Annotated in this window: 54 protein-coding genes; 36 read left to right on the forward strand and 18 right to left on the reverse strand. The window is 72.3% G+C overall.

The window, feature by feature from the left end; all coding sequences use genetic code 11:
- The 3 genes from AB1673_09025 to AB1673_09035 form a co-directional block, all read left to right on the forward strand.
- The coding region (locus AB1673_09025) for a VWA domain-containing protein (protein ID MEW6154111.1) at positions 1 to 1466 on the forward strand (1466 nt) is incomplete at its 5' end.
- Positions 1463 to 2350 (forward strand): sirohydrochlorin chelatase, encoded by an 888-nt coding sequence (locus AB1673_09030; GenBank protein ID MEW6154112.1) that lies wholly within the window; start codon positions 1463 to 1465, stop codon positions 2348 to 2350. The genes AB1673_09025 and AB1673_09030, both read left to right, overlap by 4 nt.
- A 1510-nt stretch (positions 2351 to 3860) precedes the next feature.
- Positions 3861 to 4034, forward strand: a complete 174-nt coding sequence (locus AB1673_09035; protein MEW6154113.1) for a hypothetical protein — start codon at positions 3861 to 3863, stop codon at positions 4032 to 4034.
- 44 nt (positions 4035 to 4078) lie between these two features.
- On the opposite strand, the gene AB1673_09040 is transcribed toward AB1673_09035, so the two are convergent.
- The 3 genes from AB1673_09040 to AB1673_09050 are packed head-to-tail and all read right to left on the reverse strand — an operon-like array spanning position 4079 to position 8628.
- A complete protein-coding gene (locus tag AB1673_09040; protein ID MEW6154114.1) occupies positions 4079 to 4939 on the reverse strand; it encodes a 2Fe-2S iron-sulfur cluster-binding protein in 861 nt (286 codons plus the stop codon).
- Positions 4929 to 6701 carry an NADH-ubiquinone oxidoreductase-F iron-sulfur binding region domain-containing protein gene (locus AB1673_09045; GenBank protein MEW6154115.1) on the reverse strand — a complete coding sequence of 591 codons (1773 nt, stop codon included), beginning with the start codon at positions 6699 to 6701 and terminating at the stop codon, positions 4929 to 4931. The genes AB1673_09040 and AB1673_09045 overlap by 11 nt, the downstream gene beginning before the upstream one ends.
- Before the next feature lies 1 nt (position 6702).
- On the reverse strand, positions 6703 to 8628 hold the full coding sequence (locus AB1673_09050) for a molybdopterin-dependent oxidoreductase (protein ID MEW6154116.1): 1926 nt from the start codon (positions 8626 to 8628) through the stop codon (positions 6703 to 6705).
- 84 nt (positions 8629 to 8712) lie between these two features.
- Here AB1673_09050 and AB1673_09055 point away from each other — a divergent pair, with 84 nt between their 5' ends.
- From AB1673_09055 to AB1673_09100, 10 genes are all read left to right on the forward strand, one after another.
- Positions 8713 to 10347, forward strand: a complete 1635-nt coding sequence (locus AB1673_09055; GenBank protein ID MEW6154117.1) for a circularly permuted type 2 ATP-grasp protein — start codon at positions 8713 to 8715, stop codon at positions 10345 to 10347.
- Entirely contained in the window at positions 10341 to 11288 is a 948-nt protein-coding gene (locus tag AB1673_09060) for an alpha-E domain-containing protein (protein MEW6154118.1), read from the forward strand. The genes AB1673_09055 and AB1673_09060 overlap by 7 nt, the downstream gene beginning before the upstream one ends.
- Positions 11285 to 12130 (forward strand): transglutaminase family protein, encoded by an 846-nt coding sequence (locus tag AB1673_09065; GenBank protein ID MEW6154119.1) that lies wholly within the window; start codon positions 11285 to 11287, stop codon positions 12128 to 12130. The genes AB1673_09060 and AB1673_09065 overlap by 4 nt, the downstream gene beginning before the upstream one ends.
- Before the next feature lie 24 nt (positions 12131 to 12154).
- A complete protein-coding gene (gene uppS / locus AB1673_09070) occupies positions 12155 to 12925 on the forward strand; it encodes a polyprenyl diphosphate synthase (protein ID MEW6154120.1) in 771 nt (256 codons plus the stop codon).
- Positions 12926 to 12959: 34 nt separating this feature from the next.
- Positions 12960 to 14354, forward strand: coding sequence for an asparagine--tRNA ligase (gene asnS / locus AB1673_09075; GenBank protein MEW6154121.1), 1395 nt, complete (start codon positions 12960 to 12962; stop codon positions 14352 to 14354).
- A 57-nt stretch (positions 14355 to 14411) separates the two neighbouring features.
- Entirely contained in the window at positions 14412 to 15404 is a 993-nt protein-coding gene (gene moaA / locus AB1673_09080) for a GTP 3',8-cyclase MoaA (GenBank protein ID MEW6154122.1), read from the forward strand.
- Between the two features lie 624 nt (positions 15405 to 16028).
- Complete coding sequence (locus tag AB1673_09085) at positions 16029 to 16721, forward strand: DM13 domain-containing protein (GenBank protein ID MEW6154123.1); 693 nt, start codon at positions 16029 to 16031, stop codon at positions 16719 to 16721.
- On the forward strand, positions 16718 to 17893 hold the full coding sequence (locus tag AB1673_09090) for an RnfABCDGE type electron transport complex subunit D (GenBank protein ID MEW6154124.1): 1176 nt from the start codon (positions 16718 to 16720) through the stop codon (positions 17891 to 17893). Before AB1673_09085 ends, AB1673_09090 begins: the two co-directional genes overlap by 4 nt.
- A 2-nt stretch (positions 17894 to 17895) precedes the next feature.
- Positions 17896 to 19677: a cation:proton antiporter gene (locus AB1673_09095; protein MEW6154125.1), complete on the forward strand. Its 1782-nt coding sequence runs from the start codon at positions 17896 to 17898 to the stop codon at positions 19675 to 19677.
- Positions 19678 to 19684: 7 nt separating this feature from the next.
- Complete coding sequence (locus tag AB1673_09100; GenBank protein MEW6154126.1) at positions 19685 to 21103, forward strand: cation:proton antiporter; 1419 nt, start codon at positions 19685 to 19687, stop codon at positions 21101 to 21103.
- Positions 21104 to 21169: 66 nt separating this feature from the next.
- Here AB1673_09100 and AB1673_09105 read toward each other — a convergent pair whose 3' ends face one another.
- The 5 genes from AB1673_09105 to AB1673_09125 all read right to left on the reverse strand — a co-directional run bounded on the left by AB1673_09105 (position 21170) and on the right by AB1673_09125 (position 26528).
- Complete coding sequence (locus AB1673_09105) at positions 21170 to 21967, reverse strand: glycosyltransferase family 2 protein (GenBank protein MEW6154127.1); 798 nt, start codon at positions 21965 to 21967, stop codon at positions 21170 to 21172.
- A 49-nt stretch (positions 21968 to 22016) separates the two neighbouring features.
- A complete protein-coding gene (locus AB1673_09110) occupies positions 22017 to 22301 on the reverse strand; it encodes a hypothetical protein (GenBank protein MEW6154128.1) in 285 nt (94 codons plus the stop codon).
- The gene (locus tag AB1673_09115; protein ID MEW6154129.1) at positions 22298 to 24655 is read right to left on the reverse strand and encodes a transglycosylase domain-containing protein; all 2358 of its coding nucleotides are present in this window, start codon (positions 24653 to 24655) and stop codon (positions 22298 to 22300) included. The genes AB1673_09110 and AB1673_09115 overlap by 4 nt, the downstream gene beginning before the upstream one ends.
- A gap of 156 nt (positions 24656 to 24811) precedes the next feature.
- A complete protein-coding gene (locus AB1673_09120) occupies positions 24812 to 26146 on the reverse strand; it encodes a hypothetical protein (protein MEW6154130.1) in 1335 nt (444 codons plus the stop codon).
- Between the two features lie 46 nt (positions 26147 to 26192).
- Entirely contained in the window at positions 26193 to 26528 is a 336-nt protein-coding gene (locus AB1673_09125) for a hypothetical protein (GenBank protein ID MEW6154131.1), read from the reverse strand.
- A gap of 411 nt (positions 26529 to 26939) precedes the next feature.
- On the opposite strand from AB1673_09125, the gene AB1673_09130 reads away from it, so the two are divergent.
- Both AB1673_09130 and AB1673_09135 read left to right on the forward strand, forming a co-directional pair.
- Complete coding sequence (locus AB1673_09130; protein ID MEW6154132.1) at positions 26940 to 27236, forward strand: WhiB family transcriptional regulator; 297 nt, start codon at positions 26940 to 26942, stop codon at positions 27234 to 27236.
- 236 nt (positions 27237 to 27472) lie between these two features.
- The gene (locus AB1673_09135) at positions 27473 to 27667 is read left to right on the forward strand and encodes a hypothetical protein (protein ID MEW6154133.1); all 195 of its coding nucleotides are present in this window, start codon (positions 27473 to 27475) and stop codon (positions 27665 to 27667) included.
- Positions 27668 to 27675: 8 nt separating this feature from the next.
- Here the strand turns inward: AB1673_09135 and AB1673_09140 are convergent, their stop codons facing one another.
- Entirely contained in the window at positions 27676 to 28485 is an 810-nt protein-coding gene (locus AB1673_09140) for a hypothetical protein (GenBank protein MEW6154134.1), read from the reverse strand.
- An 84-nt stretch (positions 28486 to 28569) separates the two neighbouring features.
- On the opposite strand from AB1673_09140, the gene AB1673_09145 reads away from it, so the two are divergent.
- Both AB1673_09145 and AB1673_09150 read left to right on the forward strand, forming a co-directional pair.
- The gene (locus AB1673_09145; GenBank protein ID MEW6154135.1) at positions 28570 to 30141 is read left to right on the forward strand and encodes a radical SAM protein; all 1572 of its coding nucleotides are present in this window, start codon (positions 28570 to 28572) and stop codon (positions 30139 to 30141) included.
- Between the two features lie 42 nt (positions 30142 to 30183).
- Complete coding sequence (locus AB1673_09150; GenBank protein MEW6154136.1) at positions 30184 to 31158, forward strand: dienelactone hydrolase family protein; 975 nt, start codon at positions 30184 to 30186, stop codon at positions 31156 to 31158.
- Positions 31159 to 31186: 28 nt separating this feature from the next.
- Here AB1673_09150 and AB1673_09155 read toward each other — a convergent pair whose 3' ends face one another.
- Positions 31187 to 31780, reverse strand: coding sequence for a TetR/AcrR family transcriptional regulator (locus AB1673_09155; GenBank protein ID MEW6154137.1), 594 nt, complete (start codon positions 31778 to 31780; stop codon positions 31187 to 31189).
- 75 nt (positions 31781 to 31855) lie between these two features.
- On the opposite strand from AB1673_09155, the gene AB1673_09160 reads away from it, so the two are divergent.
- Genes AB1673_09160 through AB1673_09180 form a run of 5 tightly spaced genes read left to right on the forward strand, consistent with a single transcriptional unit; the run spans position 31856 to position 39488 of the window.
- Positions 31856 to 33457, forward strand: coding sequence for an MFS transporter (locus AB1673_09160; protein ID MEW6154138.1), 1602 nt, complete (start codon positions 31856 to 31858; stop codon positions 33455 to 33457).
- Positions 33458 to 33505: 48 nt separating this feature from the next.
- Positions 33506 to 34483 (forward strand): DNA double-strand break repair nuclease NurA, encoded by a 978-nt coding sequence (locus AB1673_09165; GenBank protein ID MEW6154139.1) that lies wholly within the window; start codon positions 33506 to 33508, stop codon positions 34481 to 34483.
- Complete coding sequence (locus AB1673_09170) at positions 34480 to 36075, forward strand: ATP-binding protein (protein ID MEW6154140.1); 1596 nt, start codon at positions 34480 to 34482, stop codon at positions 36073 to 36075. The genes AB1673_09165 and AB1673_09170 overlap by 4 nt, the downstream gene beginning before the upstream one ends.
- A 10-nt stretch (positions 36076 to 36085) precedes the next feature.
- Positions 36086 to 37204, forward strand: coding sequence for a DNA repair exonuclease (locus tag AB1673_09175; protein MEW6154141.1), 1119 nt, complete (start codon positions 36086 to 36088; stop codon positions 37202 to 37204).
- Position 37205: 1 nt separating this feature from the next.
- Positions 37206 to 39488: an SMC family ATPase gene (locus tag AB1673_09180; protein ID MEW6154142.1), complete on the forward strand. Its 2283-nt coding sequence runs from the start codon at positions 37206 to 37208 to the stop codon at positions 39486 to 39488.
- A gap of 19 nt (positions 39489 to 39507) precedes the next feature.
- Here AB1673_09180 and def read toward each other — a convergent pair whose 3' ends face one another.
- Positions 39508 to 40095, reverse strand: a complete 588-nt coding sequence (def, locus tag AB1673_09185; GenBank protein MEW6154143.1) for a peptide deformylase — start codon at positions 40093 to 40095, stop codon at positions 39508 to 39510.
- 35 nt (positions 40096 to 40130) lie between these two features.
- Here def and AB1673_09190 point away from each other — a divergent pair, with 35 nt between their 5' ends.
- Entirely contained in the window at positions 40131 to 40898 is a 768-nt protein-coding gene (locus AB1673_09190) for an HAD-IIA family hydrolase (protein MEW6154144.1), read from the forward strand.
- Here the strand turns inward: AB1673_09190 and AB1673_09195 are convergent.
- The 5 genes from AB1673_09195 to AB1673_09215 are packed head-to-tail and all read right to left on the reverse strand — an operon-like array spanning position 40883 to position 43812.
- Entirely contained in the window at positions 40883 to 41332 is a 450-nt protein-coding gene (locus AB1673_09195) for a hypothetical protein (protein MEW6154145.1), read from the reverse strand. The two genes, AB1673_09190 and AB1673_09195, sit on opposite strands and share 16 nt — an antisense overlap.
- Positions 41329 to 42063: a PIG-L family deacetylase gene (locus AB1673_09200; GenBank protein ID MEW6154146.1), complete on the reverse strand. Its 735-nt coding sequence runs from the start codon at positions 42061 to 42063 to the stop codon at positions 41329 to 41331. The genes AB1673_09195 and AB1673_09200 overlap by 4 nt, the downstream gene beginning before the upstream one ends.
- Entirely contained in the window at positions 42060 to 42653 is a 594-nt protein-coding gene (gene cofC / locus AB1673_09205) for a 2-phospho-L-lactate guanylyltransferase (GenBank protein MEW6154147.1), read from the reverse strand. Before cofC ends, AB1673_09200 begins: the two co-directional genes overlap by 4 nt.
- Positions 42650 to 42958, reverse strand: a complete 309-nt coding sequence (locus AB1673_09210; protein ID MEW6154148.1) for an antibiotic biosynthesis monooxygenase — start codon at positions 42956 to 42958, stop codon at positions 42650 to 42652. Before AB1673_09210 ends, cofC begins: the two co-directional genes overlap by 4 nt.
- Positions 42958 to 43812, reverse strand: coding sequence for a metallophosphoesterase (locus AB1673_09215; GenBank protein ID MEW6154149.1), 855 nt, complete (start codon positions 43810 to 43812; stop codon positions 42958 to 42960). Before AB1673_09215 ends, AB1673_09210 begins: the two co-directional genes overlap by 1 nt.
- 119 nt (positions 43813 to 43931) lie before the next feature.
- Here AB1673_09215 and AB1673_09220 point away from each other — a divergent pair, with 119 nt between their 5' ends.
- The 10 genes from AB1673_09220 to selD all read left to right on the forward strand — a co-directional run bounded on the left by AB1673_09220 (position 43932) and on the right by selD (position 53803).
- Complete coding sequence (locus AB1673_09220; GenBank protein MEW6154150.1) at positions 43932 to 44954, forward strand: NAD(P)H-dependent glycerol-3-phosphate dehydrogenase; 1023 nt, start codon at positions 43932 to 43934, stop codon at positions 44952 to 44954.
- Positions 44955 to 45055: 101 nt separating this feature from the next.
- Complete coding sequence (locus AB1673_09225; GenBank protein MEW6154151.1) at positions 45056 to 46141, forward strand: AAA family ATPase; 1086 nt, start codon at positions 45056 to 45058, stop codon at positions 46139 to 46141.
- Between the two features lie 35 nt (positions 46142 to 46176).
- Complete coding sequence (locus AB1673_09230) at positions 46177 to 47103, forward strand: DUF58 domain-containing protein (protein ID MEW6154152.1); 927 nt, start codon at positions 46177 to 46179, stop codon at positions 47101 to 47103.
- A 20-nt stretch (positions 47104 to 47123) separates the two neighbouring features.
- On the forward strand, positions 47124 to 48071 hold the full coding sequence (locus tag AB1673_09235; GenBank protein MEW6154153.1) for a VWA domain-containing protein: 948 nt from the start codon (positions 47124 to 47126) through the stop codon (positions 48069 to 48071).
- A gap of 55 nt (positions 48072 to 48126) precedes the next feature.
- Positions 48127 to 48672, forward strand: coding sequence for a hypothetical protein (locus AB1673_09240; protein MEW6154154.1), 546 nt, complete (start codon positions 48127 to 48129; stop codon positions 48670 to 48672).
- On the forward strand, positions 48672 to 49085 hold the full coding sequence (locus tag AB1673_09245) for an RpiB/LacA/LacB family sugar-phosphate isomerase (protein MEW6154155.1): 414 nt from the start codon (positions 48672 to 48674) through the stop codon (positions 49083 to 49085). The genes AB1673_09240 and AB1673_09245 overlap by 1 nt, the downstream gene beginning before the upstream one ends.
- Before the next feature lie 61 nt (positions 49086 to 49146).
- Entirely contained in the window at positions 49147 to 50826 is a 1680-nt protein-coding gene (locus tag AB1673_09250) for an ABC transporter substrate-binding protein (protein MEW6154156.1), read from the forward strand.
- 73 nt (positions 50827 to 50899) lie between these two features.
- Positions 50900 to 51865, forward strand: a complete 966-nt coding sequence (locus AB1673_09255; protein MEW6154157.1) for an ABC transporter permease — start codon at positions 50900 to 50902, stop codon at positions 51863 to 51865.
- Positions 51831 to 52742 (forward strand): ABC transporter permease, encoded by a 912-nt coding sequence (locus tag AB1673_09260; GenBank protein MEW6154158.1) that lies wholly within the window; start codon positions 51831 to 51833, stop codon positions 52740 to 52742. The genes AB1673_09255 and AB1673_09260 overlap by 35 nt, the downstream gene beginning before the upstream one ends.
- Before the next feature lie 56 nt (positions 52743 to 52798).
- Entirely contained in the window at positions 52799 to 53803 is a 1005-nt protein-coding gene (selD, locus tag AB1673_09265; protein ID MEW6154159.1) for a selenide, water dikinase SelD, read from the forward strand.
- A 322-nt stretch (positions 53804 to 54125) separates the two neighbouring features.
- On the opposite strand, the gene AB1673_09270 is transcribed toward selD, so the two are convergent.
- Complete coding sequence (locus AB1673_09270; GenBank protein MEW6154160.1) at positions 54126 to 55745, reverse strand: sialidase family protein; 1620 nt, start codon at positions 55743 to 55745, stop codon at positions 54126 to 54128.
- Between the two features lie 232 nt (positions 55746 to 55977).
- Between AB1673_09270 and AB1673_09275 the strand changes: the two genes are divergently transcribed.
- Genes AB1673_09275 through AB1673_09285 form a run of 3 tightly spaced genes read left to right on the forward strand, consistent with a single transcriptional unit; the run spans position 55978 to position 57146 of the window.
- Positions 55978 to 56694, forward strand: coding sequence for a ribonuclease HII (locus tag AB1673_09275; protein MEW6154161.1), 717 nt, complete (start codon positions 55978 to 55980; stop codon positions 56692 to 56694).
- Positions 56691 to 56885 carry a hypothetical protein gene (locus tag AB1673_09280; protein MEW6154162.1) on the forward strand — a complete coding sequence of 65 codons (195 nt, stop codon included), beginning with the start codon at positions 56691 to 56693 and terminating at the stop codon, positions 56883 to 56885. Before AB1673_09275 ends, AB1673_09280 begins: the two co-directional genes overlap by 4 nt.
- Positions 56886 to 56909: 24 nt before the next feature.
- Positions 56910 to 57146: a hypothetical protein gene (locus AB1673_09285; protein MEW6154163.1), complete on the forward strand. Its 237-nt coding sequence runs from the start codon at positions 56910 to 56912 to the stop codon at positions 57144 to 57146.
- Here AB1673_09285 and AB1673_09290 read toward each other — a convergent pair.
- Positions 57133 to 57390 carry a DUF2277 domain-containing protein gene (locus tag AB1673_09290; GenBank protein MEW6154164.1) on the reverse strand — a complete coding sequence of 86 codons (258 nt, stop codon included), beginning with the start codon at positions 57388 to 57390 and terminating at the stop codon, positions 57133 to 57135. The two genes, AB1673_09285 and AB1673_09290, sit on opposite strands and share 14 nt — an antisense overlap.
- Positions 57391 to 57392 lie beyond the last annotated feature (2 nt).

Consider the following 57392-nt stretch of genomic DNA (forward strand, 5'->3'; position numbering starts at 1 on the left):
CGGCCAGGCCGGCCGTCCTGCCCGAGGACGTGATCGGCTTTGCCAGCCGGCTGGCACTGGCCGTGGGGGCCGAGGGTCTGCGGGCCGACCTCGTGCTGTGCCGGGCGGCGGCCGCTCTCGCCGGTTGGGAGGGCCGGGCGGTGGCAACCGTCGCCGACGTGGAACGGGTTGCCCCCCTGGCCCTGGCCCATCGCCGCCGCCGCCGCCCGTTCGACCCCCCCACCCTGTCGCCCGACGAGCTCCGGGCCGCCCTCGCCGCGGCCCATGCGGTCGCGTCCTCACCAGGGGCGGGCCCGGCCTCGGAGGCAAGCGACCACGCCGACCCGTCGGCCGACAGCCCGCAGCGACCCGGGCGCAGTGACACCGAAGGCCAGCCCGGCCGGTCCGGTGAACACTCGCCGCAGTCCGTGGCCGGCGACGGCGGGGCCCCGTCGACCGCGCCGCTCCCCGGCGCGCCGGGGGCTTCCCAGGGCCAGCCCGGTGGGTCGACCGGCTCGGGGGGGGAGGCGGACCACGACACCCAGAGCTGGCCGGGCAACGGCCGGCCCGGCAACGGCCGTTCGCTCGCCGCCGGCTTGGCGGGGAACGAGCAGGCCAGGTCCGCCGCCCCCGCAGGCCCCGCGCGCAGGTCCGCCGACGATGGTGCCGAGACGTGGTCCGACCTGGCCGGTGGGGCACTGGGCGCGGCGGCCGAGCCGGTAGTGGTACCGGTGGCCGGCCCGCGGCCCGCTGCGCCCGTCACCGGTCCGGGCGTCACCGGGCCGGTGGTGGGGGCTCGGGTACCGGGGCCGGGCGGCCCGTCGTCGGTGGCCGTTATGGCGTCGGTGCGGGCGAAGGTGGCACGGGGTGGCACCGGCGGGGGACTGGAGCCGGGCGACCTGCGGGAGCCTGTCCGCCGACGAGCGGCCACCCGAACGGTCGTGCTGGCCGTCGACACCAGCGGCTCGATGGGCAGCGCCCGGCGGGTAGAGGCGGCCGCCGGTGCTGTGCTCGGGCTGTTGGCCGACGCCTACCGAAGCCGCCACCGGGTCGCCCTGGTGGCTTTCGGTGGCCGCGGCGCCGAGGTCGTCCTGCGGCCCACGGCCAGCGTGGAGGTGGCGCGGGCCAGGCTGGCCGACATGGCCACCGGCGGCCCGACCCCCCTGGCCGAGGGGATCGATGCCGCCTTGGAGACCGCTCTGCGGGCGGCCGAGGCAGGCGACAATCCCACGATCGTGCTGCTCACCGACGGCCGGGCCACGGCCGGGCCGGGCGCCTTCGACCGGGCGCTGGTGGCCGCGTCGGCCGTGGCCGCCGCTGGGATGGGGGCACTCGTCCTCGACGCCGAGGATGGCCCCGCCCCCCTGGGGCTGGCGCCCCGGGTGGCGGCCGCCCTGGGCGGGCCCTGCGTGGCCCTGTCCGAGGTGTCGGCCTTGGCCGTTGAGGGCGCGGTGCGTGCTGCCCTCGGGGTCGGGGGCCGGCCGTGAACGGGCTGCTGCTCGTGGGCCACGGCTCGAAGTCGCCCACCGCCGCGGCCGAGACGGCGGCCATCGGGCGGATGATCTCCCGCGCCCTACCCGGGGACGCGGTGGAGGTCGGGTTCCTGGAGATGACCGACCCGCCAGCCGCCGCGGTCCTCGGGTCCCTGGTGGAGCGGGGATGCCGACGGGTGACCGTCCTGCCTCTGATGCTGCTCGGAGCGGGTCACGCCAAGAGCGACGTCCCTGCCCTGGTCCTGGCCGCTCGGGAGCGCTACCGCGACCTCGACTATCCGATCGAGATCGTCTTGGGCGCCCCGCTGGGGGTCACCCGCGACCTGGTGGCCACCCTGGGCGACCGGGTGAACCGGTCGGGTGCGGGCGGGCTACCGCTGCTGCTGGTGGCCCGGGGCACGTCGGACCCCGACGCCAACGGCGACGCCGCCAAGGTGTCCCGCCTGGTGGCCGAGTGGACGGGTGCCCCGTTCGCACACGCCGCGTTCACGGGTGTGACCGGGCCCCGGGTGCCCGACGGGCTCGACGTGTTCGACCGGCTCGGCCATCGGCGGATGGCGGTGGCCTTCTGGTTCCTGTGCCACGGCCTGCTGATCGACCGGGCCCGGGCCGAGATCGACGAGTTCACTTCCCGTACCGGCGTCGAGGTGATCGACGCCGGCTACATCGGCCCGGTGCCCAGCCTCGTCCCGGTCGTCCTCGACCGCTATCGGGAGGCCCTGGCCGCCCGCCCGGCTCACAACTGCGATCTGTGCGCCTACCGCGCCCCCTGGCCCGGCCGGGAGGACCGCGTCGGCCAGCCCGCCGGGACCGGCCACTCCCACCTGGCCGCCACCCACGGTACGGACCACACCCACGACCACGGCCTCCGCCCATGAGGCGGGGGCTGTCGTCCGTGGCCATCGGTTCCTAGTAGCCGCTGGCCGCAGCCGGCCGGTCAGTTGGAGACCACGGCCTGGATCTCGCGGGCCGAGAAGCCGTCGATCCTCCCGGTGGTGGTGCCTTCGGGCAGAGGGCCGCCACGGTCGCCCAGTTGCCAGGTCGCTGTCCACCTCTGGGTGACGACGACGTCGTAGCTCCCGGACCACTGGTAGTCGTGCTTGATCGTGCCGTGCGGCCACGGCTGTCCCTCGGTGCTGTGGGGACCGGTGAGCTCGCCGTCGCCCCAGTCGACGTAGTAGCGCCCCGACGCCTCGATCCTGAGCTCACCCAGCGGCGTCGCCTCGGTGTGTACGAACCATCCCTCGGTTTCCAGTCAGCGCCCCCGTCGTCCTCCACACCGCCGGGAACCCCATTGACGTAAATCACCAAGCCATTCCGACAAATGTACGACGCGTTATCCGCCCTCAGCGTGCAGTCTGCCGTCTCGGTGCTGGTGGGTTGGGAACTGCCTTGTTGTTGTTGAGACGGCGGCTCCCTGGACTTGCAGGAGGGCGAACAGAAGCGATGCTAGAAGGAAGCGCATGGATTCGGTTCTGGGGGCTTCGGGACCGTGTCTCCCCCACCAAGCTGGAACCTCGCACCGTTGTACTCGTATGCCCACCCGGTAGCGTTCTGGTTGGGAGCTGAGCCTTGGTCGAGCCGTCTTAGGGCTACCCACTGGGTTCGAAACCGTGGGTTCTCGCTCATAGATACCGCTGAGGCGTCTCTGTATACCCTGGCGAAAGCGCAGGTAGTTGAAGACGACAGGATCTCGACAACCGTCGTATGCTTGTTGCCAGGAGTGGGGTAAAGCCCAACAAAACCAGCGCGCAGGTCGTACTGAAGCACATCGAGTGCTCCCTGGAAGGAAACGTCACTGAGATGTAAGGCGCGAAGGCGAGCGACATCTTCCGGTGCGAGGCTCCGCGATGACATTGTGCTGCGGAGTATGTCGCCTTCGGCTTGGTCGAACCACGCGAGGACGCGGTTCAGGTAGGCGATGTCGATAATGTCCGGCACGGCATATGGGTTGGTGGTTGTGGTGGTGGCCGGCGCGGTGGGGACAGTTGCCGACGGGAGGTCGGCGGGCGCCTCACCGGTACACGAGGTCAGCACTGCCAGGCACACGGCCGCCACGCCACCAAGCCTTGCCCGCCTCCGCACGCCTCGTAGTAGATCTCAGCTTTCCAAACGCGGCAAGGGGCACTTCTCCCGGCTGCGGTTCGCCAGTCCACGGAGGCACCCTCGGCTGGCGGCGGGGTGGTGCCGGGCGAGCAGGCCCTCACGTGGCTGTGTGACTCCGAGGTGGCCGCCTGGTCATGGGGGCCAAAGCGCGCCGCTGGAGCTGGGCCGCTCGGTGCGCACCGTCTCGTCCGGCCAGCGCCGGGTGGTACACGTCCGCGACGGCGGATAGCCCGTGCCCCTGTGCGACCGCCCGCCGGGCTGGTGCGGCGCCCACCATGTGCGATGGTGGGACAAGGGGGGCGCCACCGCCATCACCACCGGCGGGTACACGCGGGAGCGCTGGAGATCAGGATGATCGGCGGTCTGCCGCGCGTGTTCTTGGCCGACGGCACCGAGGTGCGACATCCTCGTGGTGCCAAGGCCCGTGGGCCGGGGGTGGTCGCAGATGCCGCCTGACGCCCGCTTGCCCGGGGCCCGAGGGCCTGGTGTCGGCTCGCCCGCTACTCGACGTGGGTGAAGCCGAACCGGCCTTTGATGCACAGGTGGCCGTGGCTGACCTCGTGGTCGGCGGGGGAGCCGGCCTTGACGATGCGGCCGTCTTGCACGGTGAGGTCGAGGTTGCAGCCGACCCCGCAGTAGGGGCACACGGTGCGCACCGTCTGCTGGCGGTCGGGGGCCCACTCGCCCGCCTCCCGCAGGCCGTGCTCGGTGCTGGGCATGAGGGCGCCGGTCGGGCAGACGCCGATGCAGTTGCCGCAGTAGACGCACGCCGACTCCGGCAGCTCGACGTCGGCCTCGGTGGCGATGTGGGCTCCGAAGCCCCGGCCGGCGACGGCGATTGCGAACGTGTTCTGGGCGTCGGTCCCACATGCTTCGACGCACTTGTAGCAGAGGATGCACTTCGAGTAGTCACGCACGTAGAGCTCGTTGTCGACCTTGACGGGCTGGGCCACCGTGGCCGAGCCCGGGCCGAACCGCCCGGAGTCGACCCCGTACTCGCCCATCCATCGCCTCACCTCGTCGGCCACCAGCGACAAGTCGACCGACGATGCCAGGAGCTCGAGGACGAGCCGGCGGCTGAGCCGCACCCGCTCGGAGCCGGTCGTCACCGCCATGTCGGGTTCGACCGGCCGGGAGCAGGCCGGGACCAGCGCTCGCGAGCCCTCGACCTCGACCACGCACAGCCGGCACACGTTCACCGGGGTGAGGTTGGGTGCCCAGCACAGCGTCGGCGTCTCGACCCCGGCGGCCTCGCACGCCCGCAGCACGGTCGAGCCCTCGGGCACCCTCACCCGCCGGTCGTCGACGGTCAGCTCGACCAAGCGGCGCACCGGGCCGACGGGCTGGGGCTCAGCCGGCATCGAGGAGACCGTTGGCCAGCGCCGACTGGAGGGCCGACGGAGCCGTCTGGCCCAGGCCGCATATGGACGCGTCCCGCATGACCGCGGCCAGGTCGTCGAGCAGGGCCCGCTCGCTGGTGTATTCGGCCGCACCCGCACCCGCGGCCAAGCGAGCCAGGGACTCCTCCTGGCGCACGGTCCCCACCCGGCACGGGACGCACTGGCCGCACGACTCGTCCCGGAAGAAGGCGGTGATGCGGCGCACGGCGTCGCCGAGGTCGTCGCCCTCCCCGAAGGCCATGACCACGCCCGAGCCCAGCGCGGCCCCCGCGGCCCGCGCCCCAGCTGGGGTCAGGGCGAAGGCCGTCTGGTCGGCCCGCACGAACGTGCCCGCGGCCCCGCCCACAAGTACGGCCCGTAGCGAGGCGGCCCCGGCCCGCCCCAGCAGGCCGGCGAGGGTGACGTCGTGACCCAGTTCGTAGAGACCGGGCCGGGCCACCCGGCCCGAGACGCTGAACAGCCGGGTCTCGGTGGCCGCGAACACGGGCCCGCCCTCGGCCAGCACCCGCACGACGTTGGCCAGCGTCTCGATGTTGTTCACCACCGTCGGCTTGCCGAACAGCCCGACTTCGGTCGGGTAGGGGGGCTTGTTGCGGGGCTCGCCCCGGCGCCCCTCGATCGAGTTGATCAGGGCCGTCTCCTCACCGCAGATGTAGGCCCCGCCGCCCCGGCGCACCTCGAAGTCGAAGTCGAAGCCCGCGCCCATCACGTCGGCGCCCAGCAGGCCCGCCCCGCGGGCCTCGGCCGCAGCCCGCTCCAGCGCACCAGCAGCCTCGCCGTACTCGCCCCGAACGTAGGCGTACCCCCGCTGGCAGCCGGTGGCGAAGGCGGCCACGGTCATGGCCTCGACCACCGCGAAGGGGTCGCGCTCCATGAGCACCCGGTCCTTGAACGTACCCGGTTCGGACTCGTCCCCGTTGGCCACGAGGTAGTGGGGCCGGACCGGGGCGGCGGCCACCGCCTGCCACTTCAGGCCGGTCGGGAAACCCGCGCCGCCCCGGCCCGACAGCCCCGACGCCGTTACCTCGGCCACAGTCCCCGCCGGCCCGAGCTCGACGGCCCGGGCGAGGGCCCGGTAACCCCCGGCCTCCCGGTAGACGTCGAGCGACATTGCGCCCCCACCCGCCACCCGGGCCAGCAGGTGCGCCCCACCGGGGGCGTAAACGGCCGTGGCCCCCCGCCCGCCCTCGCCCGAAGGGCCCACCACCGGCTCCGCCGCCGCGCCCGACGCGTCACTTGTCAGGGTGGCGGCCGCGGCAGGGGCGAAGACGGAGTCGGGGCGGGTGCCGGTGTGCTGGACGAAGGCGGCCGAGGGGCGGTCGCAGCGGCCCAGGCACGGGCTGGGCCGCCACGGGGTGCCGGCCCGGTCGAGGGCGGCGGCCACCTCGGCGGCCCCGGCCAGCCGGCAGGCCAGGTCCTCGCACAGGTGGACGGTGGCCGGCGGGCCCGGTTCGGTCGAGATCAGGGCGTAGAACGTGGCCACGCCCCACACGTCGGCCGGCGGTACCGACAGCCGGCGGCCCAGCTCGTTCACCGCTCCCGGGCTGACCCAGCCCACGGCTTTCTGCACGGCCAGCAGGGCGGGTAGCAGCAGGTGACGGCGCCCGTCCACGCCGCCCACGCCGTCCATGGCGCCCCCGCCGGGGCCCGCGGGGCCGGCGACCGAGGCCACGGCTTCGCGCTCGGCCGGGGTGGCCTCGGCCCGGTTGAAGTGGAGGTCCATATCAGGCCACCGGCTCGATGCGCACGGCGGTGGCCTTGAACTCGGCGGTGCCCGACTTCGGGTCCCAGGCGTCGTTGGTGAGCAGGTTGGTGTCGACCTGGTCGGCGAAGTGCAGGGTGAGAAATGCGAGGCCGGCCCGCAGGGTCGGGTCGTAGGTCACCGGGGCGGTCACCGACCCTCGCCGCGAGGTGACCACCACCGTCGACCCGTCGGCCACTCCGAACCGGGCGCCGTCGGCGGCCGAGATGCACAGGGTTTCGGGACGCCGCAGGGGGGAGGCGATGGAACCGCTCTGCACGCCCGTGTTGTAGGAGTCGAGGCGCCGGCCGGTGGTCAGGCGTACCGGGTACTCATCGGTCAGCTCGTCAGCCGGCGGCACCCACGCCACCGTGCTGAACGGGGCACGCGGCCCGGTGAGAGGACGGTCCCACAGCCGGCCGTGCAGGAACGGACTGCCGGGGTGGGACTCGTCGGGGCACGGCCACTGGATCCCGCCCAACTCCTCGAGGCGCCGGTAGCTCATCCCGGCATGCATGGGCGACAGCGAGCGCACCTCGTCCCACACCGCCTCGGCCGAGGGCCGGCCCCAGTCGTGGCCCAGCCGGCCGGCCAGGGCAGCCACGATCTCGAGGTCGGGCCGGGCCGCCCCCGGCGGCGCCACCGCCTTGCCCATGAGCTGCACCCGCCGTTCACTGCTGGTCACCGTCCCCTCGGCCTCGCACCAGTCGGCGGCCGCCGGCAGCACGACGTGGGCCAGCTCGGCCGTGCGGGTGAGGAACAGGTCCTGCACCACCAGGTGGTCGAGGCCGGCCAGGGCGGCCCGGGCCCGGGCCACGTCGGCCTCCGAGCCGGCGGGGTTCTCCCCGATGACGTAGAGGGCCCGCAGCTCGCCCCGGGCCATGGCCTCGAACATCAGGCTCAGGTGCAGGCCGGGCCGCGACCGCAAGGCCCGGCCCCAGGCGGCCTCGAACGGGGCCCGGACGGCGTCCACCGTGAGGTCGGCGAAGCCGGGCAGCCGGTTGGGGATGGCCCCCATGTCGCCCCCGCCCTGGACGTTGTTCTGGCCCCGCAGGGGGTTGAGCCCCGAGCCCTCTCGTCCCACGTGGCCGGTGAGCAGGGCCAGGTTGATGAGGGCGAGCACGTTGTCGACGGCGTTGTGGTGCTCGGTGATGCCCAAGGTCCAGCACAGTTGCGCTCTCGGAGCGGCCGCGTAGGCCCGGGCCACCTCGGCGATGTCGGCGGCCGCCACCCCGGTGACCCGTTCGGCGGCGTCGAGCGTCCAGGGCCCCACTGCCTCCCGGTAGGCGGCGAACCCGGTCGTGGCCTCGGCCACGAACTCCTCGTCGACCAGGCCGGCCGTGATGATCTCCCGGCCCATGGCGTGGGCCAGGGCGATGTCGGCCCCCACGTCGACCCCCAACCACCGCTCGGCCCACTGGGCCGAGGGCGTGCGCCGGGGGTCGACCACGAACAGGCGCGCCCCCCGCCGCACGGCCGCCAGCACGTGGTGGAAGAAGATCGGGTGGGTCTCGCGGGCGTTCGACCCCCACAACACGACGACTTCGGCCGTCTCGACCTCGCGGTAGGAGCTGGTCCCTCCGCCGGCCCCGAACACCGTCGCCAGACCGACGACCGAGGGGGCGTGTCAGGTGCGGTTGCAGCTGTCGACGTTGTTGGTGCCGATCACCACCCGGGCGAACTTCTGGGCCAGGTAGTTGGTCTCGTTGGACGCCTTGGAACAGCTGAACAGCCCGAAGGCGTCCGGTCCCCGGTCCTCGACCACCCGGGCGAACCCGGCGGCCGCCCGGTCGAGGGCCTCGTCCCACGACGCCTCCCGCAGCCCGCCCCCGTCCCGCACCAGCGGCGTCGTCAGCCGGGGGAGCCTTGTCTTCCTACTGCCCATGGTCGTGACCTCCTCCGGGCCCATTCTGGCCTGTGGCGGCGCGTCACGATCTGATGAACTGGGCGGGGATGGGCCCCGCCAGGGGCGCGGACGCGCCAGGATGGTCGCGTGGGCGACCTGCTCGACGGCTACGAGGCTGAACCCAGTTGGGACGAGATGTTCGAACCCGCGGGAGTGGCGCGCCCGCCCTACTCCGCCCTCTACGACGCCCTGCGCACGTTCTCGGCCGAGGACTTCGCGGGCCGGTGTGTCAGCCGTGACCGGGCGTTCCGCGACCAGGGCATCACGTTCTCGTTCTCGGGGGAGGAGCGCCCCTTCCCCCTCGACCTCGTCCCCCGGGTGCTGTCGTCCGAGGAATGGGCGCTGGTCGAGGCGGGCGTGCGCCAGCGGGTGCGGGCGCTGGAGCTCTTCCTCCAGGACGTGTACGGCCGGGGCAGGATCCTCGAGGCGGGAGTCGTGCCTCGGGCGCTGGTCACGACCTCCAAGCACTTCCACCGGGCGGCGGCCGGCTTCGACCCGGCCAACGGCGTGCGGGTGCAGGTCGCGGGCATCGACTTGGCCCGCGACGGCGAAGGCCGGTTCTGCGTCCTGGAGGACAACCTGCGCACCCCCTCGGGCGTGTCCTATGTGATCGAGAACCGCCGGGCCATGGCCCACGTGTTCCCCGAACTGTTCGCCAGCCACCGGGTGAGGCCGGTGGACGGTTACCCGGCCCAGTTGCTGGCCGCGCTACGAGCGGCCGCCCCGGTGGGCGTGCCTGACCCCCGGGTGGTGGTCCTCACGCCCGGCGTGTTCAACTCGGCTTACTTCGAGCACACGTTCCTGGCCCGCCACATGGGGGTGGAGCTGGTGGAGGGCCGCGACCTCATCTGCCGCCAGAACGTCGTCTACCTGCGCAGCACCGACGGCGAGCAGCGGGTCGACGTGATCTACCGGCGGGTGGACGACGATTTCCTCGACCCGCTCCACTTCCGGCCCGACTCGATGGTCGGCTGTGCCGGGGTCCTCAACGCGGCCCGGGCCGGCAACGTGACCATCGCCAACGCCGTGGGCAACGGGGTGGCCGACGACAAGCTGGTCTACACCTATGTCCCGGCCATCATCGACTTCTACCTGGGCGAGAAGCCGCTGCTGCCCAATGTGACCACCTACCGCCTCGACGAGCCCGACCAGCTCGAGCACGTGCTGGGCCGCCTCGACCAACTGGTGGTCAAACCGGTCGACGGGTCGGGCGGTCACGGCATCGTCATCGGCCCCCAGGCCAGCGACCATCAACTGGCCCGCGCCCGCGAGAACGTGGTGGCCAATCCCCGGGGCTGGATCGCCCAGGAGGTCGTCCACCTCTCGACGTCACCCACCCACATCGGGGACCGGCTGCGTCCCCGCCACATCGACCTGCGCCCCTTCGCCATCAACGACGGGGAGAACGTATGGGTGGCGCCCGGTGGCCTGACCCGGGTGGCCCTGCCCGAGGGCAGTTTGGTCGTGAACTCCAGCCAGGGCGGCGGCTCCAAGGACACCTGGGTCCTGGCCGGGGTACGAGGCCTGCCCGGAGCGGACGGTGCCTCGCCGATGTCCTCGCCGATGTCCTCGCCGGTGTCCTCGCCGATGTCCTCGCCGGTGTCGGCCGCGGACGGCCCGGGGACATCGCCGCGGCCCGACCCCGGCCCGGGGGCGGCCCTGGGCGCCCAGCAGCAGCAACAGCAGCAGCAGGGCTCCAACCGGGGGGCACCCGGGTGTTGAGCCGCATCGCCGAGTCGCTCTACTGGGTGGGCCGCTACGTGGAACGGGCCGAGGACACGGCCCGCATCCTCGACGTGACCGTGCTCCACCTGCTGGAGGACCCGTCGGTCAGCGAGGAGGCCGCCTGCCGCACTCTGCTGGGCGTCATGGGCGTGCCCGACCCGGGCGGGCCCCTCGATTGCCAGCGGGTCATCGAGGTGCTGGCCTTCGACCGCGAGAGCAGTTCGTCGATCGTGGGCTCGCTGGTGGCCGCCCGCCAGTGCGCCCGGGGCATGCGCGAGGTGCTCTCGTCGGAGATGTGGGAGTGCCTGAACGCCACCTACAACGCCCTGCCCGCCCAGGTGGAGCGGGCCCGGCGGGTGGGCCCCCACCCGTTCTTCCAGCACGTCAAGGAGCGGGCCGTGGTGTTCGCGGGCCTGGCCGACGCCACCTTGAGCCGCGACGAGGGCTGGCGCTTTCTGGTCCTGGGCCGCAGCCTCGAACGCCTCGACATGACCACCCGCCTGCTTCTGGCCCAGTTCAGCCAGGCCGCGGGGCCGCCCGAGTGGGTGACGACGCTGCGGTGCTGCTCGGCTTACGAGGCCTACCTGCGCACCTACCGGCGGGGCGTCGAGCCCGCCCTGGTGGCCGAGTTCCTCCTGCTCGACCGGCTGTTCCCCCGGTCGGCCTTCCACGCCCTGGCCCTGGCCGAGGAGTGCCTGGCCGAGCTGGAGCCCGCCTCCAGCCGCACCGGTCTCGACGACGAAGCCCGGCGCATACTGGGCCGGGCCCGGGTGGAGCTCGAGTTCCGGCGGGTGGAGGAGTTGCTGGCCGACCTGGCGGCCCACCTCCATGCCCTCCAGTCCGCCTGCGCGGCCGCCAGCGACGCCGTCAGCCGCCGCTTCTTCCGCCTCGGTGCCCCCCTCGAGTGGAGCCTCGAAGCCACCGGTACGACGCCGTGACCTGGCGGCTGCGGATCGAGCACCACACCGGCTTCAACTACGGGGCCCCGGTGGTGGCGTCCTACAACGAGGCCCGGATCATGCCCTTGTCCACCCCCGAGCAACTGGTCATCGAGGCCGAGGTGACGATCACCCCGCCGGCCAGCGTGTTCCGCTACTGGGACTACTGGGGCACGCTCGTCTACTCCTTCGACATCCATGCCGGTCACACCGAGCTGGAGGTGTGCGGACGGTCCCAGGTCGAGACGTCGGCCCCCCGCACTGGCGGCGAGGGCACCCGCTGGGACGACCTACGGTCCCCGGCCACCAGGGACGGGTTCGCCGAGTACCTGGCCCCCACGTCCTACGTCCCCCTGGCCGGCCGCGAGATCGCGGAGGCGGCCCGGGAACTGGCAGCCGGCCGCTCGCCGGCCGACGCCTGCCGGGCCACGTCAGCCTGGGCCCGGGACCGCCTGCGCTACGAGCAGGGCACGACCACCGTCTCGACCACCGCCCTCGACGCCTTGGCCCACGGCAGCGGGGTGTGCCAGGACTTCGCCCACGTCCACCTGGCCCTGCTGCGGTCCATGGGGGTGCCGGCCCGCTACGTCTCCGGTTACCTGCACCCCCACGAGGACGCCCCCGTGGGCCAGCCGGTCGAGGGCGAGAGCCACGCCTGGGTGGAGGCGTGGCTGGGCGACTGGATGCCGTTCGACCCCACCAACGGCCTGCCGGTGGGCGAGCGCCACGTGGTCATCGGCCGCGCTCGCGACTACGCAGACGTGTCCCCGCTCAAGGGCGTGTACCACGGCGGGCCGGCCGAGGCCCTGGCCGTCACCGTCACCCTGACCCGCCTGGCCTGACGAAGGCCGTATCGTTCACGGGTGGTGAACCTGACCGCGCCGGTCTACCGGCTCTACGAACGCCGACTGCTGGCCTCGTTGGCGCCGGTGCGCCGGCCCGGCCACATCGGGATCATCCTCGACGGCCACCGGCGGTTCGCCCGCTCGGCCGGGTTGGCTGACTACACGGCCAGTTACCGCACCGGGATGGAGAAGTTCCGGGAGTTCCTGGGGTGGTGCCACGAGCTCGACGTGCCGGCGGTGACGGCCTGGGTGCTCTCGACGGAGAACCTCGACCGTCCCGCCGAGGAGCTGGGCCCCTACCTCGACGTGCTCATCGGCCTTTTCGAACGCCTGCCTGCGGACGCCGCCCGCCTGGGTTTCTCGGTGCGGGTGATCGGGAGCCTCGACATGCTGCCTGGGCCCCTCCTGCGGGCCGCCAAGGAGGCCCAGGCGGCCGCCCCCGAGGGTTCGTGGCAGCTCACCATCGCCCTGGGTTACGGCGGTCGCCAGGAGGTGGTGGACGCCTGCCGCTCGCTGGTGGCCGACCTGGTGGCCGAGGGGACGGCCCCCGAGGAGCTGGCGGCCCGCATAGACGAAGCCGGCGTTTCCGCCCACCTCTACAACGCCGACCTACCCGACCCCGACCTGGTCATCCGTACCAGCGGCGAGGCCCGACTGTCGGGCTTCCTGCTGTGGCAGGCGGCCTACGCCGAGTACGTGTTCGTCGACCCCTTCTGGCCCGCCTTCCGCCGGGTCGACTTCCTGCGCGCCCTGCGTGACTACGCCCGGCGCGAGCGCCGCTTCGGCCTATGACCGTCGACCGGTGACCGGCCCGGGCGGGCACCGGGTGGCCGACCTTCTGGCCGGGCGGGTGGCCGTGGGCGAGGTCGTCACCGTCAAGGGCTGGGCCCGCACGAGGCGCGACTCGCGCTCGGGCGGGGGCCTGTCGTTCCTCACCGTGCACGACGGTTCGTGCTTCGACGCCCTTCAGGTGGTGGCCCGGTCGTCGCTGGCCAACTACGAGAGCGAGGTGCTGAGGATCACGACGGGGTGCTCGGTGGTCGTGTCGGGCACGCTGGTCGAGTCGAAGGGCCGGGGCCAGAGCGTCGAGGTCGACGCCGCCGCCGTGGAGGTGGTGGGTTGGGTCGACGACCCCGAGACCTACCCGATCGCCCCCAAGAACCACTCGTTCGAGTTCCTCCGCGAGGTGGCCCACCTGCGGCCCCGCACCAACACGTTCGGGGCCGTGGCCCGGGTGCGCCACACGCTGGCCATGGCCGTCCACCGGTTCTTCGACGAGCGGGGCTTCGCCTGGGTGCATACCCCGATCATCACGGCCAACGACGCCGAGGGGGCGGGGGCCATGTTCCGGGTGTCGACCCTCGACTCGGTGAACCGGGGCCCCGGGGGCCGGCCCGACTGGTCGGAGGACTTCTTCGGGCGCGAGACCCACCTGACGGTCTCGGGCCAGCTGAACGTGGAGGCCTACTGCCTGGCCCTGTCGCGGGTGTACACGTTCGGGCCCACGTTCCGGGCCGAGAACTCCAACACCGCCCGCCACCTGGCCGAGTTCTGGATGGTCGAGCCCGAGATCGCCTTCGCCGACCTCAGCGACGACGCCGACCTGGCCGAGGCCTTGCTCAAGTACCTGTTCCGGGCCGTGCTCGACGAACGGGGCGACGACATGGCCTTTTTCACCGACCGTATCGACCCCGGGGCCGTGGGCCGCCTGGAACGGTTCGTGGACGCCAGCTTCGAGCGCATGGACTACGCCGACGCGGTGACGGCCCTGGAGAAGGCCGTGGCCGGGGGCCGGTCCTTCGAGTTCGCGGTGGGCTGGGGCGCCGACCTGCAGTCCGAGCACGAGCGCTACCTGACCGAGGAGCTCGTGGGCCGTCCCGTGGTCGTCATGAACTACCCCAAGGAGATCAAGGCGTTCTACATGCGGGTCAACGACGACGGCCGCACGGTGGCCGCCATGGACGTGCTCGCCCCCGGCACCGGCGAGATCATCGGCGGCAGCCAGTGGGAGGAACGCCTCGACGTGCTCGACGCCCGCCTCGCCGAGCTGGGCCTCGACCGCGACGCCTACTGGTGGTACCGCGACCTGCGCCGCTACGGCACCGTCCCCCACGCCGGCTTCGGCCTGGGCTTCGAGCGCACGGTCTCCTACGTGACCGGCCTGGCTAACGTCCGCGACGCCATCCCGTTCCCCCGCACCCCCAACAACGCCGACTTCTGACCCGTAGGGCCGGCCACCCGGACGGGAGCCTCGGCCCGGCCACCTACCATTGACCGTATGCCCCATGACGCCCTGGTCGATGCCCGGGGGCGGGTGGTGACCGACCTGCGGGTGTCGCTCACCGACCGGTGCAACTTCCGGTGCACGTACTGCATGCCGGCCGAGGGGCTGCCGTGGCTGGCGGGGGACGAGCTGCTTACCGGCGCCGAGATCGAGCGGCTGGTGCGGCTGTTCGTCGGCTTCGGCGTTCGGGAGGTGAAGCTCACCGGCGGGGAGCCGACCCTGCGGCCCGAACTGGTCGAGATCGTGGGGCGGCTGCGGGCCACCGACGCCGGCCTCGACCTATCTCTGACCACCAACGGCGTGCGCCTCGACCGGCTGGCCGGCCCGCTACGGGCCGCGGGCCTCGACCGGGTGAACGTGTCGTGTGACTCGTTGCTGCGCCACCGGTTCGAGCAGATGACCCGCCGGGACGCCCTTGACCGGGTGCAGGCCGGACTGCGGGCGGCCGACGCCGCCGGCTTCGCCCCCATCAAGGTCAACTGCGTGGTCGTGGGCGGCACCAACGACGACGAGATCGTCGACTTCGCCCGGCTGGCCCGGGCCACCGGCTACGACGTGCGGTTCATCGAGTACATGCCCCTCGACGCCGACCGGGCCTGGGAGCGGTCCAAGGTCGTGCCCTCGGCCCACGTGAAGGCGGCCATAGAGGCCGAGTTCGCACTGGTGGCCCGTGGCCACGGCCCCGAGCCCGCCACCACGTTCGACTTTGCCGACGGGGCGCCGGGCTCGGTGGGGTTCATCGCCTCGGTCACCGAGCCGTTCTGCGCGACCTGCAACCGGGCCCGGCTGACGGCCGAGGGCCAGTTCCGAACCTGCCTGTTCTCCCTCACCGAGACCGACCTGCGGGCCCCGCTGCGGGCCGGGGCCAGTGACCCCGAGTTGGCCGCCTTGGTGGCCGACGCGGTGTGGGCCAAGTGGGACGGCCACCGCATCAACCACCCCGACTTCGTGCAGCCCGCCCGCCCCATGTCCGCCATCGGCGGCTGACCCGCCGGGCGACCGGTGACCGGGCGAAGAGCCTTGGGCCAGTTTCGGGACCCGACCTCGTTCGCAGGGCATCGGGTGACGCCCGAGGCGTGATGCTTGGCGTTACTTTGGGGTCGACCTCGAGCTGGCTGGCGGCCAGCCGCGAACGGGTAACGCGACGATAACGCGACGATAACGGGCGATCCGTACAGTGGCAGGCATGGTGCGTCCTGGGAGCTGGACTAGGCCAGCGGGAGCGAGTCAGAGTCTCGCCTGGGTGATCGCCGGAGAGCCCGGCAGTAGGCCCAGTAGGTCGTGCATGGTCGGGCTGGGCCGCCTCTCCGAGGGAGCAAGCGTCCGGGCCGTAGGGCTACCTACGAGCCGCTCGGGGGAGAGGACTCGCGTCCTGTGACCCTGTCTGTCGACACACCACCGGGTTCGGCGCCCGCTCAGCCTGAGCCGCGCCCATCCCCGCGTTCGCGCCGCCCCTGGGCGGCCTGGGCCGGTGTCCTGGCTGTGACGTTCAGCGGGGTCGTCGGGAGCAACCTGTTCGGCGTTCGCGACTTCTTCTGGGAGCCGGTCACGCCCCCGCCCGCCGCCCCAGCGGCAGGGCGTGCCGCCGTCGCCGCCCCCGCCCATCCGGCCGTGGCTGAGCCCACCCAGCTCCGCTCTCAGCCCTGGTGGCAGGACGTGACGACGGTCGAGGGTACGGGCACGGCGACTGCCTCGCCTTTCACGGTAGTCCCCAATGCCGTTCAGTGGCGCATCAAGGGCACGTGCCAGTCCGGCCGCCTCGTGGTCGTCGCTGCGGGGCACCGCCGGCCCATCGTCGACGCTCCCTGCACCGGCGAGGTCACCGGGTTCGGCACCACCTCCGGCCCGGTTGCGCTGCAGGTAACCGCCGACGGCCCGTGGCGGCTGGCCGTGGCGCAGCAGATCGACTCGCCGCTGGTCGAGCCGTCGCTGCCAGCGATGGCGGCTCCGGGAGCGGTCGTCGTTGGGCGCGGCTCCTTCTACGGCATCGACAAGACCGGTGTCGGCACGGTCACCATCTTCCGCCAGGCGGACGGGAAGTACTCGCTGCGGCTCGACGACTTCTTCGTAAGTCCGACCGCCGACCTCGAACTCCGGCTCAGCACCCTTGAAGCTCCCAAGACCTCCCAGGAGTACCTGAACAATGGCTCGTCAGAGTTGGTCGTCATGATGGATGTCACCGCCGGGTCTCTTAACTACCCAGTGCCGGAGGGCATCGATCCGACGAAGTACAAGTCCGTCGTCATCTGGTGCGCGCCGATCCTCAGCGCCTACGCCGCCGCTTCGTTGGAGGGGGTGAGATGAGCACCACGCTGCCCCCGCCCACCGCCACCGTCCCGCTGGCCGAAGCCCCCCGCAAGCTTCCCCGTACCGTCACCATCCGAGGCGAGCAGGTCCCGGTCATCTTCCCTAAGTGGGGCGACCCACGGCTGAAGCTCACGGCCACCATCTGGACGATCACGATCCTCGGCTTGACCGTCCTCAGCTTCAAGGTTTCCATCCCCCAGATCGCTGTCACCGTGCTCCTGTGCGGCCTGATGGAGATGGTGTACCTGTTCCACAAGGACAGGGTGCTGGCATGGCCGGCCAGCGCCCTACAGACGGGCATCAGCTGCGCCTTCATCTTCAGGGTCTCCGGGACCCAGCACGGCGACTGGTGGAGCGTAAACGGCCTGCACTACTTCGTGTTCGTGGCGCTCATCTCCCTGCTCCCCAAGTACCTGATCCGCCACAACGGCCGGCACATCTTCAACCCGTCGAACATCGGCCTGGCGTGGGCACTCCTGCTCATCGGGCCGAGCCACGTCTTTTCCGAGCACCTGTGGTGGGCCCCCCTTGGCGCGCCGATCCTGGTGGCCTTCGGCGTCATCCTCACCGGCGCCTTCTTCCTCCTGCGCCAGGTGAAGATGATCAAGATGGCCGCCACCTTCATGGCGACCATCTCCGTGCTCATCGCCCTGTTCGCGTTGTTCGGGCGCAGTTACTGGGCGACCTGGCACGACGGGCCGGTCGGGGGCAGTTTCTACTGGCTGACGGTCGCCCTGTCGCCTGAGATGCTGATCTTCGCCTTCTTCATGATCACCGACCCGCAGACGGCTCCCAAGGTCAGGATCGCCCGGTACATCTACGCCGTGCTCACCGCTGTGGTGTGTGCCGGCCTGATCCTTCCGCAGACGACCGAGTTCGGCATCAAGGTGGCGATCCTTTCCTCGCTCGTGCTGACCACCGCCTTGACGCCCACCATCGACCGGTTCGGCAAGCGGCTCGAGGCGAAGCGCTCGGGCGATGCCGACGCCATCGCGGCCGCCGCCCCGGCGGCCGCTTGGCCCCGTCGGCTGGCCACGGCTGCCCGCAACCCCGTCTTGGTACTGATCACGGTGATCGCCTTGGCCGCGCCCGTCAACACGCTGCTTCTCAGCCGTGACGGCAACGTAGAGCTCATCGAGCGAGGGCTGACAACCCGAGTCGTGCAATAGCGGTGGACGGATCCCTGGCGGTTCGCACCGGGGGCGGGCGCCTCCGGTGGATGGTCAGCTACGCCACGATCATCGGGGTCGGCCTGCTGGCCATTGCGACTTCCCTCCACTTCGGGAGGAACATCGAGCTCCCGCCACTGGCGGCACCGCTGGTGGCTGTGGCCGGCGGGGCGGAGACCTGCCTAGGTGACCGCGTCGCCACCTTGCAGTCGGGCCAGTTCGTCGACTTTTACGTGCCCGGGCCCCCGGGGGCGGAGGCGATCGAGGACCAGCTTGGAGCCCGGCTCGGACGAGCTCGGATCGATCGCCAGACCGGCCTGGGGGTGTTTCGCGGTATGTGCCGGGGGGGCACCGCCCTGGCCGGGCAGGGCTACCAGGCCGAACTCGTCGTTGCTCGCTCCGGCGGTGTCGCTGGGACCTTGGTGGCCGACGGCCAACCGCTGCGATTGGCCATGGCGTCCGTCGATCCGGCCCCCGGCCCCTCCGGCGGCGAGCCAGGGATCGAGCCGCTCACCCCCAGTGAGGTCGTCGCCCGGTCGCTGCTGGCCGTGGCTATGGTCCTGCTCGCCGCCCGCGCCGTGGGCTTCCTCTTGGCGTCGCTCCACCAGCCTCGCGTGATCGGGGAGATCGCCGCGGGGATCATGCTCGGCCCCAGCCTGCTGGGTGCGTTCTTTCCCGAGGTCACCGCCTACCTGTTCCCGTCCGAGGTCATCGGGGTCCTCCGGGTCATGGCCCAGTTTGGCCTGATCTTCTTCATGTTCCTCATCGGCCTCGACTTGGAGATCAAGCACGTCCGCCAGGCCGGGCACCTCGCCGTACTGGTCAGCCACGTGTCGATCATTGCGCCCTTTGCCATGGGATCGCTGTTGGCGCTGGCTCTGTACCCGGTCCTCGGGAGCGGGACCTATCCCGGGTTCGCCCTTTTCATGGGGACAGCCATGGCGATCACAGCGTTCCCGGTGCTGGCCCGGATCCTCACCGACACCGGGCTAAGTCGCACGCGGCTGGGCGCGCTGGCCATCACCTGTGCCGCGATCGACGACTTCACTGCCTGGTGCTTGCTGGCCGTTGTCGTCAGCATCGCCCAGTCCACGGGTGCGGTGGACGTGCTGGTCACGACCGCATTGGCGGTCGGTTTCGTGGCCCTGATGCTCCTCGTCGTGCGACCACTGCTCCTGCCCCTGGAGCCCATGTACCTCCACAGGCCCGAGCGGCGGCGCCCGATCCTGGCCGCGCTGATCTGCGGGCTACTGCTCGCGGCCTGGGCTACGGAGATGATCGGCATTCACGCCATCTTCGGGGCCTTCATCTTCGGGGTGAGCGTTCCCCGAGCAGTGGTCATGCGGGAAGCGATCACCCAACGGCTCGAAGACCTCACGGTCCTATTCTTGTTGCCGATCTTCTTCGCTGTGGTAGGCCTCTCGACCCGGTTCGGGATGCTGGACCAGTGGTTGCACTGGCTCATCGCTGCGGCTGTCGTCGCCGTCGCCGTCGCCGGCAAGTGGGGCGGTTCGGCGGTGGCCGCCCGGGTTATGGGAGTCGATTGGTGCAATGCCAGCGCCCTCGGCGTGCTGATGAACACCCGGGGCCTTACCGAGTTGGTCATACTCACCATCGGTCGCAGTCTGGGCGTCATCTCCCCAGCGCTGTTCGCCGTCATGGTGATCATGGCGCTGGTCACCACGCTCATGGCCACGCCCATCCTGTCCCGGACCTACCTCCCTCATCTGGCGGCTCAGCCAGAGCTGGCCAGCCCTCGCGGCGAACCGGTCGGCACGGCCTGACCCTAGAATGCTCGCCCAAGCTGCCGGCCCCGCGCTCAAGGCCGATCAGGTCGTGGCGTTCGTGCTTCTCAACCTGTTCGTCATCCTGGTGGCCGCCCGCCTGGTGGGGACTCTCTTCGAACGGCTCAAGCAGCCGAGGGTGGTTGGTGAGATATCCGCCGGCGTGCTGCTGGGCCCGACCTTCCTGGGCCCGGCGGTATTCACCTGGAGCGACCCGCCCAAGTTCCTCCACTGCGCCGATGCCCTCGGGGCCAGTGGCGCCGTGCCCAGCATCACGACCTGCCTGTTCCCTCCGCAGGCCCGATCGGCGCTCGGCATCCTGGGTCAGCTCGCCCTCACCCTGTTCATGTTCATCGTTGGCCTCGAGCTCAACCTGGGGCGGACCAACGGCCGGCGGCGGGGGATCGCCACGGTGGCGGTGGGTGTGGTGGCGGTCCCGATGGCCCTTGGGTTCGTGATCGCGCCGATGCTCTACGACTCCAGGTTCGTCGGCATGTTCGGCACGCCGGCCCAGCCGTCACGCCTGGCGTTCGCCCTGATGGTGGGAGCGATGCTGTCGGTGACGGCGGTCCCAGTGATGGCCCGGATCCTGCAGGAAAAGGGGCTCACGCAGACGACAATGGGCTCGGTTGGGGTTGCTTCCGCGGCGTTGACCTCGGTGCTGATGTTCCTGGCCGTGGCCACGGCCACGGCCGCCTCCCGCAATGCTTCCGGCGGCGAGATCGCTACCAAGTACCTGCTCTCCGCCGTCTACCTGGCCGTCATCTTCGTTCCCGTTAGGCGCCTCCTCAAGAGAATGGCACGGCGCTACGAACTGGCAGGGGTGCTTACACCCACGATGTTCGCCGGCGTCCTGACGCTGGTGTTCGCCTCCTCCTACGTTGCCGACCGCTTGGGGCTCACTGTCATCGTGGGTGCGTTCGTGGTGGGCGTGATCGTCGAGCCCCGCCGGGCGATGTTCCGGGAGTTCCACAGCCGGCTCCAGGACGTCACGGCCATCGTCCTTCTCCCGGTCTTTCTGGCCTTCTCCGGCCTGAACACCGACTTCACCAAGCTCGGCGCCTCGTTTGTCCCCGGACTCACCGTGTTCCTGCTTGCGGGGATCGTGGGCAAGTGGGCCGGAGGGGCAGTGTCCGCCCGCCTTGGGGGCCTAAGCTGGGCGGAGGGCAACGTCATCGGGGTCTTGATGAACTGCCGGGGCCTGCTTGTTCTCGTCGTTGCGCTCATCGCCTTTAACGCGGGTGTGATCTCGGGCCAACTCCAGGTCGCAGCCGTGTTGATGGCGCTGATCACGACGATGATGACCGGGCCGCTGTTCGACCGCTTCATGCGGAAGATCCCCGGCGATGCCCCCGACGAGGGCGAGAGGGAGGCCCCGCGAGGCCAGGCCAGGCCGCGCCTGCCTGAAACCCGGATCCCAGGGTGAGGGGGCAGGGCCGGGCCGTGCTCCCCATCCCCGGGCCAGCTCGCTGGCGCTCGCGTGGGCGACCGGTTACCGGGCGAAGAGGCGGGAGCGGGCCACCCCGGCGGTGTGCAGGCGGTAGCGGCCCATGGTCCACAGGGTGGACAACCCGTAGCGGATGTTGGCCCGCATGGACGTCGAGGACGCGTCGGCGTGGTAGCGGGTGTGGATCGGCACCTCGACCACCCGCTGGCCCAGGGCCACGGCCTGGGCGATGATCTGGCTGTCGAAGACGAAGTCGTTGGAGTTGCGCAGGAAGGGCACCGTCTCGAGGAAGCTGCGCGAGTAGGCCCGGTAGCCGGTGTGCAGCTCGCTGAACGAGGTGCCCAGCATGGCGTTCTCGATGGCCGTGAGGGCCTTGTTGGACACGAAGCGGTAAAGGGGCATCTTGCCGGCCCGGGCACCCCCGGGGATGAGCATACGGCTGCCCAGCACGATGTCGGCCTCGCCCCGCTGGATGGGGGCGATGAGGTCGGGGATCAGGGCGGGGTCGTACTGGCCGTCGGGGTGGAGCATGACGACGATCTCGGCCCCGAGGCGCAGGGCCTCGAGGTAACAAGTCTTCTGGTTGCCGCCGTAGCCGACGTTGTGGGGCAGCCCGATGGTTCGTATGGGCAGGCGGGCGGCCACCTCCAAGGTGGCGTCGTGGCTGCGGTCGTCGACCAGCAGGACCTCGTCGACCACGTCACGGGAGATGCCGGTGTAGGTGGCGGCCAGGGTACGGGCCGCGTTGTAGGCCGGCATGGCCACCAGGACGTGGCACCGACGGCTCTCCGCGGCCGGGGCGACGGCCGGCTCGGTGATGGGGTTGGCCACGTCCCCCATCATGGCCCGTCCCGGTCCCCAGGCGAAAGCGCGATCGCATCTCCGGGCGGCACTACGTGAGGAAGCTGAGGCCCACGATCAGTGCGATCAGCCAGGCCAGCACCCACACCGCGGACACGGCGATGATGCCCACGTACACCCCGAAGGGCACCCGGTCGACCCACTCGCGCAGCGACGTGGGCCGGGGTTGGTCCCGGAAGCGCTCCCGGCCGTAGCCGCCGGCACCCCCGCCGGCGTGGTCGGCGCCCGGCACGGTCAGCGCCCCCATCCCCTTGAGGGCGACCCACAGGGCCAGGCCCACGACCACGGCGGCCACGGGCACGAGCACGAGGATCACGGCGGCCCGGCCGATGTGGTCGGCGTGGTTGGCGGCACGGTCGTGGGCACCGTGGGCGGCACGGTCGTGGGGATCGGGAACGAGAACGTGGGGGGTGGCCGGCGGGGCTGGGTCACCGGCGGGCGGGTGAGCGGCGGGGCGACGGGCGTCCGAGGTGCGGTCGTGGTCGGCGACGGGCCGGTGGTGGGCGGGGCGGGTGCCGGCGACTCGAACAGCGGGGCCGGGGGAGGGGCGGTGGTGGGTGGCGGCGCGGGCTGGACGAAGTCGGTCAGGTTGAGAAGGGGGGCGGCCTCGGTCATGTAGGCCTTCCACGTGGGGGCCGGCAGGGTGCCGCCGTAGACGCGGGCCAGGCCCTTGACGTTGGTCAGGGGCCGGCGGGAGTCGGAGTAGCCCATCCAGATGGCCGTCGAGAGCTGGGGGGTGTAACCCACGAACCAGGCGTCACCGAAGTCCTCGCTCGTGCCCGTCTTGCCGGCGGTCCCGTTGGGCCGACCGATGTCGGCCCCCGTCCCCGTCCCGGCGCTGATCGTACGGGCCAGGACCTGGTTGACCTGGTCGGCCAGGGGCTGGGCCAGCACCTGGCGGCCCTTGCGGTTCTTCACGTCCTCCAGGACCGTCCCGTCGGGCTCCTCGACCCGGACCACGGGGGAGGGCGCCACCAGAGACCCGCGGTTGGCGAAGGTGCCGTAGGCCGACGCCATGTCGAGGGGGGACACCTCGGCCGCCCCCAGGGTCAGCGACGGCCCGTAGGCCTGGCCGTTGGGCTGCACCCCGTCGGGGCTGATCATCGTCAGGCCCAGGCGGTGGGCGGCCTCGGCCGTGTCCTTGACGCCGACGTCCTGCACGAGCTGGGCGTAGACCGTGTTCACCGACAAGGCCGTGGCCTGGCTGAGGGTCAGGCTGCCGTAACCGGCGCTCTCGACGTTGCTGACGGTGCAGCCCGCCTGGGCGCCGCCCGTGCAGTTGGGGAAGCGGTAGGTCGACGGCCCCGAGTAGACCTTGTCGACGCTGATGCCCTCCTCAAGAGCGCGGGCCAAGGTAATGGGCTTGAAGGCCGAGCCGGGCTGGCGACCAGTGCCGCCGCCGGGGACGCAGAAGGGCTCGCCGTCGCGCGGGGGAGTGGGGTTGGGGCAGTTGCCCAGGGCGAGGTTGACCTCCGAACGGCTGAAGTCGCGCCCTCCGATCAGAGCCCGGACCAGGCCCGTGCTCGGTTCGACCGAGACCAAGGACATCTCCAAGGGGGCGGTCGTACCCCGCAGCGCCTCGTTGACCGCGGCCTCAGCCATGGCCTGGAGCTCGGGGTTGATCGACGTGTACACCTGGAGCCCGCCCCGGTAGACCTTCTCGTCGCCGTAGCGGGCCACCAGGTAGCGGCGGACGTAGTCGACGAAGTAGGGGTGCTCGGACTGCTGGTCGAGGTGGGGGTGGACGACGGTCGCCGGCCCGCTGGGCTCGAAGTTGACGTCGCGCAGGAACAGCCTCTCGGCCACGGCCTCGTCGTGCTGGGCCTGGTTGATGCGGCCCTGGTCGAGCATCTGGCCCAGCACCCTGACCCGCACCTGCTCGGCTCCCGCCGGGTTGGAACGGGGGTCGTTGACGCTCGGGAGCTGGATGAGCCCGGCCAGCAGGGCCGCCTCCGAGATGGTGAGGTCGTTGACCGGCTTGCGGAAGTAGGACTGCGACGCCGCTCCCACCCCGTAGGCCCCGCCCCCGAGGTACACCCGGTCCAGGTAGCGGTAGAGGATCTCGTCCTTGGTCATCTCCTTCTCGACCCGCCGGGCCAGCGCCGCCTCCCGCAGCTTGCGGTCGAGGGTCTTGTCGGGCGTGAGGTAGAGCATGCGGACGTACTGCTGGGTGATGGTCGAGGCGCCCTCGATGTAGCCGCCCCCGGTGATGTCGGCCCAGATGGCTCGGAGGATGGCCCGGTCGTCGACCCCGTTGTGGGAGTAGAAGCGCCGGTCCTCGGCGGCCACGACCGCGTCCTTGAGCACCTGGGGGATGTCCTGCTGGCTGACGGGCAGGCTCAGGTCGAACTCCCGCAGCAGGGCGATCTGGCGGCCCCCCTCGTCGTAGACGCGGGTGATGCCTGAGACCACGGAGGGCCGTTCGTCGGGGAGTGAGCCCGCGAGCAGGCCCTTGTAGGTGCTGTAGAGGATGAGCACGACCACCACGGGGACCAGGACGCCGGCGACCACCGCGGCCAGTGCGATCTTCGCCAGCCACGAACGGCCGTCGCCGTCGTCGCGGCCGTAGCCGTGGGGGTTGCGGTCCCACTGCCCAGCCGGGCGGGGCTGCCACTGGGTGGGGGCCTCGGGCGGGAGCCACTGGGTGTAGCCGGGCTGGGGGGGGCTCAACACGGCTGTGCCGGGCGAGCAGTCGGGAAGTCTGCGTCGTGGAAGTTCATGTGGTGACGGTCGTACCCCTCCGTCGGCGCCGGGTTAACTCCGAACGGGACGTTCCTAACCTACCGCCCCCCGTCGCGCCGGCCCCCGCGCCCTCCACGGGCCGGGCTACGGCCGTTCCAACCGGTCTCGAACGGTGCGGAACCGGTCGAGCGTGCGCAGGTCGTCGAGGTCTGGGTCGCCGTCGACCAGGGCTGTATCCGCGAACCCCAGGTCGCCGGCGCGCGCTAGCCAGTCGAGGGCGGCGTCGCCGTGGCCCGCCCGGGCGTGGCTGCAAGCCAGGTTGTAGGCGATCTCGCCCCGGCCCCCGTCGTCCGACGACGCCAGCGCCCGCTCCCCGGCGGCCACCGCTTCGGCGTAGTGCCCGACGCCGTGGAGGTGGACCGCGAACCGGGCCGCAGCCGCCGCTCCCGGCCCACCGGGCGCCAGCAACCGGTCGGTCAGCTCCCCGGCCAGCCCGGACCGGGCCAGGGCGTCGGCCAGCACGTGGGGGGCCGGGCCCTGGCCACCGGCCTGGTAGCCGGCGACGACGTGGTCGAGGGCCGCGCCGGTCTCGGAGGCGTCGAGGTCGAGGGCGGCCAACAGGAAGGGGTCGGGCGAGTGGCCCGAGGGGAACCGGGCCAGCGTGGCGCGGGCGCCGGCCGCGTCGCCGCCGGCCAGCCGGGACCAGGCCAGCAGTTCGGTGGCCCGGGCCATCACCTGGGCCGAGGGCCGGTCGGCCAGCACGCCCTGGGCGGCCTGGGCGCCGCCCGCCACGTCGCCCGTGCGCATGGCCGCCCACCCCTGGTCGAGCCGCTCGGCCAGTCCCTGGTTGCGCCCGGCCGTGAGCTGGCCCACGTTCATGGCCAGGAAGAAACCGGCGAACAGGGCGCCGAACACGTACCCCTGGGTGTAGGCGAACAGCCCGGCGGCCGCGGCCACGACCGCCGATACCAGGTGGGCGGGGCGCAGGCCGTCGCCTTTGGTGGCCAGTGAGAACAGGGCGGCCGAGACCCGGCCCCCGTCGAGGGGCAGGACGGGGAGCAGGTTGAGCACCGACCAGGCCAGGTTCACCCAGACGACGTCGGTCAGCAGGGCAGCTTCGGTAGTGGACAGGCCCTCGCTGCTGCGGCCCAGCCACAGGGCCGGTAGACCCAGCAGGAGCAGCCCGGTCAGGGGACCGACCAGACTGACCACCAGGTCTCGACGGGGGGAGAGGGCACCATGGGCCGACGTGAGCCCACCCATGCCCTGCAGGACGATCGACGGGCTCTGGCCGAACCAGCGGAAGGCCACGGCGTGGCCCAGCTCGTGGAGGAGCACCGAGCCGGTGACGATCAGGACCCACGTGACCAGCAGTGCACCGCTGCGCGCCCCCAGGCCCAGCAGGACGGCCACGAGCAGGAAGGTGACCTCGATGCGGACAGGGATGCCCCTGATCCGGAAGCTGAGACCGTGGCCCACGGCCGCTCAGGCTAGGTGGCGGGGGTAGGAGCGGCCGCCGTGGTAGTCAGCGCCCGAGGAACCGGCGCCACATGGGCTTGCGCCGCTCGGTGCGGCTCATCTCCTCGAGGATCTCGCGGCCGGCGGCGTTGACGATGTCCTCGGCCGCGTCGAGCAGCTCAGCCGCGCCCTGGCCCAGACCGGGAGGCTCCTCGGGGGTGGGCGGGGTGATGAGCGACCCGTACGTCCAGTTGACGTCGGCCATGCGCAGCTCGAAACCCTCGCAGTTCTCGGGGCAGCGCCATGGAGCCTCGGGGGCCAGGTCGAGGTTGCACTTACGGACGGTCTCGCCCGTGCGGTAGGTGCGGGTCTCGTAGTTCTTGCAGTCGGTGCGCATCGGCATAGCCCGGCCATTTTCCCACGGCCGGGCCGGTATGCGGGGGGCGGGCGCGCACCCGGCGGTAATTCGGTTGACGTACGGGCCGATGGGGGGCACCATGGGGCCGGAGCCATGGGAAGCGGCTCCCCGTCCACCACGGGCGGCATCACGAGCGAGAGGTAGCCAGTGACCGGTCAGGCGTATCAAGGCAAGCCGTGGGTTTGCGTTGGCCTCACCGCGCTCACGGGCGAGGCCATGGGTTCGTGCATTACCACCGTGTCGTCGTTCCGCGACGACCACGTGAACGGGTGGCTGATGGGCACGGGAGAAGATCCCCCGGGATAGATCTCCGACTCCTTCTTCGAAGAAGTGCCCAAAGGCCGCCGGGAACCCCCGGCGGCTTTTTCGTTTCCGTACAACAGAGAGGGCAGAGCGATGCTCGCCGAGAGGTGGGAACAAGACGAGGAGACCGTAAGAGAGCTGGCCCTGTGCCGCGACGGCACGGGGGAGCTCACCGCGCTTTTCTTCTCCGAGCAGCTCGACGACATCGCCCGTGCCAAGGCGGTCTGTGGGGAGTGCCCGGTGCGGGAGGCGTGCTTCGAGGGGGCCCTGGCCCGCCGCGAGCCCTACGGGGTGTGGGGCGGGCGCCTGTTCTTCAAGGGCAAGGTGCTGGCCTTCAAGCGGCCCCGGGGACGCCCGCCCAAGAACGCCCCGGCGGCCATGACCGCCTGAGCTCCCGGCGGACCGGCACGGGCCGGTCCGCCGGCAGGCGTCCTCGGGGGCGACCCTGATGGCTGGCCGGGGCGTGGGTCCCGGCTGGCCTGGGGTGCGGCGGTCGCCCCCGCAATCGGCACCGTAAGGCCAACGGGTGTCGGGCGGGGGTCCGCCCGCGGGCCGGGCGGTGAACGGCCGATGAACCCTGGGGTGCGTCTCGTTACGGCCGCCTCCTGGCCGGGTAGGCCGAGGGGATGGCCCAGGACAACCCACCCCAGGACGAGCAGCTCGAGCAGGTCGACCGCAAGCTGGCCGAGGCTGAGGAGGCGGCTGAGGATATGGGCGGCGAGCTCGGGGACTTCGGGGACCTGACCGGCCCCCGCTACCACGAGAGCGGTGACCGGCGCTCACAGGAGCTCGACGACCAGACCATCACCCCGCCCGGTTGACCAGCCGGCTACGGGCAGCCCGGCTGGCCGGGCACCACGGGCCGGAAGGACACCGACCACTGCGACCCGCCGAAGACCCAGGGCGTGCGGGCGTTGGCCTGCTGGAGGGCGCCCAGGAGCACGGGCACGTCGGCGCCCTCCACGAGGGTGCACGGCCAGTTGCCGGCTGTGGCCGGGGCCGCCGCCAGCGGCCAGGGGGCCGGCGTCTGAGGGATCTCGGGCTCGGGGGTGTAAGGCCCGACGACGACCACGGCCACCTCCGAGGGCGCCCACAGCTCCTCGCCCGGGGGCAGGGCGTTGACGGCGTCGACGAGCTCGCTGAGCGCCCGGCGGTTGGCGACCTGGGCATCGGTGAGCCCCGGGCCCTCGTCGGCTATCCCCAGGGCGTTGGCCGAGTGGGCGAAGGACCTCCCGTTGGCCTCGATCGTCACCGTGGTGTCGGGGGCGTCGGCCACCGGGGGACGGCCGAAGTCGACCGGCCCGGCCAGCAACCCCAGACGGTCGGCCTCGGCCACCAGGCGGTCGACCTGGGCCGCACCGATCTTCACTGACTGGAGGGCGGCGATGGCCGGGCCCGGGTAGATGGCCAGCACCGGGGCGGGGGTGAGCACCGTGCCGTCGCCCATCACGGTGGCGATGGGCACGTTGCCCAGGGCCACGTCGACCGGGACGAACCCCCCGGCCACCGTGACCTGGATGACCACCTCGTCGGCCCCCTGGGGGCGCGAGGGCGAGGAACCGACGGTCTCGTCCCCACTGCCGCAGGCGGTGGCGACGAGGGCGAGCCCGGCGATGAGGGCGGGGATCCTGAGCGTCATGGCTGTTGGACGGCGGGCCGAGCCCGCAGGTTCCCGGGTGCGGGGTAGAACATACGTTCGCCTGAGGGGGTAGGATGGTCGGCCGTGGCCCCTCCCGGCGAACTGCGCTGGCCCCTGGCCCCCGGCGCCCGGACGGGCGGCGGGACGGGCGACCCAGCCGGCGAGGAGGGCCAGGGCGCCCTGTTCGAGGGGGTGGAGCGCCACGTCGGCAGAGGCGAGTACCGGGGCATGGAGTTCCTCCACGTCAACGCCCGGCGCATCGTCAACGAGGTGCCTGCCGCCTCCCGCGTGCCCTTCCGCTTCACGATCAATGCCTACCGCGGATGCTCCCACGCGTGCACCTACTGCCTGGCGCCGGCGACGCCGGTCCTCATGGCCGACGGTCACACCCGCCCGATCAGCGCCCTCCGAGTGGGCGACGCCGTCGTGGGCACCGCCCCCGACCGAAGGCGCCGACGGCTGGTCGCGACCGTGGTCCGGGCCCACTGGGAGACGGTCGAGACCGCGTACCGCGTCACCCTCGAGGACGGCACCGCGCTGGTGGCCGGCGGGGACCACCGGTTCCTCACCGAGGCGGGCTGGGGGTACGTCACCGCCGCCGAGAAGGTCGAGGGCCACCGCCCGCACCTGACGACGTCGAGCGCGTTGCTCGGGCCCGGGGAACCGGAGCGGGCCGGTGCTGACAGCGGGGCCGTCCTCGGGAGGACCGTCGAGGGCGGGGCGGGGCGCCGGGTCGTGGCCGTCGAGGCCCTCGGGGCCCGGATGCCCATGTACGACATCACGACGGGCACCGGTGACTTCGTGGCCGACGAGGTCGTGAGCCACAACTGCTTCGCCCGACCTACCCACGAGTTCCTAGGGCTCAACGCGGGCGACGACTTCGAGCGCCGCATCGTCGTCAAGGTCAACGCCGTGGAGCGGCTGCGGGCCGAGCTGGCCCCGTCACGCTGGGCTGGCCACCACATCGCCATGGGGACCAACACCGATCCTTACCAGCGGTGCGAGGCCAAGTACCGCCTCACCCGGGGCATCGTCGGCGAGCTGGTGCGGGCCGCCAACCCGTTCTCGGTGCTCACCAAGTCGTCGCTGGTGCTGCGCGACCTCGACGTGATGGCCGAGGCCGCCCGGGCCGGGCTGGTCAGGGTCAACTTCTCGATCGGCACTCTCGACGACGAGGTCTGGAAGCTCACCGAGCCGGGCACCCCCCACCCCCGGCGCCGGGTGGAGGCCATGGCCCGGCTGGTGGAGGCGGGCGTGCCGTGCGGGGTGCTGGTGGCCCCGGTGCTGCCAGGGCTGTCCGACGGGCCCGGCTCGCTCGAGGAGGTAGTGAGGGCGTGCGTGGCCGCCGGGGCCGCCTCGGTCACCCCGATCCTGCTCCACCTGCGGCCCGGCGTACGTGAGCACTATGTGGCCTGGCTGGCAGGGGCCCGTCCCGACCTGGTGGCCGAGTGCGAGCGCCTCTACCCGCGCGCCTACGCCCCCAAGGCCCGCCAGGAGGCGCTGGCCCGCTACGTGGCCGACCTGGTGGCTCGCCACGGGGGCCACCCGCCATCGCCCGGTAGCCGCCGCTCGGCCCCCCGCCCGCGGCCGGTGGGTGGCCGCCCGGCTGCTGGAGCTGGCCGGACGGTTCCCCACCAGCTCGGGTTGGGACTGTGACGCCCCTGTTCAGCCGGGCACCTTCGTTCCTAGGATCCCGGTATGGCTGACCAGGAGATCATGGACCCCAACGTCCGCTACCTAGCCGAGGAGATCGCCGAGAACCACGCCGACGGGCTGCTGAGCAGGCGGGAGGCGATGCGCCGGCTCGGGTACCTGGGGGTCACGGTCATGGGGGCGTCGGCCCTGCTGGCGGCCTGTGGCGGCGGCGGCGGCGAGGGCGCGGCCGACGACCCCACGGCCCCCGCCACCGAGACCACTTCGGCTGACAGCCCGACCCCGGGTGGTGGCCAGACCGCGCCGGCGGCCCCCCCGACCACGGGCGCCCCCTTGCCCGTCGAGGACATCACCTACCCGGGGCGGGGGACCACGCTCCTGGGGGTGTTCGCGGCGGCTGCCTCGCCCAAGGGGGCCGTCCTGGTGATCCACGAGAACCAGGGCGTCACGCCGTTCGTGCGCTCCATGGTGGGCCGCCTGGCCGGCAGTGGCTACAGCGCACTGGCCGTCGACCTGCTGTCGGCCCAGGGGGGCACGGCGACGTTCACCGATCCCGCCACCATCGGGCCGGCGCTCACGGCCAATGCCACCGACCGCTCGGTCGACGACATGAAGTCGAGCCTCACCGAGCTGGCCCGGCGCACGCCGGGCGCCAAGCTGGCGGCCATCGGGTTCTGCTTCGGCGGCGGCATGGTGTGGGAGCTGCTCAAGGCGGGCGGGTCACCGGAGCTGGCCGCCGCCATCCCGTTCTACGGCCAGGCCAACAACCCCGACTTCGCCCGCACCGACGCCGCCGTCCTGGCCGTCTACGCCGAGAACGACGCCCGCGTCAACGCCAACCAGCCCGTGGTCAAAGCTGCCCTGGAGTCGGCCTCGGTCACCCACGAGGTCCGGACCTTCCCGGGCGTCAACCACGCCTTCGTGCGGTCGATCGACGACCCCACCGCCGGCCCGGCCCACACCCAGGCCCAGGCCGCCTTCGGCGCAATGCTCGCCTGGTTCGACCGCCACCTCCGCTAAGGCCAGGCCGGCTGGCCGGTGGTCCCCGTCAGGCGGGAGGCGGGGGGGCCAGGCCTCGCAGCAGCGCCTGGCAGAGGCGGCGACGATGGGCATCCACGTCGGCCACGAAGCCGAGCGAGCGCATGGTCAGCGAGACGAGCCCGTGCAGAGAGGCCCACAGCTGCTGGGCGACGTCGACGGGATCGCCGTCGGCCACGGCCCCGGCGGCCATGGCCCGGCGGACGTGGGCGACCAGTTCACCGAAACAGTCCGAGGCGTGGCCCCAGGCCGCGGGCGAAGGCTCGTAGCCGTCCACCGACCGGTCGAACATCACCGAGTAGGTGGCGGGCCGGGCCATGGCGAAGGCCCAGTAGGCCTCGCCGCAGGCTGCCAGTGCAGCCCCGGCGTCGGTGTCGTCGACCCCTCGGAGCGCCCGGGCCAGGTCGTCGAAGCCCCGCACGTAGAGCCGGTCGACTATGCCGTTCTTGCCGTCGAACCGGTTGTAGACGGACATGGGGGCCACCCCCGCTTCGGCGGCGATGCGGCGCACCGACAGTGCCCCCGGGCCGAAGGCGGCCAGGATCCTCTCGGCCGCGTCGACCAGGGCCGCCTCCACCTCGACGCTCGGTGTGCGTGAGCCCATGCTTGACGATTCTAGCACACCGACCTACACTCGTAGAACGGCGTGCTACACGGTTCGAGAGGGGAGAAGCCCGAGGTGAACGAACAGACCATCCACCGCAAGCGGTGGGCCATCCTCGGGGTGCTCAACCTCAGCGTGTTCCTGGTCGTCGTCGACAATACGATCGTCAACGTCGCCCTGCCGACGCTGTCGCGCGAGCTCGACGCCACCACCAGCGACCTGCAGTGGATCGTCGACGCCTACAGCCTGGCCTTCGCCGGCCTGCTGCTGGCCTTCGGCAGCCTCGGAGACCGGTTCGGCCGCAAGGGGGCGCTGCAGCTCGGGCTCGTGCTGTTCGTGATCTTCTCGATGGCCGCCGCCTTCTCCACCTCGACGGCCCAGCTCATCGCCGCCCGGGCGGCCATGGGCGTAGGGGCGGCCTTCGTGTTCCCGGCCACGCTGGCCATCCTCACCAACGTGTTCCGCGACCCCTCCGAGCGGGCCAAGGCCATCGGCATCTGGGCGGGCACGGCTGGCCTGGCCGTGGCCCTCGGGCCCATCTCAGGCGGCTGGTTGCTGGAGCACTACTGGTGGGGCTCGGTGTTCTTCGTCAACCTGCCGATCGTGGCCTTCGCCCTGGTCAGCGGCGGCCGCCTGCTGCCCAAGTCGAAGGACCCCAACGCCGGGCGCCTCGACCCCGTCGGTCTGGCCACCTCGGTGGCGGCCATCACCGTGCTGGTGTTCACGGTCATCGAGGCCCCCCACTACGGCTGGGGCTCCCCGGCCACTGTTGGGGGGTTCGTGGCCGCGGCCGTCCTGCTGGTGGGCTTCGTGCTCTACGAGCGGCGGCGCACCGACCCCATGCTCGACGTGGCGGTGTTCCGCAACCGGCGGTTCAGCGCGGCCAGCGTCTCGATCGCCGTCGCCTTCTTCGCCCTGTTCGGCTTCGTGTTCCTCATCACCCAGTACTTCCAGCTCGTGCGGGGTTACTCGACGCTGACGGCCGGCATCCACACGCTGCCCTTCGCTTTCGGGGCCGGCATCTCCTCGCCCCTGGGGGCGCAACTGGCACTGCGGCTGGGCACCAAGGCGGTCGTGGCCACCGGCCTGGCGCTCATGGCTGTCGGCTTCGTGTGGGCCACGACGGTAGTGGCCGACACCGCCTACTGGGGGCCGGTGGTCGGCTCCATGCTGTTCATCGCCTTCGGGCTGGGCATGACCACGGCCCCGGCCACCGAGGCCATCATGGGCTCGCTCCCCAGGGCCAAGGCGGGTGTGGGGTCGGCCATGAACGACACCACTCGCGAGCTGGGCGGCACCTTGGGCGTGGCCGTGCTCGGTTCGGTGTTCAGCTCGGTGTACGGGCCCAAGGTCGTCGAGCTGCTCCAGGGCGCCCCGCTGCCGGCCGCGGCCGTGGCCGCGGCACGCGACTCGGTGGCCGCTGCCCTGGCGGTGGCCGCCCAGGCCCCGGCGGCCGCCCAGGCGGCGATCGTCGAGGCGTCGCGCACCGCCTTCCTCCACGGCATGCACACGGCCTCTTGGGTGGCGGCCGGGGCCGCCGTGGTGGGCGCCGTGCTGGCGGCCGCCTTCCTTCCTGCCCGCCACGTGCCCGCCGTCGACGACCAAGTCGCCGGTGACGTCGCCGGTGAGGTCGCGGGGGACGTCGCCGAGTTGGCCGCCCCGGCCGCGGACAGATAGGCGAACTACATTGTTGTAATCGTCATACCCCCTTGGGATAGTGGAGCTATGGCCTCGCCGTCCCTGCTCGCCGCCGCCGAACGGCTGGCCGTCCTCCTGAGCGCCGGCCCCGTGGCGCCCCTGGCCGACCCCGAGGGCAGCGACCTGGAGCTGGCCGCCGAGGTCGAGCTGCGGCCGCTGGCCCGCCGGGCCGCGCCGCCCGAGGTGTGGGCGGTCGACGGGGGCCAGGCCGTGGTGGCCGACGCCCGCTGCGTTCAGGTGGCCGTGACCCGGGCCGCTCGGGTGCGGTTCGTGGGCGGGGAGGCCGTCACCGAGGAGGAGGGCGACCTGCGGGCCTGGCTGCTGGGCAGCGGCGAGGAGCGGGTGGCCGCCCTGTCGCTGGGCCTCGGAGTGTCACCCGACGCGGCCGTCGACCTCAACCTGCTGCGCGACTGCGAGGAGTGGAAAGCCGTCGGGCGGTCGGTGGCCGAGGCCACGCCGGGGGCCATGGTCCTCGTCGACGGCGACCTGCGGCCCGACCTGCGGGTGCCGGTCGCCGAGGTGGCGGCCATAGTGGCCGAGGCCGAGTCGCGGGGGGTGACGGTGGCGGCTGTGACCAAGCACTCCTCGCTCTCGAGAGGAGGGGCCCCACTGCTCGGCCAGCTGGAGCTGGAGGCGGCCGCCACCTTGGGCGAGCGGGCCATGTGGTGGGCGCCCGTGGGCCGCACCCGGGCCTCGCTGGGCCTCGACGTCATGGTGCTGGCCGCCCGCCTCGACCCCGACGCCCGCTTCGCCTTCCGGGTCGACCTGCCGGCCGCGGCCGACCCCGAGCCCGTCCTGGGGGCCCTGTCGGCACTGTGCGACGACGCCGCCTTCCCTGGTTACCCCTACCCGCTGTCGGTGGCCGACCGCCTGGCTGCCTGCCCCTCGTGGGCCCGCCACGACGTGCGCCTCGACCTCGACGACCACCTCGACCTGGCCGGGGTGCCCATCGAGGTGCGCGAGCGGGCCTTCGCCGACCGCCACGCCCTCATGGAGCGGGCATGAGCGCCGGGAGCGGGACAGGGGCGGCGGCCAGCCGGGGCCGGCTGTTCGGCAAGAACGTGCTCGAGGCCGTCTTCCGGGCCGGGCCCGACGAAGACCTGTTCCTGGGCGAGCTACTGGTGGGCGTCGACGACGCCACCGGCCGGCGCTACCTGTTCAGGGTGGTCGACGTCACCTACGGCAGCGAGCACCGCGAGCCGGGCTGGGCCGAGCGGGTGGCGGGCACGCTGCTGTCCGACGACTCCCGGGGCGAGCTCGGGGCCCACCGGCTCCACGAGCAGTCCAAGCGCACCTACCGGGTGGCCACCTGCCGCTGCCTGGGCTACCTGGCGCCGGGGGGAGACGAGTTCCGCAAGCCCAAGAGCCTTCCCACCCAGTTCTCCCGGGTGGTGTCGCCCGAGCCCGCCGACTTCGACTTCCTGCGCACGCGGATGGGCGACCTTCCCCTCGGCCTGCTGCGTAGCGGCGAGACCACCGTCGAGTTCGAGGTGGGCATCCCCGGGCGCTCGCTGGCCACCCACGTGGGGGTGTTCGCCACCACCGGCATGGGCAAGTCCAACCTCGTCAAGGTGCTGGCCGCGGGTGTGCTGCGGGCCCAGGGGCGCTACGGCCTGCTGGTGATCGACCCCCACGGCGAGTACCGGGGGGAGCTGGGCCGCCACCCGTGGGCCGGCGAGCGCCTACGCACCTACGCGGCCCGCTCGCTCCCCAACACCTCGGCCCTGCGGGTGGGCCTGGGCGAGCTGACCGTCGACGACCTGCGCACGGCCTACGAGTGGTCACGCCCCCAGGAGGAGGCCCTGTTCGAGCTGGAGCGCCACTACGGCCGGGAGACGACCGGGCTGGGGTGGCTGCTGGAGTTCTCCCATGTCGAGGACCTGCCCGGGTTCCGGGAGGCCGAGCTGCACGGGCGGGTGGCCCTCAACACCCTCCAGGTGGTCCACCGCCGGGCGTGCCGCATCGTGGGGCTGCCGTGCGTGGCCGCCGACGCCTCGGTGTCGGTGGGGGCGGCCGTGCTGCGCGACCTGCGCGAGGGCAAGGTCGTGCTGCTCGACGTGAGCGGCCTGGGCTCGACCGAGGAGGTGCTGGTCGCCTCCTTCCTCACCCGGCGGGTGCTCGACGAGTGGGCCGGGGCCTATCTCGACGACCCCGAGGCCCACGAGCGGCTCCCGGTGGTGGCCGTGGTCCTGGAGGAGGCCCAGCGGGTGCTGGCCGGCAACCAGGACCGCGAGTCCAACGTGTTCCCCCGGGTAGCTCGCGAGGGCCGCAAGTTCAAGGTCGGCCTGTGCGCGGTGACCCAGCAACCGAAGCTGCTCGACGGCGAGCTGCTCAGCCAGTTCAATACGTTCTTCGTGCTGGGCCTGGCCGACGAGAAGGACCGCAACATCCTGCGCTCTTCGTCCAAGCAGGACATCTCCGCCCTCGGCCCCGAGATCCAGACGCTCATGCCCGGCGAGTGCCTGATCGCCAACCTCGACGCCCCTTTCGCCCTGCCCGCCAAGGTCCACCTCTACGCCGACGTGGTGCGCGCCTGCCCGCCCCCGCCCGCCCCCCGCCCGGTGGCCCCGCCCAACGTGGCCGCCTTCGTGGACTGATGGGGCCGTCGTGAGGGTCGTGGCCATCGGCGACGCCCACCTGGGGCGGGGTTACTACTCGTTCACCACGCCCGAGGGGGTCAACCAGCGCGAGCGTGACTTCGAGGTCTCGTTCGAGGCGGCCGTCGAGCTGGCGCTGGCCCAGTCGCCCGACCTGGTGGTGTGGCTGGGCGACGTCTTCGACCACCCCCGGCCCACCTACCGGTCGTTCCGGGTGGCCCAGCGGGCGCTGGCCCGGGTGCGCGACCACGGGGTGGCCACCGTGGTGATCAGCGGCAACCACGACACACCCCGCCTGCCGGGCACGGGCAGCCCCTACTCGGCCCTGGCCGACACGTTCCGCGACGTGCACTTCGCGCACCGCATGGCCTACGAGCACTTCGAGCTGCCCGGCCTGGTCGTGCACGCCGTGCCTCAGATGCTCACGGTGGCCGACACCCTGGCCGCCCTCGACGAGGCCGACCGGGGGCGCAGCCTCGACCGGGTCAACCTGCTGCTCACCCATCCCCGGGTCACCCAGGTCGAGCCCAGCCACGCCGACATCAACGAGATCGAGGTCGACGCCGGGGCGCTGCGCTCCGACTTCGTGCTGCTGGGCCACTACCACTTCCACACCAAGGTGGGCGACGGCATCTGGTACGCGGGGGCCACCGACACGTTCTCGTTCGCCGACAACCCCGACAAGGCCAAGGGCATCCTGGTCCTCGACACCGACACGGGCGAGAGCCGCCACGTCGCCCTGTCGGGCCAGCGCCCTCTGGTCACCCTCGAGGCCGTGCACGCCCTCGGCCTGTCGCCCGCCGAGGTCGAGGCCCAGGTGCTGGAGCGGGCCGCCACCGTGCCCGAGGGGGCCGTAGCCCGCCTCTACCTGGAGGGTGTCGACCCCGAGGCCTACCGCCTGCTCGACCGCCACGCGGTGGCCGAGGCCGGGGCCCGGGCGCTGGTGCTCAAGCTCGAGCCCGACTTCGCCCACGCTGCCTCCAACGTCGAGCTGGCCGAGCTCGACACCGTGCCCACCCGGTGGGACCGCTACGTGGAGGGCCAGGACATCGCCGGCTATGACAAGGAGTGGATCCGCCAGCGCGGGCGTGACGAGCTGGCCCGGGCGGTAGAAGAGGCGGCCGGCTGACATGCAGATCACCCACCTCTACCTGCAGAACTACCGGGTCTTCGAGGAGCCCGTCGACCTCGACATCCCCCCCGGGCTGGTGGGCGTCTACGGGCTCAACGGGGCCGGCAAGTCGACCTTGCTGGAGTCGGTGCGCTTCGCCCTGTTCGGCCGGGCCCGCACCAGCCTCGACCAGGTCCGCACCTCGGGGGTCAAGGCCGAGTGCATCGCCGAGGTCGAGTTCGAGCACGAGGGCCACCTCTACGTGGTCCGCCGCTCGATCTCGGGCTCGGGGGCGACCGTCAAGGCCCAGGCCCACGCCGACCGGCTCCAGGTGGCCGAGGGGGCGCGGGACACGGCCCGCTACGTCCACTCCGTGCTGGGCATGGACGACGCCGCCTTCCGGGCCTCGGTCTTCGCCGAGCAGAAGCAGCTGGCCGCCCTCTCCCAGCAGCGCCCCGAGGAGCGGCGCAAGCTCGTGCTCCAGCTCCTGGGCATCACGCCCGTCGACTCGGCCCGCGACCGGGCCCGTACGCAGGGCCGCGAGGCCACCGCCACCGTCGAACGCCTGCGCTCGCTGCTCCCTGACCTGGCCACGCTTGAACAGGAGGCGACGGCCCGGTCGGCCGAGGCTGAAGCCGCCGGGGCCGAGGCGGTGGCCGCCGGCCGGCACGCGGAAGAGCTGGCCGAGGCGGCGGCCCAGGCCGAGGCCGAGCACGAACGGCTCGACGCCCTGCGCCATGAGCACGACCGGGTCGCGGCGGAGGCGTCGGCGGTGCGCGCCGAGCACGACCGTGGGTCGTTGCGGGCCGAGAAGGCCGCGGCTGCGCTCGACGAGCTCGAGCGCCACGCCGGTGAGCTCACCCGCTTGGAGCCGGTTGCCGCCGGGCTGGCGGCCGTAGAAGCGCGGGTCAACGCCTTGCAGGCGGTGGCCGGAGCAGCCGAGGCGGTGGCCGCAGTGGTGGTCCCCCCCGAGCCCGAGCCGGCCGATGAGGAGGGTGAGCAGCAGGCCCGGGCCGCGGCCGACGCCGCGGGCCAGGCGCTGGCCGGGGTCGAGGGCCTGCTCCGGGCGGCCGAGGAAGAGCACCAGCGGGCCAAGGCGGCTGTCGAGCGTTCGTCACGCCTGTCGGGGGAGGCCGGCTGCCCATTGTGCGGCCAGGCCCTGGGGGGCGCCTTCGAGCAGGTGCAGGCCCACCGGGCCGCCGAGCTGGCCGAGGTGGGATCGAGGCGTGAGGCCCTAGCCGCCCGCCAGGCCCAGCTGTCAGCCGCCGCCCAGCAGGCGTCCGCGCAGGCAACGGCCCGGGCCGTGGCCCTGCGCCGGTCCCGGGCCGAGTGGGCGACGTTCGAGAAGGCCCAGGCGCGGCGAGCCCAGGCCGAGCAGGCCCTGGAGAGAGCACGCCAGGCGTGTGGCGACGCCGTCCCCGACCCTGCCGCCCTTCCTGCCCTGGCCGACGAGCTGCGCAAACGCCGGCAGGCCTACGAGCGGGTTCTCTGGCTGCGGAGCCGGATCGAAAGGCGGGCCGAGCTGGAGGCCGAGCTGGCGGCCGAGCGGCTGTCGGTTGACGCGTGCGCGGGCCGCCTGAGTACTCTCGGCGAGAAGCTCGCGGCCCTCGGGTTCGTGCCCGAGGCCCTGGCCGCCGCCCGCGCCACCCGGGGGCGGCTACGGGCCGAGCTGACCGCCGCTCAGCGGGCGGCCCAGCAGGCGGCCATGCGGGCAGCCCAGGCGGCCACTGCGGCCGCCGCCGCCGCCCAACGGCTCACCGACGCCGAGGCTCAGCACGCCCAGCTCGCCGTCCAGGTGGAGGATGCCCGCCACCTCCAGCGCCTGGGCGAGCTGCTGCACTCGTTCCGCAACACGCTGGTGGCCAGCGCCGGGCCCCGCCTGTCGGCCCAGGCCGCCAACCTGTTCGCCGAGCTCACCGACCACGAGTACGACGACCTCCAGGTCGACCCCGAGACCTACGAGATCCGGGTGTCCGACCAGGGCCAGGCTTACGGGATGGACCGCTTCTCGGGGTCCGAGACCGACCTCGCCAACCTGGCCCTGCGGGTGGCCATCAGCGAGCACGTGCAGTTCCAGTCGGGGGGCATGGTCGGCCTGCTGGTGCTCGACGAGGTGTTCGGCCCCCTCGACGACGAGCGCAAGGACCGCATGCTGGCCGCCCTCGAACGGCTGCGCTCGCGGTTTCGCCAGGTGCTGGTCGTCACCCACGACTCGGCCATCAAAGAGCAGCTCCCGCACGCCATCGAGGTGGTCAAGCGGCCCAACCGGCGGGCGGCCGTGCGCCTCGTAACCGGCCGGTGATCACCGGTGGCTGGGCCTTTCAGCCGCCCAGGCCGGCCCTCACCTCGTGGGCCGGCCGGGCCTTCCACCAGCGTCCGAAGTTCTCGTTGGTGGTGAACGTGCGGGGGTCCATGCGGTCGATGTAGAGCACGCCCGCCAGGTGGTCGAGCTCGTGCTGGAGGATGCGGGCCGGCCAGCCTGCCAGCTCCATCTCCACGGGCTCGCCATTGGCGTCGAGGGCCTTGACCCGCACGGCCCGGTGGCGGCGGACGAGGGCGGAGAACCCGGCCACGCTCAGGCAGCCCTCGAAGAACTCGTCGGTCTCGTCCCCGACCGGCTCCAGGGTGGGGTTGACCAGGGCGGCGAAGGGCAGGGCGTTGCGGCCCAGCTCCCGCCTCCGGGGCTCGCTCATCGACCCCAGCCACGGGCCGTCGTCCTCGACGACCACGACCTGGAGGCCCTCGCCCACCTGGGGCGCGGCCAGGCCCACGCCCGGGGCGTCGTACATCGTCTGGCGCATGGACACGATCAGCTCCTGGACGAACGGGGTGCCGATCTCAGCCGCCGCCAGGGCCCTGGCCGGCCGGCGCAGCACGGGGTCCCCGGCCTGGACGATGTCGAAGATCATTCCGGCAGTCTGGCGGGTGATAGCAACAGGCCGCCATGAACGTGATCTTGGACCTCGACGGCGTCATCTGGCTGGCCGACCAGCCCATCGCGGGGTCGCCCGAGGCCGTCGGCCGCCTCCGGCGGGCCGGTCACCGCCTGCTGTTCCTCACCAACAACTCCAACCCGACGGTGGCCCACCTGGTGGACAAGCTGGCGGGCATGGGGATCGAGGCCGCACCCGAGCAGATAGCCACCTCCTCGCAGGCGGCCGCCGCCCTCGTCGCCCCCGGAGCCACCGCCCTGGTGTGCGGGGGACCGGGGGTGGTCGAGGCGCTGGCCGCCCGGGGGGCCGAGACGGTGACCGAAGGCCCGGCCGACGCCGTCGTAGTGGGGTTCCACCGCGAGTTCGACTACGGGCGGTTGACCGCGGCCTTCCGGGCCATAGCCGGTGGGGCCGTCTTGATCGGCACCAACGACGACACCACCTACCCGACCCCGAGCGGCCCTGTGCCCGGAGGTGGGGCCATCCTGGCCGCGGTGGCCGCGGCCGGGGGGGTCGAGCCCGTCGTGGCCGGCAAGCCTTACCAGCCCATGGCCGACCTCGTGCACGCCCGGCTGGGCACCGGTGGTCCCACCGTCCTGATCGGTGACCGGCCCTCGACCGACGGCCTCATGGCCCGGCGCCTGGGGGTGCCCTTCGTCCTGGTGCTCAGCGGCGTGACGACCGAGGAGCCGATCGCGCCCGAGGCCGCCCCCGCCCTGGTGGCTGCTCGCCTGGCCGACGTCGTCGGCCCCGACGGCCAGGTTCAGGAGTCGGCGTAGACCCAGGCCTCGACCGTGAGGTCGTGGGCCCGCTCGGCGCAGTCGTCGCGCACCACCGTGAAGTGCAAGGTGGCGTCCCCGGGCTCGGGGATGCCACCCACTGTCACCTGGTACTCGCCGATGGCCTGCCCGCACAGGTTGGTCACGACGTTGAGAAGGCCGTTGGACAGCGTGTATTCGCCCGCGCTGGGGCCGCTGCCCTGGGCGGCGATGAGCACGAACCCGCCGTTGCCCCGGAGCTGGAGCAGCCCTTGGCGGATGTTGCGGTAGATGCCTTGCACGTCCGAGGGTTGGGCGGGCACGCCCGGGTGGGGCGGCTGGACGTTGGTGGCCGGCTCGTTGCCACAGGCGGTGGCCGCCAGTACAGCGGTCACGCCCACGACGGCCAGCCACGGCCGGCGCCAGGGCGGGCGCCCCGGACGGGCGGCGCTCACAGCCGGCTCATGCGCTTGAACTGCTCGCCTTGGGCCAGCCCGGCCAGACGGCCGTGGTCGGCCGCCCGGTCGGCCATGCGCTGGCGGAAGCGGTCCGCCTGGGTGGTGTCGTCGGGATCGTCGATCTCGTGGGTCGTGACGTGCTGGCTGCGGTGGGCCATGAGGGCCTCGACCTTGGCGTCGAACCAGCCCTCGATGTCCTCCACGTGGTCGGGCTCGTCGGGCTCGAACAGCAGCAGGTGCGCCGGCCGGTGGGGCGTGACCTCCTGCTCGGGGAAGAAGTGCGGGTCGCGGGCGGCCACGATGCCGTCGACGGTGAGAAAGCCGGCCGCCCGGTGGTCGGGGTGCAGGCGGTAGCGCTTCCACGGGTCGTGGCCCAGCACCACGTCGGGCCTCAGCTTGCGTACCCAGTAACAGACCTCCCACCGCTGGCGCAGGCCGGCCTCGAGCTCGCCGTCGCGCCACCCCAGGAACACCACCTCGCCCGTGCCCCCCAGTGCCCGCGAGGCGGCCCGCTGCTCCTGCTGGCGGGTGGCCACCAGTGCAGCCAGGTCCTCGTCGGGCGACCACGAGCCCTTGGAGCCGTCGGTGCACACCAGGTGGAAGATCTCGCAGCCGGCGGCCGCCCACTTGGCGAGGGTGCCGCCACAGCCGAACTCCACGTCGTCGGGGTGGGCGCCGATGGCCAGGGCGCGGGCCGGCACCTCTAGGTCGGTGGACACCTCGCTCATGCGGGAGCCCCCACCCGCTCGTGCAGGAGGTCGGCCGGCAGGTCGACGTCGTGGCCCAGGTGGCGGGCGCGCACGACCCTCAGGGGGAGGCCCAATCGGAAGGCCTCGGCGCCGTGGCGAGCGAACGACCCCGGGCCGTAGGAGAACGTGAACCCGGCCCCGGCCGGGACGGCCACCACGTTGGTGCCGTTGCCGGCCCGGTCGGGCACGATCGTGACTCCCGGGAAGCGGGCCACCCAGGCGAGGCCCCGGGCCAGGGGCAGGTCCCCGTGGGCCACCACCACCCGCCGGGCACCACCCTCGCCCAGGCGGGCCACACCCGCCTCGACGGCCCGGTTCAGGCCCCGCTCGGGCTCCCAGATGACCAGCGCCCCCTGCTGGCGGGCCCAGGAGGCCACCTCCAGGTCGTCGCACACGACCGCCGTGGGCAGGGGCCGGGCGGCCTCGACCACGTGGGTGGCCATGGCCCGGGCCAGCTCGGCCCGGGCCATGGGCGCCAGCGCGGGGGCGAGCCTCAGCTTGGCCTCGGTGAACGCCTTGACGGGCAGCAGGACCGCCACCGGGCCCAAGCCCGGTCGCCCCCGGCTCACCCGGCGATCTCGTACACGCGTGCCAGCGGCTCCTGGCGCAGCAGCCCCCGGAAGCGCACGATGGCCTCTTGGACGGCCCGCGAGGCGACCGCCTCCTCCATGGCCTCGAGCGACGCCCAGCGGGTGACTACCGCCCCCTCGACGAGGCCGCCGGCGTTCTTCTCGACGCTCACCAACAGCTCGACGGACAGGCAGCCGTCGAGGGCGGAGAAGACCCCGACCACGTCGTCGTCGAACAGCCGCCTGACCTCGGCCACGTCGGAGGGGTCGACGGCGCTCTGGTAGAGGCGCAGGTAGGTGGGCATCACGGCCTCCACGAGCTCTTGATGAACATGCCGGCCAGGTCGGGGCTGGTGGTGAGGGCCATCCTGTCCCGGTCGAGCACGCCCGCCAGCCTCTCGCCCGTGCCCGGGTACTTCAGCGTCACCCGCACCTCGGCCTCGGTCACCTCGATCACGTTGTACGACGGCCGGGTGTAACCCCGGAGGCGGTGCGAGGACACCGTGCCGGAGTTCACGAGCAGCACGTGGTCGAGCAGCCACAGGTGGGGGACGTGCTTGTGGCCCGACAGGACCATGTCGACGTCGCACTCGGCCATGAGGGCGAGCACGTCGCCCGCGTCCCACACCGTGTTGCGCTCCCGCCCCGTGCCCGGCACGGGGACCAGGTGGTGGTGGAGCACGAAGATGCGGAACGCCTCGCCCACGTCGAACTGCTGGCGCACCCAGCGGTAGCGCTCCCGGCCGACCTCGCCCTCGGCCAGGTCGGGCTTGGACGAGTCGATGGCCACCACCTGGGCGCGGAACTGGGGGTTGCCGTTCACGGGGACGGCCACCGACATGACCCGGTCGCCCTTGTCGGCCACGTCGCCCGGCCCGAAGGTGTCGCGGAAGTGGAGGTAACCGACGTTCTTGGAGTCGTGGTTGCCGGGCACGACCAGCACCCGCAACCCGTGGTCGGTCAGCGGCTGGAGGTGATCCTGGGCCATGCGGAACTCGTGGGCGTAGCCCTCGGCCGTGAGGTCGCCGCCGATGACGACCAGGTCGGGTTCCAAGGCCAGCGTCTCGTTGACGGCCGTCGCCAGCAGTTCGCCGTCGAAGTAGGGAGACCCGCAGTGGAGGTCGGAGAGCTGGGCGATGACGAACTCGTGGCGGCCCACCCGGCCGAGTGTAAGGGCGGGCGCGGTGTTCATCCCAGCCCGGCCGGGGCCGCCGGCCGATGTGCCGCCGGCCGATGTGCCGGCAGATGTGCCGGTAGATGTGGCGGTACGGTGGGCCCATGTCGCCGGCACGCGTGGCTGTCCTGGGCGCGGGGTCGTGGGGGACGGCCATGGCCGCCATGGTGGGCCGGCGGGTGCCGTGTTCGCTGTGGGCCCGCCGGCCCGAGCTGGCCCTGGCCGCGGCCACCGGGCGCCACAACCCCGAGTACCTCCCGTCGCTGGTGCTGCCCGACCTGGTGGCCCCGACGGGTTCGCTGGCCCTGGCCCTGGAGGGGGCCGAGGTGGTGGTCATGGCCGTCCCCTCGCACGGCTTTCGAGACGTTCTGTCGCGGGCGGTCCCGCACATCCGCCCGGGCGCCCCGGTGGTCAGCCTGGCCAAGGGCATGGAACAGGGCACCCACCTGCGGATGACCGAGATCGTGGCCCAGGTGGCCCCGGGCCATCCCAGCGCGGTGCTCACCGGGCCCAACCTGGTGGAGGAGATCGTGGCCGGCTACCCGACGGCCAGCGTGGTGGCCGCGGGCGACGACGACGTCGCCGCCGAGCTCCAGCAGCTCTTCAGCACCGAGGCCTTCCGGGTCTACACCAACCCCGACGTGGTGGGGTGCGAGGTCGCCGGTGCCCTCAAGAACGTGATGGCCATCGCCGCCGGCATGGCCGACGGGCTGGGGTTCGGCGACAACACCCGGGCCGCCCTGATCACCCGAGGGCTGGCCGAGCTCACCCGCCTGGGCACGGCCCTGGGCGGGCGGGCCTCGACGTTCGCCGGCCTGGCCGGGATGGGCGACCTGGTGGCCACGTGCACCAGCGGGCGCAGCCGCAACCGCTTCGTGGGCGAGCAGCTGGGCCGGGGGCGGACGCTGGCCGAGATCACGGCCGAGACCCGGTGGGTGGCCGAGGGTGTGCGCACGTCGGCCGTGGTCGTCGAGCTGGCCGCCTCCGTGGGGACCGAGACCCCCATCGCCGAACAGGTGGTGGAGGTGCTCTACAACGGCAAGCGGGCGTCGGACGTCGTGACCGACCTCATGGCCCGGGTCATGCGCTCGGAGCTGCACGGGATCGCGGCCACTTCCCCCTCCTGAGGGCCGCCGTGCTGTGCGGGCCCTGTGAGCGCCGCGCGCCCACCACGGCTCCTGGCCCGTACCATGCCAACGACGCCCTCCGTCCGCCCAGGAGCCTTCCGTTGACCGACTTCTCCGAACCCCGCCCTGCGGCACCCGGTCCCGCCCAGGCCGCCGCCCTGCTCGAGAAGGCCCTCTTCGAGGTGAAGAAGGTCATCGTCGGCCAGGACCGGCTGATCGAGCGCATGGTGGTGTGCCTGCTGGCCCGGGGCCACTGCCTGCTCGAAGGGGTGCCCGGCCTGGCCAAGACCCTGGCCGTCGAGACCCTGTCCGACGTGGTCGGGGGCACCTTCGCCCGCCTCCAGTTCACGCCCGACCTGATCCCCTCCGACATCGTCGGCACCCGCATCTTCCGCCAGTCCAACGAGACCTTCGACGTCGAGCTGGGCCCGGTGTTCGCCAACTTCGTGCTCACCGACGAGATCAACCGGGCACCGGCCAAGGTGCAGTCGGCCCTGCTGGAGGTAATGGCCGAGCACCAGGTGTCGATCGGGGGGGTGACCCACGCCGTGCCCGAACCCTTCCTGGTCATGGCCACCCAGAACCCCATCGAGTCCGAGGGGGTCTACGCCCTCCCCGAGGCCCAGCGCGACCGGTTCTTGATGAAGGTGGTCGTCGGTTACCCGACCCGGGCCGAGGAGGTGGAGATCGTCCAGCGCATGGGCGTCTCGCCCCCCCGGGCCTCGAGGATGCTCGAGGTCGACGACCTGGTGGCCCTCCAGGGCGTGGCCGACACGATCTTCGCCCACCGGGCCATCGTCGACTACGCGGTGAGGATCGTGTTCGCCACCCGGGAGCCGGCCGAGGCCGGGCTCGACGACTTGGTGCCCATGATCTCCTACGGCGCCAGCCCCCGGGCCAGCCTCGGCCTGGTGGCCGCCGCCCGTGCCCTCGCCCTGCTGCGGGGCCGGGACTACGTGCTGCCCATCGACGTGATGGACGTGGGGCCCGACGTGCTCCGTCACCGCCTCGTGCTGTCCTACGAGGCGCTGGCCGAGGGCGTCGAGGCCGACCAGATCGTGCGCCAGGTGCTCGAGGCCGTGCCCGCCCCCCGGCTGGCCCCCAGCCAGGACCCCACGGCCGGGCTGACTCCCCAGGCGGCCGCGGCCGCCGTCCCGCCGCCGCCCGCCCAGGGCCTGCCGGCGTGAGGGCCGCCCCCCCGGCGCCGTCGCGGCAGTGGGCGGTGGCCCCACCGTCGGTGCGGGTGGGGCGGGCCGAGGAGGTGCTGCGCCAGCTCGACCTGCTGATCACCCGCCGCCTCGACGGCCTGCTCCAGGGCGACTACCAGGGCCTGCTGCCCGGCCCCGGCAGCGAACCGGGGGACGGGCGGGAGTACCGCCCGGGCGACGACGTACGCCGCATGGACTGGAACCTCACGGCCCGCACCGGCTCGCCCCACGTACGCGACCTGATCGCCGACCGGGAGCTGGAGACCTGGGTGCTGGTCGACTGCTCGGCCAGCCTGATGTTCGGCACGGCCTTGTGCGAGAAGCGCGACCTGGCGGTGGCCGCCACCGCGGCCGTCGCCTTCCTGACGGCTCGCACGGGCAACCGCATGGGGGCCGTGCTGGTGTGGCCCGGGGGCCACGCCCACGTCCCCGCCCGCCCTGGGCGCCAGGCCATGCTGGCCCTGCTCCACACCCTGATGACCCGCCCCCCCGACGGCGACGGTGCCGGGAGCACCGACCTGGGGGCGGCCGTGGAGCTGCTGCTGCGCCCCCCGCGGCGGCGGGGGCTGATGGTGGTGGTGTCGGACTTCTTGGAGGCAGGGGCGTGGGAGAAGCCCATGCGGGCCCTGGCCGCCCGTCACCAGGTGCTGGCCGTCGAGGTGCTCGACCCCCGCGAGCTGGAGCTGCCCAACGTGGGGTACCTGACCTTGGTCGACCCCGAGACCGGCCGCCTCTACGAGGTGCAGACCTCCAAGGCGGGCCTGCGGGAGCGCTACGCGGCGGCCGCGGCCGCCGAGCGGGCCGAGGTGGCGGCCGCCCTGCGCCGGGCCGGCGCCCAGCACCTGCAGCTGCGGACCGACCGGGACTGGGTCCGTGACGTGGTGCACTTCGCGGTGGCCACCCGGCGGCGGGGCGCCGGGTTCCAGAAGGTGCAGCCGTGACGAGCCCGGCCCTGTCGGCCGTGAGCTTCCTGGCTCCGGGGCGGCTGTGGTTCCTGGTGGGCGTGGTCGCCCTGGCCGTGCTCTACGTGGTCCAGCAGCTTCGCCGCAAGCAGTACGCCGTGCGCTTCACCAACCTGGCCCTGCTCGACCGCATCGCCCCCCGCCGCCCGGCGTGGCGCCGCCACGTGCCCGCGGCCGTCTTCCTGCTGGCCGTGACGACGTTCACCGTCGCCTTCGCCAAACCGTCGAGGCCCGTGCAGGTCCCCCTGGAGAGGGCCACGATCATCATGGCCATCGACACGTCGCTGTCCATGGAGGCCACCGACGTGGAGCCCACCCGCATCGAGGCGGCCAAGCAGGCGGCCGCCTCGTTCGTCGACCTGCTCCCGCCTCGGCTCAACCTCGGGCTGATCGCCTTCTCGGGGGCCGCCCAGGTGCTGGTGGCGCCCACCACCGACCACGAGCTGGTCAAGCGGAGCATCTCGACGCTCGACCTGGGCCCCCGGACCGCCATCGGCGAGGCCGTGTTCCTGGCTCTCCAGAGCATCGCCACCGTGCCCTCCGATCCCGGCCAGGAGGCCCCGCCGGCCCGGATCGTGCTCATGTCCGACGGCGAGACGACGGTGGGCCGGCCCAACCTGCTCGCGGCCCGGGCGGCCGTGGAGGCCCAGGTGCCGGTGTTCACCATCGCCTTCGGCACCGACCGGGGGACGGTGGCCGTCGAGGGCCAGCTCGTGCCCGTACCGGTGAACCGCGACGCCCTGCGCCAGTTGGCCGAGGCCACCGGAGGGAGCTCGTTCGACGCTCAGTCCGAGAGCGAGCTACGGGCCGTGTACTCCGACATCGGCAGCTCGATCGGTTTCCGCACCGAACCGCGCGAGGTCACCTCGTGGTTCGTAGGCCTAGGCCTGCTCTTCGCCATGGCCGCGGCTGCGGGCTCGCTCCTGTGGTCGTCCCGCCTGCCGTGAGAGGGTCCGCGAAACGGGGCCTGGCATCCCGTAGGCTGACCGCCGAGGTTTATTCGTGCGACGCGGGCCACGCAACTTACTGTTCGTCCTCATCCTCGTCCTCTTGGGGACGGGGGTGACCACTGCCGTGCTCCGGCGCGGGGCCGATACGGGTACGGCCACCGGTCCTGGGGCCACGACCACGACGGTGGTGACGACCAGCGCCCCACCCACGACTGCGGCCGGGCCGACGACCACCTCGGCGGTGCCGGGCGCCACGACCACGACCGTGGCCGGGGCCACCACGACCACATCGGTGGCCGGGGCCACCACGACCACATCGGTGGCTACGGCTACGACGACCACATCGGTGGCTACGGCCACGACGACCACATCGGTGGCTGCGGCCCCGACCACCTCGACGGCGGTCGGGGCCACGACCACCTCGACGCTGGCCGCCGGAGCGACGACGACATCGCTGGCCGTGCCGCCCACGGTGGCCATGCACCCCGACACCGGCAGTGGGCCATCGGGCTGGTTGACGGGCGTTGCGCTGGCCGCGCTGGGCGCCCTCGGGCTGGCGGCCGCCGTGCGGCCCGGGAGGGCCCGCCGGAGGGCCTGATGCGGGTGGCGTTCGGCACCGACGAGCGCACGCCGCTGGCCGACGTGGTCGTCGGCGCCCTCACCGCCGCCGGCCACGAGGTGGTGCTGGTGGTCGAAGACGAGCCGTGGCCCCACGTCGGCCGCCGGGTGGGGGAGTGGGTGGCTGACGGCCGGGCTGACCGGGGCATCGTCTGCTGCTGGACGGGCACCGGTGTGTCGATGGCGGCCAACAAGGTGGCGGGGGTGAGGGCGGCGCTGTGCACCGACGCCGAGACGGCCCGGGGCGCCCGCCGGTGGAACGACGCCAACGTGCTGGCCATGGGACTGCGCCTCACGTCGGAGACGACGGCCCGGGAGATGATCGAGGCGTTCCTGGCCACCGAGCCCGACGAGGGCGAGGCCGCCAACGTCGCGTTAGTCGACCTCGGCTAAAGTGAACATCCTGTAACGAACGCATCGGGCGGCCACCGAGACGGAAGCGGGGAACATTCGAATGCGCATAGGCAGGAGGGCCGCACTGGCGGCCGTCGTACTTGGCCTCGTGGCTGGGGCGTGCAGCACCGACGACGACACCTCGACCGGGCAGGCCCCGACGACCGTCGAGGAACAGCCCGTCAGGGGGGGCACGCTGGTCGTGGCCCTCGACGGTGCCGACCCGGGCAGCCTCAACCCGGCCGTGACGTCCAACGGCGGTGTCCACACCGCCTCCGAGCCCATGTTCAACGGGCTGGTGGGGCTCGACCCCGACGGCCGCCCGGTGGGCGAGCTGGCCGAGAACTGGACGATCGAGGAGAACGGGGCGGTCTACCGCTTCAACCTCCGCCAGGGCGTCAAGTGGCACGACGGGCGCGACTTCACGTCCGACGACGTGGTCTTCACGTTCGAGAAGGCGCTGTTGCCCTTCCACTCCCGCACCCGGGCATCGCTGATGGCGGCCAACGTGACCGTCACCGCGCCGGATGCCCGCACGGTCATATTCCGCTTCCCGGCGCCCTACGCCCCGCTGCTCCAGCAGCTCAACGTGACCGAGGCGCCCATCATCCCCAAGCACGTCTACGAGGGCTGCAGCGATATCTCGACCGTGGCCGGGTGTCCGGCCAACCGCTCGCCCGTCGGCACCGGCCCGTTCAAGTTGGTGTCCTACGACACCAGTGAGATCCGCCTGACCCGCCACACCGAGTACTTCCGGCCCGAGCTCCCGTACTTCGACACCCTGGTCATGAGGATCGGGTTCGACCAGGGCGCCAAGACGCTGGCTCTCCAGCGGGGTGAGGTCGACTGGGCCTGGGGCGTGCAGGCGTCCGACCTGTCGGTGTTGCGGGGCGATCGCAACGTGACCCTGGGCGACGCCTCCCGGGGCCCCGGCGGCGGCAACTGCGTGCTGACGGTGGCGTTCAACCTGCGCCCCGGTGAGGGCCACCTACCCATCTTCGATGACATCCGGGTCCGCCAAGCCTTCTGGCACGCCACCAACCGCCAGCAGGCGGCCGACCAGATCCTGTTCGGCCAGGGGCGGGTCTCGGCCCAGCCCATCCACAGCGCCATCGGCGTGGCCCGGGCCACGGGCCTGACCATGCCCGCCTTCGACCTCAACCGCGCCCGCCAGCTCCTCGACCAGGCCGGTTGGCGCGACGAGGGCGGTGGCGTGCGGGTGGCCCGGGGCGTGCCCAACGTCCCCGACGGCACCCCGCTGCGCATCGACTTCCACGGCTTCGCCGGCACCCAGACCGACTACGGCCAGGCCCTGCGCCAGCAGTGGCGAGAGATCGGCGTCGACCTGGAGACCAAGCAGGAGGACAACCCGACCCTGTCGGCGGCCGTGTTCCGCGACCGCAAGTTCGACACGGCCATCATCTCCTACTGCAACGAGGCCGACCCTCTGATCGGCGTCCGCCGCCAGTACCACTCCAGCCAGATCAGCCAGGCGGCGTTCACCAACGCCTCGGGTTACAGCACCCCGGAGATGGACCGGCTGTGGGACCAGTCGACCACCGAGGCCGACGCCACCCGGCGCAACCAGCTGTTCCAGCAGATCCAGGAGATGGCCGTTCGCGACCTGCCCTACATCTGGATGGCCGAGACCGTCAGCACCCGGGTGTGGAACTCGGCGTGCACCGGCTTCAACCTGCAGAACACCGGCCTCTTCGCCGAGGCCGCCTACTGCCGGCGCTGAGAAGAGCGTCCCGCCACGGCCTGCCTCCCGGTGAGGCAGGCCGTGGCGCGCTGGTCCCAATGGCGATGACCCCATGAGCTGGCGCTACCTCGCCCGCCGCCTGGCCCAGGTCGTACCGGCCGTGTTCGCCATCATCGTCATCACCTTCGCCATCATCCACCTGGCTCCCGGCGACCCGGTGACGGCCGTGGCCAGCGGGAACGGGGACCAGGAGTACTTCGACTTCATGCGGGAGAAGTTCGGGCTCGACCGGCCCCTGCCCGCACAGTTCGGTACGTACTTCAGCAACGTCATCCGCGGCGACCTCGGAAACTCGTTCGCCCAGGGCCAGCGGGTCTCGACCCTCATCCGGGAGCGCGTGCCCACCACCCTGCTGCTGCTGGGCACTTCGCTGGTCATCTCCAGCATCGGGGGCCTGGCACTGGCCCTGGCCGCCGCCCGCCGGCCCCTGGGCATGGTCGACCTGGGTGTCAGCACGGCTTCGCTCGTCGGTTACGCCCTGCCCACCTTCTGGCTGGCCCAGCTGGCCCTGCTCACGATCGCCTTTCGCACCGGCTGGTTCCCCATCCAGGGGATGACCGACGCCCGGGCCGACCACACCGGCCTGGCCCACTACCTCGATATCGCCCACCACCTCGTGCTGCCCGCGCTGGTCCTGGCCGTGTCCGAGGTCGCCCTCGTGGCCCGGGTGGCGCGTACCGGGCTGATCCAGGAGCAGGCCTCCGGGTACGTGCGCACAGCCAAGTCGAAAGGCCTCTCACCCACGAACGCGCTGATGCGCCACGCCCTCCCCAATGCCATGCTGCCGGTGGTGACGGTCATCGGGGGCCGTATCGGCTCGTTCTTCTCGGGGGCGGTGCTGGTGGAGACCGTCTTCGGGTGGCCGGGCCTGGGCCGGCTCCTGCTCGACGCGGCCAACACCCGCGACCATCCCGTCCTGCTGGGCGTCGTGCTCGTCGTCGCTTTCAGCGTCCTGCTCGCCAACCTCCTCACCGACCTGGTCTATGCCTGGATCGACCCCCGCATCCGTTACCGCTGAGGTCGCGGCGGCCACCTCGGGGCCGCTCGGCGAGCTCCCCGACAAGCCCATCTCGGAGCGGCGCCTGGCGCTGCGCCGGTTCCGGCGCAACCCCGCCGGGATGGTGGGCCTGGTGCTCACCGTGCTGCTGCTCGGCTTGGGCCTCATGGCCAACGTGCTCAAGCCCGGTGACCCGTTCGCCTACGCCGGCCAGCCTTTGCAGCCGCCGTCGGCCGAGCACTGGTTCGGCACCGACAACCTAGGCCGCGACATCCTGTCGGCCGCCCTTCATGGCATGCGCACGTCCGCGGTCGTCGTCTTGTGGGTCGTGCTCATCGCCGCCGCCCTGGGCGTGGCCATCGGTGCATTGGCCGGCTACCGGGGCGGGCTGGTCGACGACGCCCTGATGCGCTTCACCGAACTGTTCCAGACGATCCCCCGGTTCTTCCTGGTGCTGCTGGTGCTGGCCCTGTTCGGGAGCGGGATGGACAACATGATCCTCGTGCTGGGGCTCACCTCGTGGCCCATGCTGGCCCGGGTCGTGCGGGCCGACGCCCTGTCGATGCGCGAGAGACAGTTCGTGGAGGCCGCCCGCTCCTTGGGGGCCACCAACACCCGCATCCTGGTCCGGCACATCCTGCCCAACCTGGTGCCCGCAGCCGTGGTGGTCATCGCCCTGCTGGCCTCGCGGATCATCCTGCTCGAGGCCAGCCTCAGCTTCTTGGGCCTGGGCGACCCCAATGCCATGAGCCTCGGCTTCCTGGTCTCCAACGCCCAGCGGTTCATCCGGGTGGCATGGTGGATGTCGGTGTTCCCCGGGATCGCCCTGGCCCTGGCCGTGATGGCCGTCAACCTCCTGGGCGACGGCCTCAACGACTCCCTCACGCCCAACCGCTGAGGGGTGGGCTGCCGTAGCGGTCCTCACCGGCGATACTGGCCGGCGTGGAAACGACCCTGAAGCTCACCGAGTGGACCTCGTGCGGCGGCTGTGCGGCCAAGTGGGGAGGCTCGCCCCTCTCCGGTCTGGTCAAGTCGCTGGCCGCGGCCATGCCCGACCCTTCGCTGCTGGTGGGCCTGGCCCCGTTCGACGACGCCGCCGTCTACCGGCTGTCCGACGACGCCGCCCTGGTGGCCACCACCGACTTCTTCCCCCCCCTGGTCGACGACCCCGCCGACTTCGGGGCCATCGCCGCGGCCAACGCCTGCAGCGACGTGTTCGCCATGGGCGGCCGGGTGGTCCTCGCCCTGAACATCAGCGCCTTTCCCGAGAAGCTGCCCGTCGAGGCGGTGGCGGCGATCCTGGCGGCCGCGGCCGACGTTGTCTCCCAGGCCGGGGGCGTGGTGGCCGGGGGCCACACCATCCGTTCGGAAGAACCCATCTTCGGCCTGGCCGTGCAGGGGCTGGTCCATCCCGACCGGGTGTGGACCAAGGCAGGAGCCGTCCCCGGGGACGTGCTCATGCTGTCGAAGCCGGTGGGCACGGGCATCCTGCTGGCCGGCGGGCAGCCCGACGACAAGGCGATCGCCATCGCCCACATGCGCCGGCTGAACCGGGGGGCGGCCGAGGCCCTGTCGGCCCTGGCCGAACCACCCCACGCCGTCACCGACGTCACCGGGTTCGGCCTGTTCGGCCACGCCTGGGAGATGGCCGAGCGGTCGGGGGCCGGGTTCGAGATCGATGCCGCCTCGGTGCCCTTCTACCCCGGGGCCCGGGAGGTGGCCGAGGCCGGTGTGGTCACCGGGGGCGACGCCCGTAACCGGGCCTACCTGCAGGACCACGTGACGGTCGGCGCGGGCGTGCCCCGGGCCGTCGAGAACCTGTGCTTCGACCCCCAGACCTCCGGTGGGCTGCTGGCTGCCGTGTCGCCGTCGGCGGCCACCGACCAGGGCCTGGCCGAGGCCGGCTTCGTGACCGTGGGCCGGGTCGTGGCCCGCGGCCCAGGGGTCGAACTGCGGTAGGTGGGTGAACTCCTGGACTGGATGGGGAAGAACGAGGACGCCTGGCGTGCCTGACCCGCTCTGCGTTCGGGCTTGCGCTGCCGACGGGGGAGGCGATCGACCTCCTCTCGCGGCTCTTCGGCTCGCCCAGTTCCGAGGGTATAGCGATGGTGGTGCGGGCAGCCGGAGCGGCGGCGCCGTCTGAGGAACTGGCCGCCTCGCTCGTGGCCCTTGTGGGCGACCTCAGGATGGGGTTGGGATGACTGGTCCCCGCATGGAGAACGACACCCCCCAGGGCGAACCGTGGCAGGACGCTCGCTACCAGCGGCTAGTCGGTAGCCGGCTAGGTGGCGGCTCGGCTGCGGCTGACGGCGAAGACGACGATCATGGCCAGGCCCATGCCGATGGCCAGCCCGGCGCCCATAAGGACGGCGTCGGGTACGCCCTCGTCGTCGTCTTTCGCGATGACCTGGGGCGTTCCGTGGAGGTGGACGCTGGCGAAGTAAGTGTCGTCGGCTGACCCCTCGTTCGTCCCGTTCCGGCTGTCCTGCCAGGCGAAGTACACCGCGTCGTCGCTCGACACGATGCCGGTCGGCCCGTGGATGTCGGCGTTGCCCTGCCAGATGCCGAAACGGCGGTCGATGATGCGGTCGTTGATCTTGATCCCCTCGGAGAAGGTCCGGCCCTGGTCGAGGGAGTATGACCACCACACGTCTTGGTGGCCGATGTAGAAGGAGACACCCGGCGGCGTATTGGTGCCCGCCGGCACCGGGCTGTTGCGGTTGTCGAGCCAGACGACGTCGATCCGCCCGTTCGGCGCGAGCGAGATGTTGGGGTGCATGTGGTGGACGTTGGGGAGGTCGCCGTCGCTCACCATCCGCCGGTCCTCCCACGTCGCGCCGGAGTCGCGTGACACCCGGATGTAGACGTCGCGGTCGTCGGCCGGCAGTGACGGTCGGGGATTGGGGTGGCCATACCAGATGGCGTAGAGGTTGTCGGAGTTGGGGTCGGCCCGAAGGGCCCACTTCCGGTTGTGGGCGAAGCCCGCGTTGCCCTCCTCGATCTGCTTCGCGTCAGACCAGGTCTGGCCATGGTCGGAGGAGGAGCGGTAGAGCACGGTGCGGATGGGCGGCTGCGGGGCAGGCTGGCCCGCCGGAGCCGGCTCGACCCGGCCCCGCCCGGCGAAGGTCACGTGCACTACGCCCTTTCCGTCGACCGCCGGCCGCCCCTCGTAAGACCCTTGCGGATCGCCCTCCCGCAACGAGAAGGGCGGGCCGAACGTACGGCCACCGTCACTGGACGCCACGATCAGCGCCTTGTTGCCCGACGGCACGTCGTCGTTGAGGTGGAACTGCATCCACGAGACGTAGACGTACCGTGGGTTGTTCGGGTCGACGGCCACCCACGCCCGGTAGTTGCGCTTGAGGCCACGGTCGGCCTCGGGGGCCTCGGGGGCCTCGTAGACGCGGACGGTCTCGAACGTGAGGCCGTCGTCGTCCGACTTGGCCAACCAGATGTGGACCGGCCGGTTCGGCCGGTCGATGGTGGCGAACCTCGGGTCGCTGGCGTGGAACCCGATGTACAGGACGCCGTCCTTGTCGTACACCATGCTGTGGCTGATGTTGGAGTCGGGGTTGCCGCACGCGTCGGTCCAGGGGCTGGTCATGGGGCTGCCGCCCGGTGACCACGACCGGCCGTCGTCGGTCGATCGGTAGACGTCGATGGTCCTCTTGGTGCGGGCCTCGCAATCGGCGATGACGAGCACGCCCGTCTTCGGGTTGCGGGTGATCAGCGGGGTGGAATGCCCGCGCGCCGGATCTGGGTTGGTCGTCACCTGGACGGCGGCCGTCACCACCGGGGTGATCTCGTCGCCCTGCTGGGCGGTGATGGGCGAGGCACCGGTGACCCCCGCCAACAAGCCCGCGCCCACTGCGGTCCACAGCTTGAATCGGAACCGACGCACCGCGATCCCCCCCCAATCGGTGCCGAACCCTTAGTGCCTGGAGGCTAACGACCGCAGGGGGCTCGCGCCAGCGGGCCCTGGAACTTGTCGATCGTGAGGACCTCGTCCCCAGGTAACGGGCGTCCCTGGCCACGCCGTCATCGACAGTTGGGGCCGGTAGTCCACGGCCACCGCCGGCAGCCCGCTAAGCGGTGCCCCCGGTCGGGGAGGCCGGCGGGTAACGTTCGGCGCCATGGCCTTGATCGTCCCGCCCGTGAGGCCGCCGGTGGTCAGGCGCCAGGTGGTGCCCAGCCTGGCCACCGAGCGGGAGCTGTGGGACGAGGGCGCCGAGATCGTCGTGGGGGTGGACGAGGTCGGCCGGGGCGCGTGGGCCGGGCCCATCTCCGTGGGGGCAGCCGTGCTGCCCCGGGAGAAACGCCTGCGCAAGGTTCGGGACTCCAAGATGCTGACCGAGCCCGAGCGCGAGCACCTGTTCCCGCGGCTGGCGGCGTGGTGCGCGGCATGGGGCGTGGGCCATGCCAGCCAGGCCGAGTGCGACGAGCTGGGCATGTCCGCGGCCCAGAAGCTGGCTGCCCGCCGGGCCGTCCAATCCCTTGGGGTGGTCCCCGACGTAGTGCTGGTCGATGGCAACTGGGACTTCGTGGGCGGGGCCCGGGTCAAACGACTTGTGAAAGGGGACGCAAGGTGCCTGTCGATCGCCACCGCTTCGGTGCTGGCCAAGGTGAGCCGTGACCGCATCATGCGGGCCGAGGCCGAGCACTTCCCGGGCTACGACTTCGACCTCAACAAGGGATACCCGTGCCCCCGCCACAAGGCGGCGCTGGCTGCCTGGGGCCCGACCACCATCCACCGGCGGGCGTGGGTGTTCATGGACAACATCCCCTGGGCCGGCGTCCCCCGCCGGGTGCGCGACACCGGCCAGGGCCAGCTCTGGGAGGTGAGCGCGTGAGCGTGGGTGCGAGGGGCCGGGCCGTCGCCCGGGTGGCCGCGGCCGTGCGGCTGGCGGTGGCGGGCCTGGCCGCGGTGGCCGCCCTGGGGGCGGCCGCCTGTGGCGGGGCCGACGACGGGGGGGTCGTCGAGACCCCGACGACGGCCGAGCAGGCTCCTGCCTCTCCCTCGGGCGGCGATTACTACCCGTGACCCGGGCCGGGTAGCTTCGGGGCCATGGCTCGCCGCGACTCGCTCGTCCTCCGTCTGGCCGCATTGTGGACGGTGTTCATCTGGACCTTCTTCGTCCGCAACCTGCTGGGCGACCCGACCCACTCGGCTGGGTTCAAGGCCGTGCACCTGACCCTGGCCGTGGTTTCGATCGGTTTCGCGGCGGCTATCTGGCGGGTGGCCTCGCGTGGCAGCCGCCGGGCGGGCCAGCAAGAGCAGGAGCGGGCCGCTACCCCTTCGTAGGGGCTCCTCGGGCACGGGCCCCGCGCAGGGCTGGCGGCCGTGCCCCGGGCGGGCTGACTAGGTCGTCGAGGAGCCGGCGGACCGACGCCGACACCTCGGCCACGGCCCGGTCGAACACCTCGGCGTTGGCCTTGGACGGCTGGCGGTAGCCGCTCACCTTGCGCACGAACTGGAGGGCGGCGGCCTGCACGTCCTCGTCGCTGGTCGGTTCAGGTCCCCGCAGGACAACGATGCTCCGGCACATGC

It is taken from the genome of Actinomycetota bacterium (genome assembly GCA_040754375.1).
In the GTDB taxonomy this organism is placed as follows: domain Bacteria; phylum Actinomycetota; class Acidimicrobiia; order Acidimicrobiales; family AC-14; genus JBFMCT01.

What these genes read in the sequence shown, in the direction of transcription:
- AB1673_09155 (MEW6154137.1), bottom strand. Translation starts at nt 31,780, where the DNA reads ATGGGCTCACGCACACCGAGCGTCGAGGTGGAGGCGGCCCTGGTCGAC.
- AB1673_09245 (MEW6154155.1), top strand. Translation starts at nt 48,672, where the DNA reads ATGCGGGTGGCGTTCGGCACCGACGAGCGCACGCCGCTGGCCGACGTG.
- AB1673_09255 (MEW6154157.1), top strand. Translation starts at nt 50,900, where the DNA reads ATGAGCTGGCGCTACCTCGCCCGCCGCCTGGCCCAGGTCGTACCGGCC.
- AB1673_09190 (MEW6154144.1), top strand. Translation starts at nt 40,131, where the DNA reads ATGAACGTGATCTTGGACCTCGACGGCGTCATCTGGCTGGCCGACCAG.
- AB1673_09180 (MEW6154142.1), top strand. Translation starts at nt 37,206, where the DNA reads ATGCAGATCACCCACCTCTACCTGCAGAACTACCGGGTCTTCGAGGAG.
- AB1673_09165 (MEW6154139.1), top strand. Translation starts at nt 33,506, where the DNA reads ATGGCCTCGCCGTCCCTGCTCGCCGCCGCCGAACGGCTGGCCGTCCTC.
- AB1673_09100 (MEW6154126.1), top strand. Translation starts at nt 19,685, where the DNA reads ATGCTCGCCCAAGCTGCCGGCCCCGCGCTCAAGGCCGATCAGGTCGTG.
- AB1673_09045 (MEW6154115.1), bottom strand. Translation starts at nt 6,701, where the DNA reads ATGGACCTCCACTTCAACCGGGCCGAGGCCACCCCGGCCGAGCGCGAA.
- AB1673_09275 (MEW6154161.1), top strand. Translation starts at nt 55,978, where the DNA reads ATGGCCTTGATCGTCCCGCCCGTGAGGCCGCCGGTGGTCAGGCGCCAG.
- AB1673_09090 (MEW6154124.1), top strand. Translation starts at nt 16,718, where the DNA reads ATGAGCACCACGCTGCCCCCGCCCACCGCCACCGTCCCGCTGGCCGAA.
- AB1673_09035 (MEW6154113.1), top strand. Translation starts at nt 3,861, where the DNA reads ATGGTGGGACAAGGGGGGCGCCACCGCCATCACCACCGGCGGGTACAC.
- AB1673_09290 (MEW6154164.1), bottom strand. Translation starts at nt 57,390, where the DNA reads ATGTGCCGGAGCATCGTTGTCCTGCGGGGACCTGAACCGACCAGCGAC.
- AB1673_09130 (MEW6154132.1), top strand. Translation starts at nt 26,940, where the DNA reads ATGCTCGCCGAGAGGTGGGAACAAGACGAGGAGACCGTAAGAGAGCTG.
- AB1673_09250 (MEW6154156.1), top strand. Translation starts at nt 49,147, where the DNA reads ATGCGCATAGGCAGGAGGGCCGCACTGGCGGCCGTCGTACTTGGCCTC.
- AB1673_09285 (MEW6154163.1), top strand. Translation starts at nt 56,910, where the DNA reads ATGGCTCGCCGCGACTCGCTCGTCCTCCGTCTGGCCGCATTGTGGACG.
- AB1673_09150 (MEW6154136.1), top strand. Translation starts at nt 30,184, where the DNA reads ATGGCTGACCAGGAGATCATGGACCCCAACGTCCGCTACCTAGCCGAG.
- AB1673_09135 (MEW6154133.1), top strand. Translation starts at nt 27,473, where the DNA reads ATGGCCCAGGACAACCCACCCCAGGACGAGCAGCTCGAGCAGGTCGAC.
- AB1673_09140 (MEW6154134.1), bottom strand. Translation starts at nt 28,485, where the DNA reads ATGACGCTCAGGATCCCCGCCCTCATCGCCGGGCTCGCCCTCGTCGCC.
- AB1673_09220 (MEW6154150.1), top strand. Translation starts at nt 43,932, where the DNA reads ATGTCGCCGGCACGCGTGGCTGTCCTGGGCGCGGGGTCGTGGGGGACG.
- AB1673_09200 (MEW6154146.1), bottom strand. Translation starts at nt 42,063, where the DNA reads ATGAGCGAGGTGTCCACCGACCTAGAGGTGCCGGCCCGCGCCCTGGCC.
- def (MEW6154143.1), bottom strand. Translation starts at nt 40,095, where the DNA reads ATGATCTTCGACATCGTCCAGGCCGGGGACCCCGTGCTGCGCCGGCCG.
- AB1673_09170 (MEW6154140.1), top strand. Translation starts at nt 34,480, where the DNA reads ATGAGCGCCGGGAGCGGGACAGGGGCGGCGGCCAGCCGGGGCCGGCTG.
- AB1673_09040 (MEW6154114.1), bottom strand. Translation starts at nt 4,939, where the DNA reads ATGCCGGCTGAGCCCCAGCCCGTCGGCCCGGTGCGCCGCTTGGTCGAG.
- AB1673_09125 (MEW6154131.1), bottom strand. Translation starts at nt 26,528, where the DNA reads ATGCCGATGCGCACCGACTGCAAGAACTACGAGACCCGCACCTACCGC.
- AB1673_09210 (MEW6154148.1), bottom strand. Translation starts at nt 42,958, where the DNA reads ATGCCCACCTACCTGCGCCTCTACCAGAGCGCCGTCGACCCCTCCGAC.
- AB1673_09260 (MEW6154158.1), top strand. Translation starts at nt 51,831, where the DNA reads ATGCCTGGATCGACCCCCGCATCCGTTACCGCTGAGGTCGCGGCGGCC.
- AB1673_09105 (MEW6154127.1), bottom strand. Translation starts at nt 21,967, where the DNA reads ATGATGGGGGACGTGGCCAACCCCATCACCGAGCCGGCCGTCGCCCCG.
- moaA (MEW6154122.1), top strand. Translation starts at nt 14,412, where the DNA reads ATGCCCCATGACGCCCTGGTCGATGCCCGGGGGCGGGTGGTGACCGAC.